At 75.6% G+C, this 44,819-nt stretch carries 41 protein-coding genes, 1 tRNA gene, 1 pseudogene and 1 riboswitch (1 of these 44 running past the window's edge); of the genes and pseudogenes, 10 read left to right on the plus strand and 33 right to left on the minus strand.

Annotated features, from left to right (window positions below):
* From BMW62_RS16465 to hemW, 7 genes are all read right to left on the minus strand, one after another.
* Positions 1-243: the 5' end (the start) of a response regulator transcription factor gene (locus BMW62_RS16465; protein ID WP_091932992.1), read on the minus strand. 363 nt of this gene lie to the left of the window's left edge; 243 of the gene's 606 nt are visible here — the first part of the coding sequence; its start codon is at positions 241-243; its stop codon lies off the left edge, out of view.
* A complete protein-coding gene (locus tag BMW62_RS16470) occupies positions 240-1,352 on the minus strand; it encodes a sensor histidine kinase (protein ID WP_091933100.1) in 1,113 nt (370 codons plus the stop codon). Before BMW62_RS16470 ends, BMW62_RS16465 begins: the two co-directional genes overlap by 4 nt.
* Positions 1,353-1,372: 20 nt before the next feature.
* Positions 1,373-2,119: an ABC transporter permease gene (locus BMW62_RS16475; RefSeq protein ID WP_091932995.1), complete on the minus strand. Its 747-nt coding sequence runs from the start codon at positions 2,117-2,119 to the stop codon at positions 1,373-1,375.
* Positions 2,116-3,039 (minus strand): ABC transporter ATP-binding protein, encoded by a 924-nt coding sequence (locus tag BMW62_RS16480; RefSeq protein WP_091933103.1) that lies wholly within the window; start codon positions 3,037-3,039, stop codon positions 2,116-2,118. Before BMW62_RS16480 ends, BMW62_RS16475 begins: the two co-directional genes overlap by 4 nt.
* A 92-nt stretch (positions 3,040-3,131) precedes the next feature.
* The gene (locus BMW62_RS16485) at positions 3,132-3,446 is read right to left on the minus strand and encodes a TraR/DksA family transcriptional regulator (protein WP_091932998.1); all 315 of its coding nucleotides are present in this window, start codon (positions 3,444-3,446) and stop codon (positions 3,132-3,134) included.
* Between the two features lie 84 nt (positions 3,447-3,530).
* Complete coding sequence (locus BMW62_RS22750; protein WP_170852431.1) at positions 3,531-3,686, minus strand: hypothetical protein; 156 nt, start codon at positions 3,684-3,686, stop codon at positions 3,531-3,533.
* Positions 3,687-3,785: 99 nt separating this feature from the next.
* Positions 3,786-5,024 (minus strand): radical SAM family heme chaperone HemW, encoded by a 1,239-nt coding sequence (gene hemW, locus BMW62_RS16490; protein ID WP_091933105.1) that lies wholly within the window; start codon positions 5,022-5,024, stop codon positions 3,786-3,788.
* A 49-nt stretch (positions 5,025-5,073) separates the two neighbouring features.
* Between hemW and BMW62_RS16495 the strand changes: the two genes are divergently transcribed.
* Entirely contained in the window at positions 5,074-5,859 is a 786-nt protein-coding gene (locus tag BMW62_RS16495) for an enoyl-CoA hydratase-related protein (protein ID WP_091933001.1), read from the plus strand.
* Between the two features lie 161 nt (positions 5,860-6,020).
* Here BMW62_RS16495 and BMW62_RS16500 read toward each other — a convergent pair whose 3' ends face one another.
* The 4 genes from BMW62_RS16500 to BMW62_RS22755 all read right to left on the minus strand — a co-directional run bounded on the left by BMW62_RS16500 (position 6,021) and on the right by BMW62_RS22755 (position 10,817).
* Entirely contained in the window at positions 6,021-7,265 is a 1,245-nt protein-coding gene (locus BMW62_RS16500) for a S1C family serine protease (protein ID WP_139206294.1), read from the minus strand.
* A gap of 343 nt (positions 7,266-7,608) precedes the next feature.
* On the minus strand, positions 7,609-9,384 hold the full coding sequence (gene selB / locus BMW62_RS16505; RefSeq protein ID WP_244524097.1) for a selenocysteine-specific translation elongation factor: 1,776 nt from the start codon (positions 9,382-9,384) through the stop codon (positions 7,609-7,611).
* Positions 9,375-10,691, minus strand: coding sequence for an L-seryl-tRNA(Sec) selenium transferase (gene selA, locus BMW62_RS16510; protein WP_091933006.1), 1,317 nt, complete (start codon positions 10,689-10,691; stop codon positions 9,375-9,377). Before selA ends, selB begins: the two co-directional genes overlap by 10 nt.
* 30 nt (positions 10,692-10,721) lie before the next feature.
* Positions 10,722-10,817, minus strand: a tRNA-OTHER gene (locus BMW62_RS22755).
* A 17-nt stretch (positions 10,818-10,834) separates the two neighbouring features.
* Here BMW62_RS22755 and BMW62_RS16515 point away from each other — a divergent pair.
* The 4 genes from BMW62_RS16515 (at position 10,835) to BMW62_RS16530 (ending at position 14,287) form a co-directional block, all read left to right on the plus strand.
* Positions 10,835-11,452 carry a helix-turn-helix transcriptional regulator gene (locus BMW62_RS16515; RefSeq protein WP_091933009.1) on the plus strand — a complete coding sequence of 206 codons (618 nt, stop codon included), beginning with the start codon at positions 10,835-10,837 and terminating at the stop codon, positions 11,450-11,452.
* Between the two features lie 10 nt (positions 11,453-11,462).
* Positions 11,463-12,470, plus strand: coding sequence for a selenide, water dikinase SelD (gene selD / locus BMW62_RS16520; protein ID WP_211435166.1), 1,008 nt, complete (start codon positions 11,463-11,465; stop codon positions 12,468-12,470).
* 299 nt (positions 12,471-12,769) lie between these two features.
* Positions 12,770-13,264, plus strand: coding sequence for a hypothetical protein (locus tag BMW62_RS16525; protein WP_139206295.1), 495 nt, complete (start codon positions 12,770-12,772; stop codon positions 13,262-13,264).
* Between the two features lie 57 nt (positions 13,265-13,321).
* Positions 13,322-14,287, plus strand: a complete 966-nt coding sequence (locus BMW62_RS16530) for a zinc-binding dehydrogenase (protein WP_091933014.1) — start codon at positions 13,322-13,324, stop codon at positions 14,285-14,287.
* Positions 14,288-14,351: 64 nt separating this feature from the next.
* Here BMW62_RS16530 and BMW62_RS16535 read toward each other — a convergent pair whose 3' ends face one another.
* From BMW62_RS16535 to lepA, 4 genes are all read right to left on the minus strand, one after another.
* On the minus strand, positions 14,352-14,666 hold the full coding sequence (locus tag BMW62_RS16535; protein ID WP_211435167.1) for a DMT family transporter: 315 nt from the start codon (positions 14,664-14,666) through the stop codon (positions 14,352-14,354).
* A gap of 11 nt (positions 14,667-14,677) precedes the next feature.
* Positions 14,678-14,740: riboswitch (guanidine-III (ykkC-III) riboswitch) on the minus strand.
* Between the two features lie 16 nt (positions 14,741-14,756).
* Positions 14,757-16,505, minus strand: coding sequence for an MFS transporter (locus tag BMW62_RS16540; protein WP_091933020.1), 1,749 nt, complete (start codon positions 16,503-16,505; stop codon positions 14,757-14,759).
* On the minus strand, positions 16,474-17,178 hold the full coding sequence (locus BMW62_RS16545; protein WP_139206296.1) for an LppX_LprAFG lipoprotein: 705 nt from the start codon (positions 17,176-17,178) through the stop codon (positions 16,474-16,476). The genes BMW62_RS16540 and BMW62_RS16545 overlap by 32 nt, the downstream gene beginning before the upstream one ends.
* A 139-nt stretch (positions 17,179-17,317) precedes the next feature.
* Entirely contained in the window at positions 17,318-19,168 is a 1,851-nt protein-coding gene (gene lepA / locus BMW62_RS16550; RefSeq protein ID WP_091933026.1) for a translation elongation factor 4, read from the minus strand.
* Positions 19,169-19,378: 210 nt separating this feature from the next.
* On the opposite strand from lepA, the gene rpsT reads away from it, so the two are divergent.
* Positions 19,379-19,639 (plus strand): 30S ribosomal protein S20, encoded by a 261-nt coding sequence (rpsT, locus tag BMW62_RS16555; RefSeq protein ID WP_091933029.1) that lies wholly within the window; start codon positions 19,379-19,381, stop codon positions 19,637-19,639.
* A 183-nt stretch (positions 19,640-19,822) separates the two neighbouring features.
* Here rpsT and holA read toward each other — a convergent pair whose 3' ends face one another.
* The 10 genes and pseudogenes from holA to BMW62_RS16600 form a co-directional block, all read right to left on the minus strand.
* The gene (gene holA, locus BMW62_RS23615; protein WP_348271469.1) at positions 19,823-20,824 is read right to left on the minus strand and encodes a DNA polymerase III subunit delta; all 1,002 of its coding nucleotides are present in this window, start codon (positions 20,822-20,824) and stop codon (positions 19,823-19,825) included.
* Between the two features lie 352 nt (positions 20,825-21,176).
* Positions 21,177-23,273, minus strand: a pseudogene (locus tag BMW62_RS16560) (ComEC/Rec2 family competence protein); the annotation flags it as partial.
* A complete protein-coding gene (locus BMW62_RS16565; RefSeq protein WP_091933035.1) occupies positions 23,270-24,115 on the minus strand; it encodes a ComEA family DNA-binding protein in 846 nt (281 codons plus the stop codon). The gene BMW62_RS16565 and the pseudogene BMW62_RS16560, both read right to left, overlap by 4 nt.
* Positions 24,116-24,252: 137 nt before the next feature.
* Positions 24,253-25,146: a DegV family protein gene (locus tag BMW62_RS16570; RefSeq protein ID WP_091933038.1), complete on the minus strand. Its 894-nt coding sequence runs from the start codon at positions 25,144-25,146 to the stop codon at positions 24,253-24,255.
* 55 nt (positions 25,147-25,201) lie between these two features.
* Positions 25,202-25,963: a histidine phosphatase family protein gene (locus tag BMW62_RS16575; RefSeq protein WP_091933041.1), complete on the minus strand. Its 762-nt coding sequence runs from the start codon at positions 25,961-25,963 to the stop codon at positions 25,202-25,204.
* Positions 25,960-26,391 carry a ribosome silencing factor gene (rsfS, locus tag BMW62_RS16580; RefSeq protein WP_091933043.1) on the minus strand — a complete coding sequence of 144 codons (432 nt, stop codon included), beginning with the start codon at positions 26,389-26,391 and terminating at the stop codon, positions 25,960-25,962. Before rsfS ends, BMW62_RS16575 begins: the two co-directional genes overlap by 4 nt.
* The gene (gene nadD, locus BMW62_RS16585; RefSeq protein ID WP_244524098.1) at positions 26,388-27,131 is read right to left on the minus strand and encodes a nicotinate-nucleotide adenylyltransferase; all 744 of its coding nucleotides are present in this window, start codon (positions 27,129-27,131) and stop codon (positions 26,388-26,390) included. The genes rsfS and nadD overlap by 4 nt, the downstream gene beginning before the upstream one ends.
* Before the next feature lie 220 nt (positions 27,132-27,351).
* A complete protein-coding gene (locus BMW62_RS16590) occupies positions 27,352-28,779 on the minus strand; it encodes a vWA domain-containing protein (protein WP_170852434.1) in 1,428 nt (475 codons plus the stop codon).
* A gap of 49 nt (positions 28,780-28,828) precedes the next feature.
* Positions 28,829-29,716, minus strand: a complete 888-nt coding sequence (locus tag BMW62_RS16595; RefSeq protein WP_091933046.1) for an AAA family ATPase — start codon at positions 29,714-29,716, stop codon at positions 28,829-28,831.
* Between the two features lie 24 nt (positions 29,717-29,740).
* Positions 29,741-30,994, minus strand: a complete 1,254-nt coding sequence (locus BMW62_RS16600) for a glutamate-5-semialdehyde dehydrogenase (protein ID WP_091933049.1) — start codon at positions 30,992-30,994, stop codon at positions 29,741-29,743.
* Positions 30,995-31,085: 91 nt separating this feature from the next.
* Between BMW62_RS16600 and BMW62_RS16605 the strand changes: the two genes are divergently transcribed.
* From BMW62_RS16605 to BMW62_RS16620, 4 genes are read left to right on the plus strand one after another with little or no spacing between them, the layout of a single operon-like run.
* Complete coding sequence (locus BMW62_RS16605) at positions 31,086-32,033, plus strand: metal ABC transporter substrate-binding protein (RefSeq protein WP_244524099.1); 948 nt, start codon at positions 31,086-31,088, stop codon at positions 32,031-32,033.
* Positions 32,030-32,881: a metal ABC transporter ATP-binding protein gene (locus tag BMW62_RS16610; protein ID WP_244524100.1), complete on the plus strand. Its 852-nt coding sequence runs from the start codon at positions 32,030-32,032 to the stop codon at positions 32,879-32,881. Before BMW62_RS16605 ends, BMW62_RS16610 begins: the two co-directional genes overlap by 4 nt.
* A 1-nt stretch (position 32,882) precedes the next feature.
* The gene (locus BMW62_RS16615; RefSeq protein WP_091933054.1) at positions 32,883-33,911 is read left to right on the plus strand and encodes a metal ABC transporter permease; all 1,029 of its coding nucleotides are present in this window, start codon (positions 32,883-32,885) and stop codon (positions 33,909-33,911) included.
* Complete coding sequence (locus tag BMW62_RS16620; protein ID WP_091933057.1) at positions 33,908-34,321, plus strand: Fur family transcriptional regulator; 414 nt, start codon at positions 33,908-33,910, stop codon at positions 34,319-34,321. Before BMW62_RS16615 ends, BMW62_RS16620 begins: the two co-directional genes overlap by 4 nt.
* Before the next feature lie 18 nt (positions 34,322-34,339).
* Here BMW62_RS16620 and BMW62_RS16625 read toward each other — a convergent pair whose 3' ends face one another.
* The 8 genes from BMW62_RS16625 to BMW62_RS16660 all read right to left on the minus strand — a co-directional run bounded on the left by BMW62_RS16625 (position 34,340) and on the right by BMW62_RS16660 (position 44,688).
* Entirely contained in the window at positions 34,340-34,822 is a 483-nt protein-coding gene (locus tag BMW62_RS16625; protein ID WP_091933059.1) for a peptide deformylase, read from the minus strand.
* Between the two features lie 30 nt (positions 34,823-34,852).
* On the minus strand, positions 34,853-35,977 hold the full coding sequence (proB, locus tag BMW62_RS16630; protein WP_170852435.1) for a glutamate 5-kinase: 1,125 nt from the start codon (positions 35,975-35,977) through the stop codon (positions 34,853-34,855).
* Complete coding sequence (gene obgE, locus BMW62_RS16635; protein WP_091933062.1) at positions 35,974-37,524, minus strand: GTPase ObgE; 1,551 nt, start codon at positions 37,522-37,524, stop codon at positions 35,974-35,976. The genes proB and obgE overlap by 4 nt, the downstream gene beginning before the upstream one ends.
* A 146-nt stretch (positions 37,525-37,670) precedes the next feature.
* The gene (gene rpmA, locus BMW62_RS16640) at positions 37,671-37,928 is read right to left on the minus strand and encodes a 50S ribosomal protein L27 (RefSeq protein ID WP_091933064.1); all 258 of its coding nucleotides are present in this window, start codon (positions 37,926-37,928) and stop codon (positions 37,671-37,673) included.
* Positions 37,929-37,935: 7 nt separating this feature from the next.
* Entirely contained in the window at positions 37,936-38,247 is a 312-nt protein-coding gene (gene rplU, locus BMW62_RS16645) for a 50S ribosomal protein L21 (protein ID WP_091933067.1), read from the minus strand.
* Between the two features lie 260 nt (positions 38,248-38,507).
* Positions 38,508-41,663, minus strand: coding sequence for an Rne/Rng family ribonuclease (locus BMW62_RS23525; protein WP_091933069.1), 3,156 nt, complete (start codon positions 41,661-41,663; stop codon positions 38,508-38,510).
* A gap of 321 nt (positions 41,664-41,984) precedes the next feature.
* The gene (locus tag BMW62_RS16655; RefSeq protein ID WP_091933072.1) at positions 41,985-42,752 is read right to left on the minus strand and encodes a TIGR03936 family radical SAM-associated protein; all 768 of its coding nucleotides are present in this window, start codon (positions 42,750-42,752) and stop codon (positions 41,985-41,987) included.
* 13 nt (positions 42,753-42,765) lie between these two features.
* Entirely contained in the window at positions 42,766-44,688 is a 1,923-nt protein-coding gene (locus BMW62_RS16660; RefSeq protein ID WP_091933075.1) for a TIGR03960 family B12-binding radical SAM protein, read from the minus strand.
* Positions 44,689-44,819: the final 131 nt, after the last annotated feature.

A 44,819-nucleotide genomic window follows, 5' to 3' on the forward strand; every position in this document is an offset into this window, starting at 1 on the left:
GAGGATGACCGCACGGCACGCCGGCAGCGCCGCCGCGAGCTCCCGTGCGGCGGTCAGCCCGTCGGCGCCGGGCATCTCGATGTCGAGCAGCGCGACGTCGGGGCGGTGCTCGGCGGCCGCCGCCGCGACGGCGTCGCCCCGGCCGACCTCGGCCACCACCTCGATGTCGTCCTCGAGCTCCAGCAGCGCGCGCAGCGCCCCACGGACCATCGTCTGGTCCTCGGCGATGAGCACCCGGATCACGACGCCGCCACCGGCGAGGCCGCGACCGGGCTGCTCAGCGGCACCGACGCGGTGAGCCGGAACCCGGCGCCCTCCCCCGGCCCGTGGTCCAGCCGGCCCCCGACCGCGGCAACGCGCTCGGCGAGCCCGCACAGCCCGGCGCCGGCCGGGGCATCCCCACCGCGGCCGTCGTCGGCGACGGTCAGCTGCACGTCGTCGTCCCCAGGCCGGAGGGTCACCGTGACCGACCGCGCCCCGCTGTGCCGCAGCACGTTGGTGGTGGCCTCGCGCACGACCCAGCCGAGCACCGCGTCGACCGGGCCGGGCAGCGGCCGTCCCGGCGCCGGCGCCCGCAGCGAGATGCCGGCCGCCGACAGCGCCGAGCGGGCCTCGGCCAACGCCTGGGCGAGGCTCACCTGGCGGTAGCCGCTGACCGCGTCGCGCACCTCGGCGAGGGCCCGCCGCGCTGCCGCCTCGACGTCGGCCATCTCCTGGCGGGCGCGGGCCGGGTCGCGCTCGGCCAGCCGGCCGGCCAGCTCGCTCTTGAGCGCGATCAGCGACAGGCTGTGCCCGAGCAGGTCGTGCAGGTCGCGGGCGAAACGCAACCGCTCCTCGGCCACGGCGTTGCGGGCCAGCTCCTCCCGGGCCTCCACCAGCTCGGAGTTCACCGAGATCAGCTGCCGCATCCCGCGGAGCGCGAACGCGGTGAGCACGCACATCACCGGCAGGATGAAGACCTCGCCCAGGACGCCGTGGGCGGCCAGCACCCCGGCGCACACGCCGGCCGCGCCCACGACCGCCGGCCACACCCACCGCTGAGGCAGGCCCACGGAGGCCGCGGCCGAGACGTAGATCATCAGCCCGGCCCACGCGGGGCCCAGCCAGACGGCGAGCCCGACGCCGAGGACGGCGACGACCGCCAGCTGCACGCGCGGCCAGTCGCGGCGCTCACCGAAGACCTGACCGAAGATGCCGAGGTAGACGACGGTGAAGGCGATCAGGCCCGCAGCCGCGGCCACCTGGACGAGCGCCGGCCGGGGCGTGCTGACGAGGTCGGCGACCGGGAAGACCTGGAACAGCAGCCAGGGCACGGCCCAGCCCAGGCGCTGCCAGCGGTTCCGGGGATCCACGAGCGGCACCGTAGCCGGGCTCAGCCCGCGACCGCGTGCAGCGGCCGCCTCCGTGCGACGGACACCGCGATGAGCCCGAAGGCCGCCGTGAACCCGGCCATCGCCAGGACCGCCCCCGCTGCCGGCCAGCCCCCGGCGGCCACGCCGCGCCCCAGCTCGGCGTACCAGTACGAGGGCAGCGTGTACGCCAGCCCGCGCATGGCCTCCGGCAGCATCTCCACCGGCCACCACAGCCCGCCGAGCGCGGCCAGCACCACACCCAGGATGCCGATGGCGCCCCCGGCGGCCTTCTCGTCCAGCGACAGCCCGACCAGCAGCCCCAGCGCCACGAACGCCGCCGACCCGGCCCACAGGACCGCCAGCAGCGCCAGCCAGGTGCCGACCGGCAGCTGGACCCCGTTGACGAACCGGCCGACCAGCGCGACCACCAGGAGGCTCGGCAGGGCCAGCAGCACGCCGACGGCGACGTCGACGGCGAACACCTGCGTCTGCGGCACGGGCGTGACCCGGAGCTGGCGCAGCCAGCCCGAGGCGCGGTCGAAGGAGATGCGGATGGTCGCGCCCAGGGACGCGCCGATGGCACCGTAGGCCATCATCGAGACCATGATCGACGCCGAGACCTCCTGACGCTCGGCCACGCCCGGCATCTGCCCGCCGATGATCTTCGTGAGGAAGATCGTGAACAGCGCCGGTAGCAGCACGGTGAAGAAGACGAACTGCTTGTTGCGCGCCACCCGGCGCAGCTGGAAGCCGAAGAGCGGGTTCACCGGGTCGCTCCGATCGTGGTCTGCCGGCGGGTGGGGATGAGGGAGAGGACGGCGTCCTCGAGGGAGGCGCCGCGCACCTCGAGATCGGGCAGCCCGCCGTCGGCGAGCAGGGCGCGCAGGGTGGCGTCGGCGTCGATGGTCGCCAGCCGGACGGTGCTCCCCTGCCAGGTCACCCCGGTGACCCCGGGCACGTCGTCGAACCGGCGCTCGGGCGCGGCCGTGAAGGAGACCGTGCGCCCACCGACGCCGGCCTTGATCTCGGCCGCGGTGCCGTCGGCGACGACGCGGCCACCGGCGACGACCACCACCCGGTCGGCGACCGCGTCGGCCTCGTCGAGGTGGTGGGTGGCGAAGACGACGGTGTGCCCGCGGCCGGCCAGGCCGCGCATCGTCGTCCAGAAGGCCCGGCGCGCCTCGACGTCCATGGCGGAGGTCGGCTCGTCCAGGAGCAGCAGCGGCGGGGCGCCGACGAGGGCCAGGGCCAGCAGGACGCGCTGGCGCTGGCCGCCGGAGAGCGCGTCCACCGGCCGGTCGAGCAGGCCGGCGATGCCGGCGGTGGCCACCAGGTCCGCGAGCGGCCACGTGCCGTCTCCCCCGGCCCGCCCGAAGCTGCGCCGCACCAGGTGCAGCACCTCACCGACCCGGGCCTCGCTGGGCAGGCCGCCGTGCTGCAGCATCGCGCCGACGCTGCCGGCGCGGACGGCGGCGCGCGGGTCGCGGCCCAGCACGCGCATCTCCCCCGCGGCCGGGGTCAGCAGCCCGAGGACGGCGTTCACCGTCGTCGACTTGCCGGCCCCGTTGGGTCCGAGGAGGGCGACGGTCTGGCCGCGCGGGATGGTGAGGTCGAGGTCGTCGACGGCGACCGCGTCGCCGTAGCGGACGGTCAGCCCGCGGATCTCGAGGGCGGGTGCGGAATGCATGCGCCGAGCCTGCCCCGAGGGCCGGGCACGCGAGTAGTGCCGGACGTCGCCGGCCGCGTCTGACATCCGTCAGCTGCGGCCGGCGACCGGGCTCAGGCCGCCGGGGTGCAGGCGACGCAGGTGCGGGCGAACGGGCGGAGCTCCAGCCGCTCCTCCGGGATGGCGGCGCCGCACCCGGTGCAGTGGCCGTAGCTGCCGTCGTCGATGCGGGCGAGGGCGGCGTCGATCTCCTCGATGGTGCGCTGCAGGTCGGCGCTGCGGCGCTGGGCGACCGGGTCGGGCACCGAGGTGGCGCACTCGGCGAGCGCCTCCTCCCGCTGCTGCACGGCGTCGGCGCGCTGCTCCTCCAGCAGGCGGCGGAAGCGGTCGGCCGAGGCGGCGGTCGAGCTGTCGAGGCTGGCGGACATGCGGGGATCTCCTTCGGGCGAACGCGGGAGGACGCGGTCACCGGTCGGTGGCGCGTCGGGGTGGACGTGGGACCCCGGTAGGGGTCAGAAGCGACGCGGCGGGGCCCGGTCCTGGCTGCGGCGGAGGACGTCGAGGCCGCGCAGGCCGCGGGCGCGGCGGTTCATGGCGAGGGCGAGCCGTGCACCGCCGGACAGGGCGAACGGCGGGGTCGCGGACGGGCACGCTGCTGGTGCGATCACCGACGACCCCCTCCGTGCACCCCGGCCTCGTTGCCGGAACGGGCACCATAACCGCTGCCGCTCCCGACAACCCCGCTCGTTCGGGTGATGTTCCCGGCGTCAGTCGGTGAGGTCGCGGACCACGGCGTCGGCGAGCAGGCGCCCCCGGTCGGTGAGGACGGCGCGGCCCGCGGCGTGCGCCCCGGGCTCGAGCAGCCCGTCGGCGACGGCCGCGGCGGCCCGGGTCCGGCCGGTGGGGGTGAGCGCGGTCAGCGGCAGCCCGTCGCGCAGGCGCAGGCCCAGCATGACCGCCTCCAGCGCCCGATCGGCATCGTCGAGCACCTCGGCGTCCTGCGCCGGGCTCTCCCCGCGGGCCAGCCGCTCGGCGTAGGCCGCGGGGTGCTTGACGTTCCACCAGCGGACGCCGCCGACGTGGCTGTGCGCGCCCGGGCCGACCCCCCACCAGTTGGCGTTGGCCCAGTACAGCTCGTTGTGCCGGCAGCGGGCCGCCTCGGAGGTCGCCCAGTTCGACACCTCGTACCACTCGAAACCGGCCCGGCGCAGGGTCGCGTCGGCCTGCTCGTAGCGGTCGGCCAGCACGTCGTCGTCGGGCATGGGCAGCTCCCCGCGTCGGACCCGGCGGGCGAGCTTCGTGCCCTCCTCGACGATGAGGGCGTAGGCGCTGACGTGGTCGACCGGCGAGGCGAGGACGGCGTCGAGGGAGGCCGCCCAGTCCGCGTCGGTCTCCCCCGGCGTGCCGTAGATGAGGTCGAGGTTGACGTGCTCGAACCCCGCGGCCCGGGCCTCGTGCGCCGCGTCGACGGCACGGCCGGGCGTGTGCCGCCGGTCGAGCGCGGCGAGCACGTGCGGTGCGGCCGACTGCATGCCGAGGCTGACCCGGGTGAAGCCGCCCTCGCGCAGCCGGGCCAGCGACGCCGGGGACACCGTCTCCGGGTTGGCCTCGGTGGTCACCTCGACGTCGTCGGCGACGGGGAAGAGCTCCCGGACGGCGGCGAGCACCGCGGCGAGGTCGTCCGCGGGCAGCAGGGTGGGCGTGCCCCCGCCGACGAACACGGTGGAGACCGTCGGGAGGTCCGGGCCGAGGGTGCGGGCGGCGCGCTCGAGCTCGGCGATCGCGGTGCCGGCGTACTCGCTGCGGTTCGCACCGGGCCCTAGCTCCTCGGAGGTGTAGGTGTTGAAGTCGCAGTAGCCGCAGCGGGTCGCGCAGAACGGCACGTGCACGTAGAGCCCGAACGGGGTGGTCGCGAGCCCCTCGCGGGCACCGGCGGGGAGCCGGTCGGGGCCGGGCGAGCCGGGCGCCGGGCCGGCGTCGTTCAGCAGCGGCAGGACGGTGTTCATCTGCTCCCAGTGTGCCGCGCCGGCCCGCGGGGGCGGCAGGATGCCGGGCGTGACCTCCGACCGAGTGCTGCAGGTGTCCCTCTCGCGCGGCGTCGCCACCCTGACGCTGGACTCCCCCGCCAACCGCAACGCGCTCTCGCGGGCGATGCGCGCCCAGCTGCGCGATGCGCTGACCGATGCCCTCGCCGACGACGCGGTGCGGGTGGTCGCGCTCGACCACACCGGCCGGGTGTTCTGCTCGGGCATGGACCTGTCCGAGGCCGCCGGCGGTTCTTCGGAGGACCAGGGGGTGCGCGAGTTCCCCGAACTGCTGCAGCTGCTGTGGTCCGCGCCCAAGCCGGTCGTGGCGGTGGTGCGCGGACCGGCGCGCGCCGGCGGCGTGGGGCTGCTGGCCGCCTGCGACGTCGTCGTCGCGGCGTCGTCGGCCACCTTCGCCTTCTCCGAGGTGCGGCTGGGGCTGGTGCCGGCGGTGATCTCCGCCGTCGTCCTGCCCCGGATGACGACGCACGTGGCGCACCGGCTGATGCTCAGCGGCGAGGTCTTCGACGCCGCGACCGCCGCCTCCGGCGGGCTGGTCGACCTGGTCGCCGCCGACGACGACCTCGACGCCGCGCTGGCCGGGCAGCTCACCGCCCTGGCCGCGGGCGCACCCGCCGCCCTGGCCGAGACCAAGCGGCTGTTGCGGGCGCGCCGGCCGGAGCTCTCGTTCGAGCCGCTGCTCGACCTCTCGGCGCGGTTCTTCGCCGGCGAGGAGGGCCAGGAGGGCATCGCGGCGTTCCGCGAGAAGCGCCCCGCGCGCTGGGTGCCGGCCGCCGACGACCCGACCTCCGGGTGAGTCGCGCGCTGCCCACCCGTGGTGGGCCGAGCGCGACTGCGCGCGGAACACCTACCGCGGGCTCGGCTGGCCCTCCCCCGGGAGCTCTGCCTCTGCTCCCGGGAGCAGGAGGAACCAGGGGCAGAGCGCTCCGCGAGGTGCTTCCGAGGCGGCGGGTGTGCTCAGTCCCCGGCGGGGCCGGCCGGCACGCGCAACTCGACCCGCCAGGGGTCGTAGACCTGGGCCGTCTGGGTGGGTTCCATGAAGAAGCCGTCCACCACGATCGCGTCGCCGGGATTGGTGGAGGTGAGCACGCCACACATCTCGGCGAAGGACGACACCGGCTGCCCGGCCATCCTCGTGATGACGTCCCGGAGCAGGATGCCGGCCGCTTCCGCCGGTGAGCCGCTCTCGACGGTGGTGACGACGAGCGCAGGGATGCCCGCCTCCGCGAAGGCCTCGGGGTGGCCCGCACCGCCTGCCCAGATCGCCCCCGCCTCCTCGGGCGTCAGCGTGCTCAGGTCGAACCCGGTGAGACCGACGTCGCCGTAGCTCACTCCCTGCCTCAGCTGCTCGATGACGGGGACGGCGTGCTCCGTCGAGATCGCGTAGTACTGCCCCTGGATGGTCCGTCCGCCCTGCTCGGTGTTGCCGAGGGAGTTCACCCCCACGACCTCACCGCGGTCGTTGAACAGCGGCCCGCCGCTGTTGCCGGGATTGATGACGGCGTCGTGCTGGATCGCGGCGACGTAGAGCGGCAGGCTGGAGTGCGGCGCCGCGTCCAACCTCGGAACCTGGACGTGCCCGGAGGTCGGGACCGCGGTGCGGTCGCCGGCCTGGGCGGCGTCGAAGCTGGCGGGGAAGCCGATCGCCGTGACCTCGTCCTGCGCCTGCAGCGGGGTGGAGTCACCCATGGTGACCTCGGTCAGGTCCCGGGGAACCGTGTTCATCTGGAGGACCGCGAGGTCCTCGCACGGCGAGACCCCCAGCCGCCGGGCCGGGATGCGGTCGCCCCGGGAGGTGACCACGCTGAGCGAGCCGACCCCACCGGTGACGTGCGCGTTGGAGACGACGATGCCTTCCGCCGCATCGATCACGAACCCGCTCCCGGTGCCCTCCGCAGCGAGGACCTGGACGGTCGCGTCCACGTTCTGCGCGAAGATCTCCTTGGGGCTGAGTGCCTCCTCCGCCGCCGGCGCACCTGCTGCCGTCCCGACGTCCCCGACAGGCTCATCCTGGAGCAGGGGCGCGCTCGGGGACGGGGTCGGGCTCGGAGGTGCCACCGGGCTCGGGGGTGCGGCCGTGGTCGTGCTCGGGGGCGGCGGTGGGGTCGCGGCCGGGGTCGAGCCCTCGGTGCCGCAGCCGGTCAGGACCGCGGCCACCAGCGCCCCGCTCGCGAGCAACGTCGTCGTTCTCCTGTGCGTCATGGCCTCCCCCTCGCTGCCGTCACCCGGTACGGGCCGGACACCCCCTCGACTGGCCGCGCGCGTGGGTGCGGGTGCCATGCGAGGCACGGATGGTAGGTAGGGAGGGTCTGGCCGAGGGGCCTTCGGGCACTCGTCCGCTCGACGTGGACGGCGCCACGCCCTGGTGCCTCCACGTGTGTCACCGCCGCGTTGCAGCGCGCCACCGGACGTGGAGATCCGCGGCACAGCGCTCCTCGGTCGGCAGTAGATCTCTGCCCTCCCCGGGTGGGCAGAGATCTACTGCCGACGGAGCTCTGCCTCTGAGTGCCCTGGCACTCAGAGGCAGACTCCGCCCGAGGTGCACCTACCGGAGGCGGCGGGTGTTGTCCGGCAGCCGCTGGGTCACGCCCCGGCCGTCCAGCCATTCCATGAGCGGGACGGCGACCCGCCGGCTGGTCCCCCACGCCTGCCTGGCCTGGCTGAGGCTGAACGGCTGCGGCACCGCGGCGAGCCGCTCCCGTGCGACCGCCTCGATGCCGGGCGCCAGGTAGACCCCCTCCCCGACGCGCACGAGCTGCCCGCTCCGCACGGCGGCGGCGAGCTCGCGGCCACCCAGCCCGGCGGCCACCAGGTCCGGGGCCTCCGGGGCGGCGAAGGGATCGGCGGCCAGCCGGGCACGGACGGCGTCGACCGCCCGCTGCACCTCCGGCGGCAGCTCGGGCGCGCCGTCGACGACCCGCCCCTCACGCAGCACCAGCGGCTCGCGGACGAGCGCGGGGACCAACTCGGCGTCGGGCAGCTCCAGCGCCCGGCGCACCACCTCCGACGGCGGCCCGGGCTCCAGCGGCCGCAGGCGCCGGTAGCGCGCGACGATCTCGGGCAGCCGGGCGGCGAGGTCGTCGGCGAGCCCGGCGGCCAGCAGCCACGGCCCGTTCCTCGTCGCCCCGGCGGGCAGCGGCCAGCCCATCGCAGCGAAGTCGGCGGCGCGGACGATGCGGCGGCGGGCCAGGGCGGCGGACGCGCCGTCCGCCCCGTCCGGCTGGGCGACCAGCTCGGCGGCCCGCTGGCGCGCGGCGCCGCGGCGCCGCAGCTCGGGCGGGTCGACGTCGCGCACGTCGGCACCGAGCACCCTGCGGGCACCGGGGTCGCGCAGCAGCAGCCGGTCGCCGATCCGCAGCGGCAGCGGCGAGGCCAGGCGCAGGCGCACCGCCGCGCCGTCGAGCGGGCGCAGCCGGGCGCCCACGGTCGCGGAGCCGACGTGCACCACCGGGCCGGCCGGCAACCGCTCGTCGGGCACCCCGGTCAGCGTCACGTCGACGACGTCGGTCAGCCGGAACGCCTCGGGCGTGAGCAGCGCGTCGCCCCGGGTGAGCTCCTCGACCGCGACGCCGCGCAGGTTGAGCGCCACCCGCGCGGTGGCCGCGGCCCGCTCGACGGGCTCGCCGAGGGACTGCACGCCCCGCACGGTCACCTCCCGGTCGCCCAGGACGAACCGGTCGCCGGCCGCGACGGCCCCGGCGGCGAGCGTGCCGGTGACGACCGTGCCGGCGCCCCTGATGGTGAAGGCGCGGTCGATCCACAGCCGCACCGGCGCGTCGGGGTCCGGGGCCGGCAGCGCGCCGAGCAGGCGTTCCAGCGCCGCCGTCAGCTCCGGCACGCCCTGCCCGGTGATCGAGCTGACCGCGAACCCGGGCACCTCGCCCATCGACGTCGTGGCGAGCCGCTCGCGCACGTCGGCGAGCACCGGTGCCGGGTCGGCGAGATCGGACTTGGTGACGGCGAGGAGCGCGTGCCGCACCCCCAGCGCGTCGAGGACGCCGACGTGCTCGGCGGTCTGCGCCGACCAGCCGTCGTCGGCCGCGACGACGACGAGCGCGGCCGGCACCGGGCCGACGCCGGCGAGCATGTTGCCGACGAAGCGCTCGTGGCCGGGGACGTCGACGACCGCGAGCCGGCGTCCCGAGGGCAGCGTGGTCCACGCGAAGCCCAGGTCGATGGTGAGCCCGCGGCGGCGCTCCTCGGCCCATCGGTCGGGCTCCATCCCGGTGAGCGCCCGCACGAGCGCCGACTTGCCGTGGTCGACGTGGCCTGCCGTCGCGATGACGTCCATACCGGCGGGACGGGGCGCGGTCACGTCCACCGGCGGGCCACCTCCAGCACGACGTCGGCGAGGGCGCCGTCGGCCCCCGGCGGGACGCTGCGCAGGTTGAGCAGCGTGCGGCCGTCCTCGACGTAGCCGACGACCGGGGTCGCGCCCAGGCGCAGCGGCTCGGCGAACTCCGGCGGCAGCGAGACGGCGGCGCCGGGCAGCGGGTGCTCGGGCGCCCCTCCCCCGCCGACCCGCGAGTCGGCGTCCACCGCGTCGGCGGCCACGCCCCCGGCCACGAGGCGGTCGGCCAGCGCGTGCGCCCGCTCCCGCAGGTCGGCGACGTCGGCGGCGAGCATCTGCTGCACCGGCGGCAGCGGGCCGCGCAGCGTCGCCTCGAGGGCGGCCAGCGTGGTCTTGTCGACCCTGAACGCCCGGTAGAGCGGGTGGCGGCGCAGGCGCTGCACGAGCTCCGCCCGGCCGAGCACGAGCCCCGCCTGGGGCCCGCCGAGCAGCTTGTCACCGCTGGCCAGCACGAGGTCGGCGCCGGCGGCGAGCGTCGTCTGCAGGTCCGGCTCGTCCGGGAGCACCGGGTGCGGCCGGAGCAGGCCGGAGCCGACGTCGGCGACCAGCGGCACCCCGGTGCCCTGGAGCGCCGCCGCGAGCTCACCGACCTCCACCGCCCGGGTGAAGCCGCGCACGACGAAGTTCGACGGGTGCACCTTGAGCACCGCGCCGGTGCCGGGCCCCAGGGCGTCGCGGTAGTCGGCGAGCGCGACCCGGTTGGTGGTGCCGACCTCGCGCAGCCGGGCGCCGGTGCTCTCGAGCAGCTCGGGGATGCGGAAGCCGTCGCCGATCTCCACCAGCTCCCCGCGGGCGAGCACCAGCTCGCGGCCCTGCCCCAGGGCGGTGGCCACCAGCGCGAGCGCAGCGGCGCAGTTGTTCACCACCAGCGCGGCCTCCGCGGCCGGGACCGCCTCCAGCAGCGCCGCGATCGCCGCCTCCCCGCGCGGGCCGCGGCGGCCGGTGCGCAGGTCGAGCTCGACGTCGGTGGTGCCGCTCGCCGCGACCACCGCCTCGACCGCGGCCGCCGAGAGCGGCGCGCGGCCGAGGTTGGTGTGCACGACGACGCCGGTCGCGTTGAGCACCGGGCGCAGGCTGCCGGCCACGGGCGGGAGGTCGGCGAGGACGGCGTCGACGGCGGCGTCGGGCGCGACCTCGCCCGCCCGGATCCGCTGCTGGACGCGCTGCACGGCGCTCTTGACCAGGACGCGCCCCAGCCGCTCCCCGGCCCCGGCCAGTCGGGGGTCGGCGAGCAGCGTGTCGGTGCGGGGCACCTGGCGGCGCGGGTCGGTCGTCATCGCCCCGCAGCGTAGGTGCGGGGCGGGAGCTGGCGGAGGCGGACGGGAATCGAACCCGCCTGGCCGAGATGCTCGGCCACGTCGGCTTTAGAGGCCGCGGGGGCCACCAGACACCCTGACGCCTCCGCCCGGCAGCCTACGGGGTGGAACTGTCGGAGGTCGGTGCCGGCATCCGCGGCGTGAACCGCACCGAGCCCCGCACCCCCGCCACGCTGCCGCCGGTCGCTCTCACGCCCGAGGAAGCGGCCGCCGTCGCCGCCGCGCTGGCCGCCCGGCCCGAGGGCCCCTACGCGGAGGCGGGCCGGACCGCGCTGGAGAAGGTGCTGACGGCGCTGGAGCCGGACCCGGCCCAGCGCGCGCGGCTGCTGGCGAGCAGCCGCCGGCTGGCCGCCGAGGCCGCGCGCGACGCCGAGGTGCGCCGCCGCGTGGAGCAGGGGCTCACCGAACGGCGGGTGCTCGTGCTGGGGTACCGCGACCGCGAGGGCCGCTGGTCGGAGCGGGCCGTGGAGCCGCAGCTGCTGGTCCGCGCCGGCACCCACGAGTTCCTGCTGGCCTGGTGCCGGGAGCGCCAGGAGCTGCGCTGGTTCCGGGAGGACCGCATCGGCGCCGCCGAGGTCACCGGCGAGCCCGCGCCCCGGCGCGACCTGGCCGGCGTCGGCGCGCCGCCCTCGGCCGGGCACCCGGCCGGGCGGAAGCTGCCCCGCACCCCGCCGCCCCCGGCGCCACCCCGGCTCCGGGTGCTCCCCGGCGGCCGGGCCTAGATTCGGGCCCGTGACCACCGCACCCGCGCGCATCCGGCTCACCCAGTACGCCCACGGCGGGGGGTGCGCCTGCAAGATCCCGCCCGGTGAGCTCGAGGCGGTGGTGGCCGGGTTGACCGCGCAGGGCCCGGTCGACCCGGCCGCCGAGCTCGTCGTCGGGCTGGACGACGGCGACGACGCGGCCGTGGTCCGCATCCCCGGCGGGCAGGGCCTGGTGCTCACCACCGACTTCTTCACCCCGGTCGTCGACGACGCGTACACCTTCGGCCGGATCGCCGCCGCGAACGCGCTCTCCGACGTCTACGCGATGGGCGGCACCCCCGTCGTCGCCGTGAACCTGCTCGGCTGGCCGCGCGACGTGCTGCCCGCGGAGCTCGCCGCCGAGGTGCTGCGCGGCGGCCTCGAGGTGGCCCGGGAGGCGGGCTGCCACGTCGGCGGCGGGCACTCCATCGACGACCCCGAGCCCAAGTACGGCATGGCGGTCACCGGCGTGGTCGACGTCGACCGGCTCATCACCAACGCCGGGGCGGTGGCGGGCACGCCGCTCACCCTCACCAAGCCGCTCGGGGTCGGGGTGCTCAACAGCCGCATGAAGGCCACCGGCGAGGTGTCGGAGGAGGCGGTCGCCGCGATGACCACGCTCAACCGCGAGGCCGGCCGGGCCGCGGTCGCCGCCGGCATCCGCGCGGGCACCGACGTCACCGGCTTCGGCCTGCTCGGCCACCTGTACAAGATGGCGCGGGCCAGCGGGGTCACCGCCGTCGTCGACGCCGCCGCCGTCCCGTACCTGACCGGTGCGCGGGAGGCGCTGGCCGCCGGTTTCGTCTCCGGGGGCACGCGCCGCAACCTCGACTGGGTGCGCCCGCACGCCGACCTCTCCGCCGTGGACGAGGGCGAGGCGCTCCTGCTGGCCGACGCGCAGACCTCCGGCGGGCTGCTGCTGGCCGGGGAGATCGCCGGCTCCCCGGTGATCGGCGAGTTCGTGCCGCGCGGGGAGCACGTCGTCGTCGTCCGCTGACAGCCCCGGGAGCATGCAGCGAGGCGCGAACCGGGGCGCGGAAGCGGATCCGAGCCGTCGTCCGCTGACAGCCCCGGGACGGCGTGTCGCGGACGGCACGCCGGAGAGCGGTGCGGCACCGCGCGAGAACCGCTCCCACGGGCCGCCGGGGTCGTGCCACCGTCCCGCCAGGTCGGACGCGACGGAGCGCCCGACGGCGACCCGGCAGGGAGGACGACGTGGCGGTGCGGACGGCGGCACGGACGGCACTGGCGGCAGGAATGGCGGCCACGGCCGTGTGGGGCGGGGCAGGAGTGGCCGTGGCGGCCGCTCCCGGTGGAGCCGTGGGCGACCCCACCTGGCGGGCCAACGCCATCTTCGTGGACGACGGCTCGGTCGTCGACCTGACCGTCGCGGAGGCCGCGGCCGCCAGGGCCACGGTAACCGTGGGCCTGTACCTCGACGGGTGGGAGTGCACCGTGGACGGCCAGCCGGCGGTCGCCGACGTCGTCCGCCTGGAGTCGGCCCGTGTCGTGGGGACGGTCGGCTACGCCTGCTCGGAGGCGACGGGCGGTGGCGAGGGGCTGATGCCCGCCACGCTGGAGGGCACGGTGGCCCTCGACGTGACCTGGACCGGAGTCGGTGACCCGGCCGCGCAGCCGCTGTTCGACGGCGCCGTCGGTCGCTACGTCGTCCGGGACGCCGAGGTCGCCGCGACGGTGTCGGTGACCGGTGGCCTGTCGGCCGCCCCGGAGGGGAACTTCGGCCACCTGGCCCGCGAGTCGACCGTCATCCCTCCCGGCCGCCTCCGCTGACCGCGGTGGAACCGGCCCGGAGGACACCGGCACGCGTCCTCGGCTAGGTTCGCCGTCATGCTGGCTGCCTTCGTCTCCACCCCCGCCCCGAAGGACCCGCTCTCCGTGCTGGAGATCGGTGAGCGCCCCGAGCCCGAGGTCCCCGACGGCTGGACGACGATCCAGGTCAAGGCGGTGTCGCTGAACCACCACGACCTGTTCAGCCTGCAGGGCATCGGCCTGCCCGCCGAGCGGATGCCGATGATCCTCGGCACCGACGCCGCCGGCATCGACGAGGACGGCAACGAGGTCGTCGTCCACGGCGTCATCTCCACGCCCGACTGGATGGGCGACGAGACGCTCGACCCCAAGCGGTCGCTGCTGTCGGAGGTGCACCAGGGCTCGATGGCGGAGAAGGTCGCCGTCCCCCGGCGCAACCTGCTGCCCAAGCCGGCCGAGCTCTCCTTCGCCGAGGCCGCCTGCCTGCCCACCGCGTGGCTGACCGCCTACCGGATGCTGTTCGTGAAGTCCGGGCTGCGCCCGGGTCAGACCGTCCTCGTGCAGGGCGCCAGCGGCGGGGTGGCGACGGCGCTCATCGTGCTCGGCCGCGCCGCCGGCTACCGCATGTGGGTGACCGGCCGCAGCGAGGAGAAGCGGGCCGCCGCCCTCGCGCTGGGCGCCGAGCAGGCGTTCGAGAGCGGCGCCCGGCTGCCCGAACGGGTCGACGGGGTCATGGAGACCGTCGGCGAGGCCACCTGGAGCCACAGCATCAAGTCGCTGAAGCCCGGCGGCGTGCTCGTCACCTCCGGCGCCACCACCGGCTTCAACCCCGGCGCGGAGCTCAACCGCGTCTTCTTCACCCAGCTGTCGGTCATCGGGTCGACCATGGGCACGAAGTCCGAGCTCGAGGCGCTGATCCGGATGTGCGCCGTCACCGGCGTCCGCCCGCAGATCGACGTCGAGCTGCCGCTGGCGGAGGCCCGCGAGGGCTTCGCGCGGATGCTCGAGGGCCGCACCAACGGGAAGATCGTCTTCACGCTCTGAGGCGAGCAACGGTGTGCGCGAACGCGCAGTTCTCGGTGGAGGAACGGCGCGTTCGCGCACACCGTCAGCTCACGACCTTGAGCCCGACGACGCAGCCGACGATGCCGGCCAGCAGCAGCACCCGCACCAGCGAGACCGGCTCCGCGCCGGTGACCATCGCGTAGACGACCGTGAGCACGGCGCCGATGCCCACCCACACGGCGTAGGCGGTGCCCAGCGGCAGCTCCCGCATGGCGAAGGCGAGCCCGCCCATGCTCAGGACCAGCGCGACGCCGAAGACCACCGAGGGCACCAGCCGGGTGAAGCCGTGGGAACGGTCGAGCGCCGCCGCCCACACCGCTTCCAGCACCCCGGACAGCACCAGCACCAACCACGACATCGCGGGCTCCTCTGGCGCCGTCTTGTCGCACACCGGGTACGGCACCGCTCGTCCGGGAGCCGGAAGGGCTCCCCTCCACCATGGCACATGTCAGCGGACGTGCGCCGTGCCCCTCACCGGAGCACCGCGCAGGAGGACCAGGGCCGCCACCGCGGCCAGCCCGGCCGCGACCGCGGCACCGGCGAACACGGTGTGCAGCTGGGTGAGCACCGCCGCCTCGGTGGCGGCGTCGTAGGCCGCACAGTCGGCCGGGCTCGTGGGGCACAGCTCCATGGGGGTGCCGATCGCCGCCACCTCGGCGGTGAACCGGCGCAGCGCGACGGCGGTGAGCAGCGACAACCCGGCCAGCATGCCGACGGTGCGCGCCACGACGGCCAGCGAGCTCGCGCTCCCGTGCACCCGCGGCGGCGTGACCGCCAGCAGCACCGCGTTCACCGGCGCGATGGCGAGCCCGAAACCGAGGCCCGCGGCGACCAGGACGACGGTGGACCACGCGCCGTCCAGGGCCCGCTCGTCCCACCCGGTCATCGCGACGAAGGCGGCCGCCGACACGGCCATCCCGGCGCCGGCGACGACCCGGGGGGCGACCACCCGGCACAGCCAGCCCCCGGCCACCGCACCCACCGGCACGGCGACCAGCAGCCGCAGGAGCACCAGCGCCGCCCCCAGCTGGTCGCCCGGCGTCGTGGTCGCCCGGGCGAACAGCGGGACGTCGACGAGCGCGGCGACCAGCGCGGCACCCACGAACAGGCTGACCAGCAGCGCCCCCCACGCCCCGACCGGCCGGAGCGCCGCGAGCGGCAGCACCGGCTCCGCGGTGCGCCGCTCGTGCAGCACGAAGAGGGCCCCGGCGACGACGGCCAGCGGCACGAGCACCCACCCGTGCGCGACCACCTCGCGGGCCGGGTCGGCGGCGGCGAAGGCCCACACCAGGGCGCCCAGCGAGACGACGGCCAGCAGCGAGCCGACGACGTCCACCTCCCGTGCCAGCCGGCCGAATCCGCGCAGCGGCAGCACCGCGCCCGCGGGGTGCTGCAGGCTGCGTGCGACCAGGAGCACCGCCAGCAGGACGGTGGCCAGCAGCAGAGGCGCCGTCCACGCCGCGCCGTCGAGCAGCGGTACGTAGAGCAGGCCGAGGGTGACGTCCTCGGCGAGCGCGGGCGGCTCGGCGAGCAGCAGCCCCAGCGCGGTGGCGGCCAGCGCGGCGAGCACCAGCGCGGCCGAATCCGGTCGCCGGACCTGCCCGGTGACGACGACGCCGGCGGCCAGTGCCACCCCGAGCAGCAGGTTGAGCCAGAAGATCGCGCGCCAGTCGGCGACGGCGAGCACCGCCGCGCCGGCCAGCGGGCCGAGGACCGCACCCGCCTCCTGCACGGCGCCCACGACGCCGAGCGGGACCGCCCGGCGCTCGGGTGGCCACCGGTCGGCGACCAGCGCGAGCGTGGCGGGCACCAGGCCACCCGCGCCGATCCCCTGCAGCCCGCGGCCGGCCACGGCGGGGCCCAGCGTCTCCGCCGTCGCCGTCAGCAGCGAGCCGAGGGCGAACAGCAGCAGGCAGCCGATGAGCACCGGTGCCCGCCCGCGCAGGTCGGCGAGCCGGCCCAGCAGCGGCAGTGTCGCGGTGTAGCCGAGCAGGAAGCCGCCAACGATGGGGGTCGCCTTCTGCAGCTCGTCCAGCCCCACCCCGACCCCGGTGAGGATGTCGGGCAGGGCCAGGACGACGACGTAGGTGTCGGCGGCCGTGACCAGCACGGCGAGGGTGGCGAGGACGATCGCGGCGGCCCCGGGGACCGCCCCGGCGCCGGCCTCAGCCGGTGGCCGGTGCGGTGATCTCGACATCGGCCCCGAAGTCGCTGAGCTCGAGGGTGTAGGTGGCGTCGGTGCCGGCCTCGAAGAAGGGGCCGGTCAGCTCGGCGCGGCGCAGCTCACCGCCGTCGGTGGCGATGGAGAACCTGGCCTGCACGGGCTGGGACGGGTCCTGGCTGGTGAGGATCTGCTGCACCAGGTCGCCGGGCAGCTCGGCGGTCACCTCGCGGACGACCGTGCCGTCCACCCGCCGCTCCTCCCCCAGCTCGGCCGACTCCGCCTCGACGAGCAGCTGCGAGATGCCGGTCTCTGGGTCGAGCAGCGCACCGGGGTCACCGATGCCGAACTGCGCGGGGTCGATGACGCTGAAGCCGCTGGTGAAGGGCAGCTGGGCGTAGACGGTGCCGTCGACCGAGACGACCTCGAGGTCGAGGCTCGACCCGAGCGCCAGCACCTGCAGCGTCCCGTCGAAGGACGCCGGCCGGGCGATGTCGCCTTCCCCGCCGACCAGCACGGTGCCGCTGCTCGGCGCCCCCTCGCTGCCCAGCACGAAGTGCGCGCTCTCCGCCTCGTCGAGGGTCCGCTTGGCCCGCTCGAGCAGGGCGTCCGCCGACTCGGCGGGCTCGTCGGAGCCGCAGGCGGCGAGCACCGGGCCGGCGAGCAGCGCCAGCGCGAGCAGCGGCACGGCCGTCCGGCGCAGCAGCATGACGTCCTCCCGTCGCGGCGGGACTCCCCCGGCCGTCGCGGCGGACACTAGCGCGCCGATCTCCTCAGCCGGCGATGGCGCGGGCCTCGGTGCTCGCAGCGGCCACCGGCCTGCTACTGGACGTCGCCGTCCACGCCGCTCACTTCGGCTTGGCCGACGCGGTGGACTCGTTGGTGGAGAGCGCGGCGACGAAGGCCTCCTGGGGGACCTCGACGCGGCCGACCATCTTCATCCGCTTCTTGCCCTCCTTCTGCTTCTCCAGCAGCTTCCGCTTGCGGGTGATGTCACCGCCGTAGCACTTGGCGAGGACGTCCTTGCGGATGGCGCGCACCGTCTCGCGGGCGATGACCCGGGAACCGACGGCGGCCTGGATCGGCACCTCGAACTGCTGCCGCGGGATCAGCTCGCGGAGCTTGCCGGCCATCATCACGCCGTAGCTGTAGGCCTTGTCCTTGTGCACGATCGCGCTGAACGCGTCGACGGCCTCGCCCTGCAGCAGGATGTCCACCTTGACCAGCGAGGACTCCTGCTCACCGGCCTCCTGGTAGTCCAGCGAGGCGTAGCCGCGGGTGCGGGACTTCAGCGCGTCGAAGAAGTCGAAGATGATCTCGCCGAGCGGCAGCGTGTAGCGCAGCTCGACCCGGGACTCGCTCAGGTAGTCCATCCCGCCGAGCTGGCCGCGCCGGCCCTGGCAGAGCTCCATGATCGCGCCGGTGTAGTCGCTGGGCGCGATGATGGTGGCGTTGACGATCGGCTCGAAGACCTTGTCGATCTTGCCTTCGGGCCAGTCGCTGGGGTTGGTCACCGTGTGCTCGGTGCCGTCTTCCATGATCACGCGGTAGACGACGTTGGGCGCCGTCGAGATCAGGCTGATGCCCGCCTCGCGCTCCAGCCGCTCGCGCACGATCTCCAGGTGCAGCAGGCCCAGGAAGCCGACGCGGAAGCCGAAGCCCAGGGCCGCCGAGGTCTCGGGCTCGTAGGTGAGGGCGGCGTCGTTGAGCAGCAGCTTGTCCAGCGCCTCGCGCAGCAGCGGGTACTCGCTGCCGTCGATCGGGTAGAGGCCGGAGTAGACCATCGGGCGGGGGTCGCGGTAGCCACCGATCGACTCCGTCGCGGGCTTGTGCTGCAGCGTGACGGTGTCGCCGACGCGAGACTGGCGGACGTCCTTCACACCGGTGATGAAGTAGCCGACCTCGCCGACACCGAGCGAGTCCACCGGCTTGGGCTCGGGCGAGATGACGCCGATCTCCAGCAGCTCGTGCGTGGCGCCGGTGGACATCATCTTGATCCGCTCGCGGGCGGCGATGCGGCCGTCGACGACGCGGACGTAGGTGATGACGCCGCGGTAGATGTCGTAGACCGAGTCGAAGATCATCGCCCGCGCCGGCCCCTCGGCGACGCCGGTCGGTGCCGGGATGTCGGTGACGATGCGGTCCAGCAGCTCCGGGACGCCGACGCCGGTCTTGCCGCTGACCCGCAGGACGTCGTCGGGGTCGCAGCCGATGATGTGCGCGATCTCCGCGGCGTACTTCTCCGGCTGGGCGGCGGGCAGGTCGATCTTGTTCAGGACCGGGATGATCGTGAGGTCGTTCTCCAGCGCCAGGTACAGGTTGGCCAGCGTCTGGGCCTCGATCCCCTGCGCGGCGTCGACCAGCAGCACCGCGCCCTCGCAGGCGGCCAGCGACCGGGACACCTCGTAGGTGAAGTCGACGTGGCCCGGGGTGTCGATCATGTCCAGCACGAACTCGGTGCTGGTGTCCGCGCCGCTGCGCGGGGTCCAGGGCAGCCGGACGTTCTGCGCCTTGATGGTGATGCCGCGCTCGCGCTCGATGTCCATGCGGTCCAGGTACTGGGCGCGCATGTTGCGGCCCTCGACGATTCCGGTGACTTCCAGCATCCGGTCGGCCAGCGTCGACTTGCCGTGGTCGATGTGGGCGATGATGCAGAAGTTCCGGATGCGGGCCGGATCGGTGGCAGCAGGAGTCGTCACAGTGCCGCCATCGTCCCACGTCCGCGCCCCGGGTCGTAGGCGGGCGCGGTCGCCGGGTCGCGCGAGGTGTGCGGGACGTCGCCGGACGGCGGGTTGGGGTGGCCGACGGGACGCTGGTATCTTTGCAGGCCGGTCCTGTGGCGCACACCGCCCGGACGCACGAACGACTGTCAGAAGTACTCCCTCCTGTCGAGACACCGAGGCTCACGCGTGGCGAACATCAAGTCCCAGATGAAGCGGATCAAGACCAACGAGAAGGCGCGCCAGCGCAACGTTGCCGTCAAGTCCGCCCTGAAGACGGCCGTCCGGCGGGTGCGCACCGCCGCCGAGTCGGGGGACGCCGCGGCTGCGACCGCTGCCTACCAGGCCGCCGCCAAGCAGCTGGACAAGGCCGCCAGCAAGGGCGTCATCCACAAGAACCAGGCCGCCAACCGCAAGTCGGGTCTGGCGAAGCTCACCACCGGCCTCTGACCGGCCCGCGTCCACCCGGGCGCGCTCGACGACGAGCCCCCTCCCCTCGTGGGACGGGGGCTCGTCGCGTTCCTGCCCGTCACAGCGCCGTCCCGCTGCCCTGAAGGAGTGCCCGTGGCCTCCCCAGGGACGCCGCTTCCTCGTCCTGCACGGGGGCGCTCAGCCGGACGCGGCCGTGCCGGATCAGCGCCCGGCGCGCACCCGCCCGCGACCGGTCTCCGCCCGGATGGTGACGATGCGCCGGATGGCCCGCTCGAGCGCGTAGTCGGCGCTGGCCGCGACACCCTTGACGTCGGCGTTGAGGTCGGCGGCCACGCCGAGGGCCTGCTGCAGCCCCTCGATGCTCCAGCCGCGCGCCTGCGCCTGGGCCTTCTTGACCTTCCAGGGCGGCATCTTGAGCGTGCGGGCGAGGTCGCCGGGGTTGGTGGAGCTCAGCGAGGCCACCCGTGCGGCGGTGCGGACGCCGTCGGCGATCGCGTCGGCGATGAGCACGTGCGCGACCCCGCGCTCCAGCGCCCAGCGCAGCATCTCGATGGAGCCGGCGCGGTCACCGGTCAGCACGCGCTCGGCCACGGTGAACCCGGTGACCTCGGCCTGGCCGCGGTGGAACCGGGCGACGTCGTCGGCGTCGATGCTGCCGCCGAAGTCGGAGACCAGCTGCCCGGCCGCGGCCGAGAGCGACCGCAGGTCCGCGCCGATCGCGTCGACGAGCGCCGTGACGGCGTCGGGGGTGATGCGGCCGCCCAGCTGGCGCACCTCGTTGCGCACGAAGGCGATGCGGTCGCCGACGGAGGAGACCTTGGGGCACTCGTCGACCGCGGCACCGGCGGCCTTGAACGCCTTGACCAGCGCCTCGTTCCGCTTGCCGCCGGAGTGCACGACGACCAGCGTCAGATCGGGGTCGGGTTCCTTGGCGTAGCCGGTGAGCGCGTCGGCCAGCGCGGTGGCCGCCTCCTGCACCCCGGTGACGACGACGAGCCGGTGGCCGCCGAACAGGGACGGCGCCAGCACGTCGGCCAGCTCGCCCACCGGCAGGCCCATCGCGGCCAGCTCGTGCACCTCGCCGTCGGGGTGGCGGGCGAGCACCGCCCGGCGCACGGCCGCGACCGCGCGCGAGCGCAGCAGCTCCTCCTCGCCGATCACCACCCGGATTCGCGACGTGGGCTCGACGGGGGCGGCAGGCACCTCCGCATGGTGCCACGCGGCACCGACGGTCCGTGGCGACCGCCCGGGCTGACGGGAGCGCGTCCGGGAGTGCGTCCGGGCGTGCGTCCGGGAGCCTGGAGCCGGGCGGTGCGGCCTGGCCGCCGGGGTCCGCGCCGCGCGCGGCGATCCCCCAGTCGCCGGCCGTGCCGACCACCGCGAGGTCGCCGTCCCGGTCGGTGCGGTGCACCCGGGTGCCGGCGTCGGCCAGCCAGTCGAGCAGCCGCGGTGCCGGGTGCCCGTAACCGTTGCCGGCCCCGACGGAGATCAGCGCGCTGCGGGCCCCGGTGGCCGCCAGGAAGTCCGGGTCGGCGTCACCGCTGCCGTGGTGCGGCACCTTGAGCACGTCGGCCCGCAGGTCGGCGCCGGTGCGCAGCAGGGCGGCCTCCTCGTCGGCGCCGATGTCGCCGGTGAGCAGCAGCCGGAGCCCACCGACGGTCACCCGGGCGACCAGGGAGATCCCGTTGGGGTCGGCCGCCGCGGTGGCCCGGCGCGGGTCCGGTGCGAGCACCTCCACGCCTACCCCGGCCACGCTGCGGCGGTTCCCCGGGACGAGGACCTCGCGCGTGCCGCCGGCCCGCAGGACGAGGGCGTCGACGCCCGGGGCGCGGTCGTCGGCCGCGGACAGGGTGCCGGTGGCCACCACGCCCACCGTGCGGCCGTCGAGCGCGCCGGCGAGCCCGCCGACGTGGTCGGCGTCCAGGTGCGACAGCAGCACGAGGGGCAGCCCGTCGATGCCCAGCCGGTCGAGACAGTGGTCGATCGGTGCCGGGTCCGGGCCGGCGTCGACGAGCACCCCCTGCCCGTCGCCGAGGGGGAGCACCAGCCCGTCGCCCTGCCCGACGTCGCAGGCCACGACCAGCGCCCCGTCCGGTGGCCAGCCGTCGAGGCCCTGGCGCAGCGGCCAGCCCACCACCACCAGCGCGACCAGGGCTGCCAGCGCGAGCGGCCGCACCCGCGGGAAGCGCCACAGCAGGCAACCGGCTCCCAGCAGGAGCACGGCCAGCAGCAGCGCCCCGACCGTGCCGGCCGGCCAGCCGGCAACGGCGTCCGGCGCCGCGGCGGCCCGCTGCGCCACGAGCACGATCCAGCGCACCGGCCACCCGGCGAGCCCGACCAGCGCATCCCCGGCCCAGGGCAGCACCAGGCCGACCGGGGCGGCGAGCAGCCCGAGGACCGTCGCCGCGGGCACCGCCGGGGCCGCCAGCAGGTTGGCCGGCAGCGACACCAGGCTCACCGTGCCGGTCAGCCCGGCGAGCACCGGGGCGGTCGCCAGCCCGGCGGCCGCGCTCACAGCGAGGGCGTCGGCCGGCCACGCGGGCCAGCCGTGGCCGCGGAGCCGGCGTGCCCACGGCGGGGCCAGCAGCACGATGGCCGCCGTCGCCACCACGGACAACGTGAACCCCGGGTCCCTCGCCAGCCCGGGCTCGACCAGGAGCAGCACGGTCACCGCCGCACCGAGCGCCGGCAGCGCCGCACGCGACCGACCGGAGGCGAGCGCGAGCAGCGTGACCGCGCCCATGGCGGCCGCCCGGAGCACGCTCGCACTCGGCCGGGCCAGCACCACGAAGCCGACCAGCGCCAGCCCGCCCACCAGGGCCTGGACCCGCCGGTCGACGGCGCGGCGCCGCAGCGGGCGGAGCACCCCGGCGACCACGATCGCCACGTTGGCGCCGGAGACGGCGGTCAGGTGGGCCAGGCCGGCCCGCTGGAACTCCTCGTCCAGCACCGGGTCCATCCGGCTGGTGTCGCCGACCACCAACCCCGGCAGCAGTCCACCCGCCCGGTCGTCGAGCACCCGCTCCGAGGCGGCACCCAGGGAGTGCCGGAGGTCGCCCGCCACGCGCTGGACCGTCCCCGGTCCGCCGGCCGGTTCCGGCGGGCCGCGCGCCGACAGCACCGCCACCACGTCGTCGCCGGCCCGGGGCAGCCCGAGGCCGGCGCGCACCCGCAGCTGCTGCCCGGGCAGCTGACCGGCCCAGCCCTCGGCGGCCGCGAACACCAGGACCGCGTCGTCCAGGTGGTGCACGGTGCCGCCGTCGAGGAGCTCCGTGACGTCGGCCTCGAGGAGCACGCGCGGCCCACCGGCGCCGCCCGCCAGCACCCGGGGATCGCCGCGCACGGTGAGGACGACCTCCGCCTCCCGGCCCGCCTCGGCCGCCGCCCGCAGCGGGGAGGCCTCCCGGACGGCTCCCCGCACGGCCGCGGTGCCGGAGCCGACCGCGACCCCGGCCAGGACGACGAGCGCGACGGTCGCCGCCGGGCCCCGGGTGCGCGCGAGGAGCGCCGCCGCACCGAGCGCGGCCCCCGCGATCAGCGCCAGCGCGGACCACTGCAGCTGGGGCGCCACCAGACCCGTTCCCCAGACCGCCGCAGCGAGCGGCCAGAGCCGCAGGTCCAGCACCCGCCGGCGGTCCGGCCCGGTGCTCACACCCGCACCAGCTCGGCGAGCTCCGCGGCCTTGGCCGGGCCGATGCCCGGCACCTGGTCGAGCTCCTCGATGCTGCTGAAGGCCCCGGTGCGCGTGCGGTGGTCGACGATCCGCTGGGCCAGCACCGGGCCGATGCCCGGGAGCGCGTCGAGCTCCGCGACGCCGGCGGTGTTCAGGTCCACGCGGCCCCCGGCACCCGCGGCACCGGGGGCCGCCGCCGTGGGTGGTCCGCCGGCCACCGCACCGGGCACCCCGACCGCGATCTGCTGCCCGTCGGAGAGGGGCGCGGCCAGGTTCACCGAGGCGGGATCGGCGTCGGGCAGCAGCCCGCCGACGGCTGCGATCGCGTCCGCGACCCGCGCGCCGGCGGGCAACGTCACCAGACCGGGCCGCGCCACCTGCCCGACCACGGCGACCACCACCGGCGAGGTCGTACCGGCCGGCTCCCCCGCCGGCGGCCCGGCGGGGGCGGGGGTGCCCGGCGCGGCCGTCACGGGTGCGGGCGCCGCCGCCGGTTCCACCCGCGGCCGGTCCGCCCACGTCCAGGCCAGCAGGAGCAGGACCGCCACGACGGCAGCCGCCCAGACGGCCCGGCCGCCCATGCGGCCCGCGTCCCAGCGCGCCGTCGAGCCCGGTGCGCGGTGCCGCCCTCCCCCGGCCGGCCGGTCCCGCGGGAGATCGGGGTCCACCGGCACGGTGATCCGGTCGTCGGCCGGCCATCCGGGCCCGTCCTCGTCGTCGGGCAGCCAGCCGCCCGGGGCCGGCCGGGGCTCGGCCAGGACGGCGCGCAGCCGGGCGCGGATGACGTCGGCGTCGTCGTCGCGGCGGGCAAGCAGGCGCACCCCGGCGACGCTAGGGAGCCCGGCCCCCGCCGCACCCGGTCACGGCGGACCTGTGGACGAGCGGCCCGGCTGTGGACGGACCGGGGCCCGATCCGCGGGCGGTTCGGCACCCTGTGCCGGTGCTGCCCCGCTCGCGATCAGCCCGCGCTCTCGTCCGCGTCGCCGGCCGGTGGCTCCGCCGGCTCGGGACCCGTGGAGACGACCACCCCGACAGCTCCGGGCCCCACGTGCGCGCCGATCGCGGCGCCGAGCTCGCTCACGTGCAGCTCGCGCAGCCGGGGCACGCGCGCCCGCAGCTCGGCCACCAGCCGGTCGGCGCGCTCGGCGGCGGCGAGGTGGTGCACGGCGAGGCGCACCTCCCGCTCCCCCGCGTGCTCGACGACGTGCTGCACGAGGCGGGCCAGCGCCCGCGCCGAGGTGCGCACCTTCTCCAGCGGCACCACCCGGCCGTCGACCACGTGCAGCACCGGCTTGACCGCCAGCGCCGAACCGAGGACGGCGGCCGCCGAACCGATCCGCCCGCCGCGGCGCAGGTGCTCCAGCGTGTCGACCACGAACAGGGTGCGGGTGCGCGCGGCGGCGTCCACCGCGATCCGCTGCACCGTGTCGCCATCGGCGCCCCCGGCGGCCGCCCGGGCTGCTTCCAGCACCGCGAAGCCGGTGCCCATGGCCGCCGAGCGGGAGTCGACGACGGAGACGATGTGCTCCCCCACCTGCGAGGCGGCGACGCGGGCGGCGTCCCAGGTGCCGGAGAGCTCGGCGGACAGGTGTACCGACACGATCCGGTCGGCTCCCCCGTCCAGCGCGGCGCGGTAGGCGGCGACGAAGTCCCCGGGCGTGGGCCGCGACGTCGACACCCGCTGGCCCCGCGTCGACAGCGCCTTCGCCACGTCCTCGGAGCTGACGTCCTCGCCCTCGCGCCCCGACCGGCCGGCCAGGACGACGTAGAGCGGGACGACCCGGACGCCGAGCTCGTCCGCGAGCGCGCGCGGCAGGTAGGCCGTCGAATCGGCGAGGACGGCGACGGGCATTCGGCGAGGCTAACCGCCGCCGCGCCCCGGGGCCCTGCGCGGTGGTGCCGGCCGGTCAGCCGACCGCGTCGGCGTCCTGGGCCGGACCGTCGCCCGGCCGGTCACCGGCCGCGCCGGGAGCGCCCTGTTCGGGGTCGGCGCGGAGCCGCTCCGGGCCGGGTGCGGCCAGCCCCTCGGGGAGCGGACCGGCCGATACGTTGTGCCGCAGCAGCCGCCACCGGTCGCTCTGCCGGGCCAGCTCGCTCCACGCGCAGTTGCCCAGGGGCCCGAACACCCGCCGGTGGTCGGGGCCCAGCTCCAGCAGCGTCTCGATCATCCGGCCGCTGGTACCACCGTGGGTCACCACCACGGCCACGTCGGCCTGCGGCAGGTCAGCGAGCGCGGCCAGCACCCGGGCGACGACCGCCGGGGCCTCCTCACCGCCGCGGCCGCGCACCGGGCGCCCGGCCAGCCAGTCCGCGTACTGGTCGGGGTACCGGTCGGCGACCTCGTCCCTGGTCAGGCCCTGCCAGGAGCCCATGTCGTGCTCGCGCAGTCGGGGGTCCAGCTGCAGCGGCACGTCCAGCAGCGAGGTCAGGGCCCGGGCAGTGTCCGCCGCCCGACCGAGGTCGCTGGCGACCACCGCGGTGGACCGCTTCCCCAGCCCGGCGGCCGTCACGAGGTGCGGCGCGGCGTGAGCCGCCTGGGCCCGCCCGACCTCGTCCAGCGGCGGGTCGAGCTGCCCTTGGAACCGTCCGGCCGCGTTCCACCCGGTCCGCCCGTGCCGCCAGACGACCAGTCGGGTCACCGGCAGCTCGGGCAGGGCCGGGGCCGTCACTGGCCGGCCGTCTCCGCGACGGACGGGGAGCCGGGGTCTGCCGCGTCACCCGTGCCGGCCGCGGGACGGGCAGCATCGGTGAAGGGGATGGCGGGGCAGTCCTTCCACAACCGCTCGAGGGCGTAGTAGGCCCGCTCCTCGGCGTGCTGCACGTGCACCACCACGTCGACGAAGTCCAGCAGCACCCAGCGGGCCTCGGCGACGCCCTCGCGGCGGACCGGCTTGACGCCGTGCTCCCGGAGCCGCTCCTCGACCTCGTCGACGATGGCATGGACCTGCCGCTCGTTGGGTGCGGAGGCGAGGACGAACGCGTCGGTGATGGCGAGTCGATCGCTGACGTCGACGATGGTGACGTCGGTGGCCAGCTTGTCCGCGGCTGCCTGGGCGGCGCGCAGCGCGGTCTCCCGGGCCTCGGGCGAGGCGGTCATTCGGGCACCTCCTGGAGGTGGGACGTCGTGGGCGGGGTGCGCGCGCCGGACGGTCCGGGGGTGGTCCCCGGCCCGGCCGGCGGGCGGTCGTAGGTGGGGCGGTCGCCCGCCGGGCGGCCGTCGCGGGCGGGCCCTGCGGCCGGACGCCGCGTGGTGCTCCGGTAGAGGCCGCGCTTCTCGATGTACTGGACGACGCCGTCGGGCACGAGGTACCAGACCGGCATCCCGCGGCCCACGCGATCGCGGCAATCGCTGGAGCTGATCGCGAGCGCGGGGATCTCCACGAGGCTGACCCCGCCCTCGGGCAGGTGGCTGTCGGCCAGCGTGTACCCCGGCCGCGTCACGCCGATGAAGTGGGCCAGGTCGAAGCACCGGGCGCCGTCGCGCCACGTCATGATCTGGGCCAGGGCGTCGGCGCCGGTGATGAAGAACAGCTCCGCCCCCGGGCGCTGGGCCTGGAGGTCGGTGAGGGTGTCGAAGGTGTACGTGGGACCGCCCCGGTCGATGTCGACCCGGCTCACGGAGAACCGCGGGTTGGACGCGGTCGCGATCACGGTCATGAGGTAGCGGTCCTCGGCCGGGCTGACCTGCTGGTCGCTCTTCTGCCACGGCTCGCCGGTGGGCACGAACACGACCTCGTCGAGCCCGAACAGCCCGGCCACCTCGCTGGCGGCGACCAGGTGCCCGTGGTGGATGGGATCGAAGGTCCCACCCATCACGCCGACTCGTCGCCCCGCCACCGGCCGAGCGTATCCGTGCCTCGCCGGGCGGCGCTGGGAGGACCGGCCCCGCGCGGACCGGCCGGCTGCCGCCACGTCGACACGTCGACACGTCGACACGGCGACACGGCGACAGGTCGCCCGTTCGGCCCGGCGACACGTCGGCACGTCGGCACGTCGGCACGTCGGCGCGGTGACAGGTCGCTCTCGCGATCTCTCGACGTGCCGGCACGTCGAGAGATCAGAGCGTGGTGACGAAGTCGGCAAGCTGCGCGGCGTTGCGGCACTCGACCATGTCGATGACCTCGCCGTACCGCTCGGCCGCGGAATCGCCGCTGCCCCACAGCCGGCGCGGCTCGGGGTTCAGCCAGTGCGCCGAGCGGGCCTTGCCCACCAGGCCCGCCAGCACCGGGACCCCGGGCTGCCGGTAGTTGGTGCGCCCGTCGCCGAGCACCAGCAGCGACGTCTTCGGCCCCACCGCCGACGCCCAGCGGTCGGCGAACACGTCGAACGCGGTGCCGTAGTCGCTGTGCCCGTCGAAGCCCACGACCTGCGCCTCCCGGCCGATCCGCGCGATCGCGTCGGCGACGTCGACCCCCGGGCTGAAGAACCGGGTCACCTCGTCGGTGGAGTCGACGAAGGCGAACGCCCGCACGCCGGTGAAGTGCTCGCGCAGCGCCTGGGTGAGCATCAGCGTGAAGTGGCTGAAGCCGGCCACCGAGCCGCTGACGTCGCAGAGCACGACCAGCTCGGGCTTGTGCACCTTCCGCGGCCGGTGGTGGGTGACGACGGGGACGCCCCCGGTGCCCAGCGAGGCGCGCACGGTCTTGCGGAAGTCCAGCCGGCCCTGGCGCCCCATCTTCCGGCGGGCCGAGAGCCGGACGGCGAGCCGGCGGGCCAGCGGGGCCACCGACCGCCGCAGCTCGGCGAGGTCGGCCGACTGGGCGCGCAGGAAGTCCACCTGGTCGGCGAGCGGGCGGACGGCGTTCTTCGCCACGCGGTCGCGCCCCTTCTCCGCCGCCGTGCGCCGGCGAACCTCGGCCTCGACCGCCGTCCGGAAGGCCGCCAGCCGGTCGCGCACCGTCTGCCGCGCGACCTGCTCGGCCAGCCCGCCGCGCCCGCCGTCGCCGAGCAGCCCGGCGAGCAGCTGGGCCACGAGGGTGTCCGGCGAGAGCGCCCGCATCACCCGGTAGCTGAAGTAGGACTGCCCCGAGGGCGTCGGCTGCCCCTGGCCCAGCTGGTCCACGGCGTCCCGCGCGAACCGGCGCAGGGCCTCGGGATCGCCGTCGGTCAGCAGCCGCAGCAGCTCGGCGCGCATGAGCCCGGCCAGCGCGGCGTCGTCCGGCACGTCGAGCGTGGACTCCCCCGCCTCGCCCGGCTCCTCGCCGTCCGCGGCGTCGGGCGCCGGCCGGTCGCCCAGCGGCCACCACAGGTCGAACAGGACGTCGTAGGTGGGGCGCTGGGCCGCCCGCTGGAGCAGCACGGCGGCCAGCCCGTGGCGCAGCTGCTCGCGGTCGAGGAGGTCCACGACGGTGAGGATCTCCGCGGCGTCGACGGCCTGGCTGATGCCGACCGGGATGCCGGCCTCGCGGACCGCCCGCACGAAGCCGTCCAGGTGCCCGGCGAGCCCGCCTGTCTCCGTCCGGTTCCCCTGCGGAGCAGGGGCCATCAGAACACACACCGGAGGTGTGTCCGGTTCCCCTGCGGAGCAGCGTCCATCAGTTCAGCCGCAGCTCGGCCGCGGCCCGGGTCTGGTCGCTGGCGTGCTTGAGCACCACGCCCAGCGTCGCGGCCATCGCCGGCTCGTCGAGGGTGTCCAGCCCGAGCTCCAGCAGGGTCTGCGCCCAGTCGAGGGTCTCCGAGATCGACGGCGACTTCTTCAACTCCAGCCCCCGCAGCGCCCGCACCGTCGCGACCAGCTGGTCGGCCAGCCCCGAGGCGAGGTCGGGCACGCGGGAGAGCACGATCTCCCGCTCCCGCTCGGCGCTCGGGTAGTCCAGCGCCAGGTACAGGCAGCGCCGCTTGAGCGCCTCGGACAGCTCGCGGGTCGCGTTGGAGGTGAGGACGACGGTCGGCCGGCGGGTCGCGGTGACGGTGCCGAGCTCGGGGATGGTGACCTGGAAGTCGCTGAGCACCTCCAGGAGCAGGCCCTCGACCTCGACGTCGGCCTTGTCGGTCTCGTCGATGAGCAGCACGGTCGGCTCGGTGCGGCGGATGGCGGTGAGCAGCGGGCGGGCGAGCAGGAACTCCTCGCCGAAGATGTCGTCGTGGACGGTGTCCCAGTCCGCGCCGCCCTCGGCCTGGGACGCCTGGATGCGCAGCAGCTGCTTCTTGTAGTTCCACTCGTACAGCGCGCGGGCCTCGTCCAGGCCCTCGTAGCACTGCAGCCGGATGAGCTCGGACCCGGTGGCGGCAGCCAGCGCCTTGGCCAGCTCGGTCTTGCCCGTGCCCGCCGGCCCCTCGACCAGCAGCGGCTTGCCCAGGCGGTCGGCGAGGAAGACCGTCGTCGCGATCTGGGCGTCGGGCAGGTAGCCGGCGGTGGACAGCCGCTTGCTGACGTCCGCGACCGACGAGAAGTTCGGGGACTGCGACGGCGGGCGGGGCATGCGGCTCCTCGAGAGGGGACGGGGTCAGCGCGTGTGGCCGGACCCCGTGACGACGTAGGTGGTGGAGGTCAGCTCCGGGAGCCCGAGCGGGCCGCGGGCGTGCAGCTTCTGGGTGGAGATGCCGATCTCGGCGCCGAAGCCGAACTCGCCGCCGTCGGTGAACCGGGTGGAGGCGTTGACCAGCACGGCGGCGGCGTCCACGCCGGCGGTGAACTCGGCGATGGCGCGGGCGGAGTCGGCGACGATCGCCTCGGTGTGGCCGGTGCTCCACCGCGCGATGTGGTCGAGGGCCTGGGGCAGGTCGTCGACGACCCGCACCGCCATGTCCATCGACAGGTACTCGGTGCCCCAGTCCTCGTCGGTGGCCGGGACGACGCCGTCGTGGGCCGAGCGGGCGGCGTCGTCGCCGTGCAGCGCGACCCCGGCGTCGGCGAGCGCGGCCAGCAGCCGCGGTAGGAACGGCACGTCCCGGTGCACCAGCAGCGTCTCGGCGCTGTTGCAGACGCTCACCCGGTGGGTCTTGGAGTTGAGCACGACCGCCTCGGCGATCTCCGGGTCGGCCGAGGCGTCGACGTAGACGTGGCAGTTGCCCTCGCCGGTCTCGATCACCGGCACCCGCGACTCCCGGACGACCCGCTGGATCAGCGAGGCGCCGCCGCGCGGGATCACCACGTCGACGAGGCCGCGCGCGTTCAGCAACTCCCCCACCGATGCGCGGTCGGCCGGGAGGAGCTCGACGAAGCCGGCGGGCAGACCCGCCTTCTCCCCCGCCTCGGCGAGGACGGCGAGCAGCGCGGTGTTGGTGCCGAACGCCGAGGCCGAGCCGCGCAGCAGCGCCGCGTTGCCGCTCTTCAGGCACAGCCCCGCGGCGTCGACGGTGACGTTGGGGCGGGCCTCGTAGACGATCCCCACCACGCCCAGCGGCACGCGGACCTGCTTCAGCTCCAGCCCGTTCGGCAGCCGGGAGCCGCGGACGACGTCGCCCACCGGGTCGGGCAGCGCGACCAGCTGGTGCAGCGCCTCGGCGACCCCGGCGACCCGGCCGGCGTCCAGCCGCAGCCGGTCGACGATCGCCTCGGGCGTGCCGTCGGCCCGCGCCGCGGCGACGTCGGCCGCGTTGGCGGTCAGGATCTCGTCGGTGCGCTCCACCAGCGCCTCGGCCATCGCCGTCAGCGCGGCATCCTTGGTGTCCGTCGGCAGGGTGCGGAGCACCCGGGAGGCATCCTTCGCGCGCAGCGCGGCGGCACCGATCAGCGGCAGGCCGGAGACGTCGGACACACCGAGATCTTACGCGCGCGCCGGGACGGGTCCTCCGGCGCGACCCGGGACCGGCCCAGCCGACCGCTGTGCGAGAATGATTCTCATGCACATGACGTCGATCCGCCGCAGCGCGGTCGTGCTCGGTTCGGCCATCTGCCTGCTGCTCACCGGGTGCGGGGACGCGGGGACCGGCGGCGGAGCGGGCGAGGGACAGCTGTCCGTGCTCGCCGGCTTCTACCCGCTGCAGTGGGCCGCCGAGCGCGTCGGCGGCGAGCGCGTGTCGGTCACCTCGGCCACCCCGCCCGGCGCCGAGCCGCACGACCTCGAGCTCACGCCGCAGGACGTCGCCGCGATCTCCGAGGCCGACCTGGTCGTCCACGTCGAGGGCTTCCAGCCCGGCCTGGACGAGGCGGTCGCCTCCGAGGCCGCCGATGCCGCCTGGGACGCGGGGCAGGCGGCCGACCTGTCGCTGACCACCGCCGGGGAGGACGACCACGCCCACGAGGGCGAGGAGGAGCACGCGGAGGAGGGCGCGTCGGTCGACCCGCACTTCTGGCTGGACCCCACCCGCCTGGCCGACGTCGTCGACGCGCTCGCCGAGCGGCTCACCGAACTGGACCCGGACGGTGCGGACACCTACGCGGGCAACGCCGCGGCGCTGCGCGCCGACCTGGAGGCCCTCGACACCGAGATGCAGGAGGCGCTCTCGGGGTGCGCGGTGGGCACCCTGGTGACGGGCCACGACGCCTTCGGCTACCTCGGCGACCGCTACGGTCTGGACGTGGTCGGGATCAACGGTCTCAGCCCGACGCAGGAGCCCAGCGCCGCCCAGCTCGCCGCGATCACCGAGCTGGTGGCCGACCGCGGCATCACCACCGTGTACACCGAGACGCTCGTCGACCCGGCGGTGGCCGAGACCGTGGCCGCGGAGGCCGGCGTGCAGACCGCCGTCCTCGACCCGCTCGAGGGCCTGACCGACGAGTCGGCCGGCGGGGACTACCTCGAGGTCATGCGCGCCAACCTGGTCACCCTGCAGGAGGGTCAGAACTGCTCGTGACCGGCCGCACCCTCGCCGGGCAGCACCCGGCGGAGCCCGGTCGCGATCTCGCGATCGGGCTCCGCGGCGCCAGCATCGGCTACGGCGACGTCCCCGTGGTCCAGGGCGTCGATCTCACCGTGCATCACGGCGAGGCGATCGCCGTCCTGGGGTCCAACGGATCGGGGAAGACCACCCTCGCGCGCGGCCTGCTGGGCCTGGCCTCCGTGCTCGGCGGGGAGGTGACGGTGCTCGGCGCGCCCGTGGGGCGGCTGCGCGAGCGGGGCCGGGTCGGCTACGTGCCGCAGCGGCACACGGTGAGCGGCGCCGTGCCGGCCACCGTCCGCGAGGTGGTCGGCGTCGGCCGGCTCGCCCGGCGCGGGCTGCTCGGCCGGCCGACGGCAGCCGACCGGGCGGCGGTGGCCGACGCCATTGATGCGGTGGGGCTCGGCGACCGCGCGTGCGATCCGGTGGCCTCCCTGTCGGGCGGCCAGCAGCGCCGCGTGCTCGTGGCCCGGGCGCTGGCCGCCGAGCCGGAGCTGCTGATCATGGACGAGCCGACCGCCGGGGTCGACGCCGCCAGCCAGCAGACCCTCGCCCGGGTGCTGGCCGAGGTGTCCGCGCGCGGGACGACCCTGCTGGTGGTCACGCACGAGGCGGGTCCGCTCGCCGGCGTCCTGACCCGCGCCGTCGTCGTCGACCACGGGCGGATCCGCTACGACGGGGCCCTCGCCGGGGCCGGCCCCCTCGCCGGCGACGCCGGGCACCACCACCCGGGCGACGCGGAGGAGCACCAGGGGACCGCCTACCGACAGCACCAGCCGTGGACGTCGTCCCGCCCGGTGCGCGCCCGCGACGGGGAGCAGTGACGTGGAGATCCTCCAGTACGAGTTCATGCAGCGGGCGCTGCTGGCCAGCCTGATGGTGGGGCTGGCCGCGCCGGCGGTCGGCATCTTCCTGGTGCAGCGCCGGCTGTCGCTGCTGGGCGACGGGCTCGGGCACGTGGCGCTCGTCGGCGTGGGCGTCGGCGTCCTCACCTCGAGCGCGCCGGTGGGTGCTGCGCTCGTGGCCGCGATCGCGGGGGCGGTGCTCATCGAGCTCGTCCGCGCCCGCGGCCGGACCAGCGGCGACGTGGCGCTCGCCGTCCTCTTCTACGGGGGCATCGCCGGCGGCGTGGTGCTGCTCAGCCTGGCGCCCCCCGGCCAGGCGACCAACCTCGACGCCTACCTGTTCGGGGCGATCACGACGACGAGCGCCGGCGACCTGGTGGCGTTCGGCGTCATCACCGTGGTGATCCTCTCGGTCGTGTGGCTGCTCGGGCAGCGGCTGTACGCGGTGAGCGACGACGAGGAGTACGCCCGCGCGGTGGGCCTGCCGGTGCTGGCGCTCAACGTGGTGCTCGCCGCGCTCGTGGCCTCGACGGTCGTGCTGTCGATGCGGGTGGTCGGCCTGCTGCTGATCAGCGCGCTGATGATCCTGCCCAGCGCCGTGGCCCAGCTGCTGGCCGGCAGCTTCCGGCAGGCGCTGCTGCTGGCCTGCGGCATCGGCCTGGTGGTCAGCGTCGCCGGCACCACGGCCTCGTACTACACGGGCACGCCGTCGGGCGGCACGATCGTGCTGCTGGCGATCGCGCTGTTCCTGCTCGTCACGCTGGCCGTCGCCGTCTGGGAGGCCACGGGCCGGCGGCGGCACCGGCGTAGGGTCGGCCTGCACGCCGCCCACCCCCACGAGCACGGGGAGGGCTGCGGCCATCGGCCGGTCCCGCACGACGACCACGTGGACTACGACCACGACGGCCACCTGCACGCGCCGCACCGGACCGGCACGGGCGTGCACTACGACGAGCACGGCGAGCACCCGGTGCCGACACGGGTGGAGGGAAAGGCAGGCCGATCGTGAGCTCCCCCGACACCGCTCCCCCCGTCCGCCGGCAGACCCGCCAGCGCACCGCCGTCCTGGAGCTGCTCGACGAGCTCGACGGCTTCCGGAGCGCCCAGGACCTGCACGCCCTGCTGCGCGAGCGCGGCGACTCGGTGGGCCTGGCGACCGTCTACCGGGCACTGCAGGCGCTGGTCGACGACGGCCTGGTCGACGTCCTGCGCAGCGGCGAGGGCGAGGCCGCCTACCGGCGCTGCTCGCCGGTGCACCACCACCACCTGGTGTGCCGCTCCTGCGGGCGCACCGTGGAGGTCGCCGACCCCCCGGTGGAGCGGTGGGCGGCCAGGATCGCGGCCGAGCACGGCTTCGCCGACGTGCAGCACGAGCTCGAGGTCTTCGGCACCTGCGGGAGCTGCGCCGCCGCCCGCTGACGAACGCCGCGGGACGCGTCAGCGCTCGCGCAGCGCCCGCAGGGCACCCTTCCGGGCGTCACCGGTGAGCCGGTCCAGGAACACCTTGCCGTCGAGGTGGTCGACCTCGTGCTGCAGGCAGCGGGCCATGAGCCCCTCCCCCTCCAGCCGCAGCGGCTTGCCGTCGACGTCGAAGCCCTCCGCGACGCAGCGCAGCGCGCGCACGGTCGGCGCCCAGATCCCCGGCACCGACAGGCAGCCCTCGTCGCCGTCCTGGACCTCCTCCGAGCGCTCGACGATCACCGGGTTGACCATGTGCCCGATGACGCCGTCGATGTTGTAGGAGAAGGCGCGCACGTTGACGCCGATCTGCGGTGCCGCGACCCCGGCCCGGCCGGGGTGGTCGACGGTCTCCTCCAGGTCGCGGACCAGCGCGGCCAGCCAGCCGTCGAAGGCCCGGACCGGGTCCGAGGGGGTGCGCAGCACCGGGTCGCCGAGTTCGCGGATGGGGCGGATCGTCACCGGGTCAGTCTCTCAGCCGGGCCGGGGCGCTCAGCGCAGGCGTCCGACCAGCACCATCTCGTCGCGGTGCACCACCTCGCGGCGGTACTCGGCCGGGAGGTCGCCGGTCTTGCGGCCGAGCAGCCGGGGCATCTCCCGCGCGTCGTAGGCGACCAGCCCGCGGGCGACCACCACGCCGTCCGGCCCGACCAGCTCCACCGGGTCGTCGGCGAGGAACTCCCCCGCCACCCCGGTGATGCCGGCCGCCAGCAGGGAGGCGTGCCGCTCTCGGAGCGCGGCGACCGCGCCGTCGTCCAGGAGCAGCCGGCCCCGGGGGCGGCTGGCGTAGCGCAGCCAGAACTGGCGGGCGCTCGGCCGCTTGCCCATCGGCGCGAACAGGGTGCCCACGCGGTCGCCGTCCAGCGCGCCCGCCGCCTGCGGGGTGGAGGTGACCACGACCGGCACCCCGGCGTGCGCGGCGATGAACGCCGCCTCGACCTTGGTCGCCATCCCACCGGTGCCCACGCCGTTGCGGCTGGCCGAGCCGAGGACGACCGAGGCCAGGTCCGCGGGGTCGCGCACGGTGTCGACCAGCTGCGCCGGCCCGGTGCGCGGGTCGCCGTCGTACACCCCGTCGACGTCGGAGAGCAGCACCAGGGCCTCGGCCTGCGAGACGTGGGCCACCAGGGCGGCGAGGCGGTCGTTGTCGCCGAAGCGGATCTCCTCGGTGGCGACCGTGTCGTTCTCGTTGACGACCGGCAGCACCCCGAGGTCCAGCAGCCGCTCCACCGTCCGGCGGGCGTTGCGGTAGTGGCTGCGGCGGGTGAGGTCGTCGGCGGTGAGCAGCACCTGGCCGACGGTGATCCCGTGCCGGGCGAACGCGTCGGCGTAGGTCTGCACCAGGCGCAGCTGCCCGACGCTGGCCGCGGCCTGCGCGGTCGCCAGGTCGCGGGGGCGCCCGTCGAGGCCGAGCGGTGCCAGCCCCGCGGCGATCGCCCCCGAGGAGACGAGCACGACCTGCCGGCCCGACGCCCGGACGGCGGCGAGGGCGTCGACCAGCGCGGTGAGGCGGTCGACGTCCAGGCCACCCGGCAGGGTGGTCAGCGAGGAGGAGCCGACCTTGACCACGACCCGGCCCGCCCCGGCGATCGCGGGGCGGGCGGCGGCCGGGGTCACCGGGAGCCCTCGCCGGCCCCACCGGGCAGGTCGTCGGCCAGCTCCTCGAGCTCCTCGTCGGTCCAGCCGTCCTCGGTGGCCTCGAAGGGCACCCGGCGGGCGCGCTTGGCCGCCAGCCGCTCGGACGCCCCGATGCGCTCGTTGCTCTCCAGCCGGTTGTCGGTGCCGCGCCCGCCGAGGCCCGCGGACTCCTCGGCGGTGAGGGTGCCGGCGGGCAGCGTCGGTGCCCAGTCGAAGGTGACGTCGCCGATGGTGACGGCGTCGCCCTCACGGGCACCGGCCTTGGCCAGCTCCTCCTCGACGCCGAGCCGGTTGAGCCGGTCGGCGAGGTAGCCGACGGCCTCGTCGTTGCTGAAGTCGGTCTGCCGCACCCACCGCTCGGGCTTCACGCCGCGGACCACGAAGGCTGCACCGTCGCCCCCACCCACCCCGTCGGGGTCGCGCTCCACGGTGAAGCCGGTGTCGTCGACGGCCCGCGGGGTCAGCGTCACCCGCACCGGCTCGGGCGCCGGCAGCGCGGCCCGGTGCTCCTCGACGGCGGCCGCCAGCGCGTACCCGAAGGCGGCGAGCCCCTCCCCGGTGACGGCGCTGATCGGGAACACCTGCAGACCGCGTGCCTCCAGGGTGCCGCGGACCAGGTCGACCAGCTCCCGGCCGTCGGGGACGTCGATCTTGTTGAGCACGGCGATGCGGAGCCGGCCGACGAGGTCCAGCTCGTCGCCGCCGATCGCCGCACTCGAGTACAGGGCGAGTTCGTGCTCCAGCGCGTCGATGTCGGTCTCGGGGTCGCGGCCGGGCTCCATGGTGGCCATGTCGATGACGTGCACCAGGACGGCGCAGCGCTCGACGTGCCGCAGGAACTGCAGGCCCAGGCCCTTGCCGGCCGAGGCCCCGGGGATCAGGCCCGGCACGTCGGCCATCGTGTAGACGGTGTCGCCGGAGCGGACCACGCCGAGGTTGGGCACCAGCGTGGTGAACGGGTAGTCGGCGATCTTCGGCCGGGCGGCCGACATCGCGGCGACCAGCGAGGACTTGCCGGCCGACGGATACCCGACCAGGCCGACGTCGGCGATGCTCTTGAGCTCCAGCACCGCGTCGAACGTCTCGCCCGGCTCACCCAGCAGCGCGAATCCGGGCGCCTTGCGGCGGTTGTTGGCGAGCGCGGCGTTGCCCAGCCCGCCCTTGCCGCCGTGGGCCAGCACCACGCGGGTGCCGGCGCCGACCAGGTCGGCGATCTGCCGGCCGTCGGGCGTGCTCACGACCGTGCCCTCGGGGACGCGGAGCACCCGCTCCTCGCCGCGCGCGCCGTGCCGGTTGCTGCCCGCGCCGGGACGACCGTTGGCCGCCTTCTGGTGGGGGCGGTGGTGGAAGTCCAGCAGCGTGTGCACGCTGGGATCGACCTCGAGGACGACGTCGCCGCCGTCCCCGCCGTTGCCCCCGTCGGGCCCGCCGAGCGGCTTGAACTTCTCGCGGTGCACCGACGACACGCCGTGCCCACCGTTGCCGGCGGCGACGTGGATCGTCACCCGGTCGACGAAAGCGGCCATGCCCGCCGCCTCCTAGCTAGCTGACAAGCGCCACGAGCGCACGGACCGGTCGGCCCGTGCGCTCGTCGCGAAAGGAACGTGATGGAACGGCCCCGTCCCGGGTCCCGCCCTGAGCGTGCGAAGGGTGGGGAGGACGGGGTCCTTCTTCAGGCCTCGACCGCGGTGATGGAGACGGTCTTGCGTCCCCGCCGCGTGCCGAAGGTGACCGCGCCCGGCGCGAGCGCGAACAGCGTGTCGTCGCCGCCGCGGCCGACACCCAGGCCCGGGTGGAAGTGGGTGCCGCGCTGGCGGACGATGATCTCGCCGGCCTTGACGACCTGGCCGCCGAAGCGCTTCACGCCGAGGCGCTGGGCGTTCGAGTCGCGGCCGTTCCGGGAGGACGAGGCGCCCTTCTTGTGTGCCATGTCGGCGTCAGCCCTTCGTGATGTCGCGGACCACGACGTCGGTGAGGCGCTGACGGTGCCCCTGACGCTTGTGGTAGCCGGTCTTGTTCTTGAACTTGTGGATGTGGATCTTGGGACCCTTGCCGTGGGCGAGGATCTCACCCGTCACGGTCACCTTCGCCAGGACCGTCGCGTCGCTGGTGACGGTGTCGCCGTCGACCAGGAGGATGGCCGGCAGGGTGACGGTGTCGCCAGCCTCACCGGCGAGACGGTTGATCGTGAACGTGTCGCCCACGGCCACCTTGTGCTGGCTCCCGCCAGCCTTCACCACTGCGTACACCACTGACTCCTGTTCGCGTTTCTCACGTCGAGCTCTGTGTCCGGCGCGCACGACCGGGGGGCGCCGGGTGCTTGGACGGGCTGCGCACGCCGTCCCGGCGGCGCCCGGAGGCGCCTGCGCGGTGGCGCAGCAACCCGTCCAGCGTACCCGAGCCGTCCCGGGGCGGTCGACGCACCCTGGTTGTGGCCCTGCTGACCCCGTTCCCCCGGATCGGCGCCCCCGCTCGGGGGCCGCCGATCCGCGGGATGCCGGTCCGGGACCTAGCTGACCGGGGGGCCGGCCGGCCGGCTGGCCGCCCGGCGGCGCCGCGGCCGGGGAGCCGCGGCAGGTGCCTCGCCGTTCCCGGAGGCCTGCGTCTCCGAGGCCGGCGGGGCGTCACGCGTCTGCGGGACGTCGTGGGCCGGCGGGGCGTCCTTCACCTGCGCACCGGCGTCGGCGGCGTGCGCCACCCCGCCGGGGACGACGTCGGCGGCCGTCGTGGCCGGGGTGATCGGCACCGCGTCCTGCTCCGGGGCCTCCACGGCGGCGACCTCACCGGCCGGGAGGACGTCGTCGGCTCCCGTCGCCGCCTCGGCGGCGGGCACCGCCACGGGGGCCGTCCCCGGCATCGGCGGGATCGTCGTCACCGGGGCGTCGGCCGCCTCGGGCGCGGGCGCCACGGGGTCGACCTCCTCGACCGTCTCGGCGGAGCCGTCGGCGACGGGCTCGCCGGCCGGCGTCCCGTCGTCGGCACTGGTGCCGGCGAGCACGGCGGCGTCCTCGGCCGCGCGTTCCTCCCCCGACTGCCCGCGGTTGCGGCGGCCCCGACTGCGGCGGCCGCCGCTGCGGCCGCCCTCGGCCGCCTCGCCGTCACCGGCGGGCGTCTCGGCGGCGACCGGCTGAGCAGTCTCCTCGACCTCCTTGGCGGCGGGGACCTCCTTGGCGGGCGTCTCCTTGCCCGAGGTCTCCTTGCCGCCACCGCCGTTGCCGCGGTTGCGCCCGCCACCGGAGTCCTTGCCGCCGCCGGAGTCCTTCGCGGCGTCCTTCCCGCCGGAGCCGTTGCCGCCCGAGCCGCCGCCCCGGCGCCTCTCGTCCACCGGATCGGTGCTGACGACGATCCCGCGGCCGCGGCAGTGCTCGCACGCCTCGGAGAAGACCTCCAGCAGCCCCTGGCCCACCCGCTTGCGGGTCATCTGGACCAGGCCCAGGGAGGTCACCTCGGCGACCTGGTGCTTGGTGCGGTCGCGACCGAGGCACTCGGTCAGCCGCCGCAGCACGAGGTCGCGGTTGCTCTCGAGCACCATGTCGATGAAGTCGATGACGATGATGCCGCCGATGTCGCGCAGCCGGAGCTGGCGGACGATCTCCTCGGCCGCCTCCATGTTGTTGCGCGTCACCGTCTGCTCGAGGTTGCCGCCCGAGCCGGTGAACTTCCCGGTGTTGACGTCGACGACGGTCATCGCCTCGGTCCGGTCGATCACCAGCGAGCCGCCCGACGGCAGCCAGACCTTGCGGTCCAGCGCCTTGGTGAGCTGCTCGTCGATCCGCAGGTCGCGGAAGACGTCGCCCTCGCCGGTGTAGCGGGTGAGCCGCTCGGTGAGCTCGGGCGAGACGTGCGCGACGTAGGCCTCGACGGTGTCCCAGGCGTCGTCGCCCTGGACCACGAGCTCCTTGAAGTCCTCGTTGAAGACGTCGCGGATGACCCGGATCGCGAGGTCCGGCTCGCCGTAGAGCAGCGTCGGCGCGTTCGACGTCGACTCCGACTTCTGCTTGATGACGTCCCACTGCGCCTTGAGCCGGTTGACGTCGCGGGTGAGCTCCTCCTCCGAGGCACCCTCCGCGGCGGTCCGGATGATGACGCCGGCGTCCTCGGGGACGATCTTCTTCAGGATGTCCTTCAGCCGCTGCCGCTCGGTGTCGGGCAGCTTGCGGCTGATGCCGGTCATCGAGCCACCGGGCACGTAGACCAGGAACCGGCCGGGCAGGTTGATCTGCTGGGTCAGCCGGGCGCCCTTGTGCCCGATCGGGTCCTTGGTGACCTGGACCAGGATCTTGTCGCCGGACTTGAACGCCTGCTCGATCGAGCGCTGCTTGCCCGAGAGCCCGGCGGCGTCCCAGTTGACCTCACCGGCGTAGACGACGGCGTTGCGGCCCTTGCCGATGTCGACGAACGCCGCCTCCATGCTGGAGAGCACGTTCTGCACCCGGCCCAGGTAGACGTTGCCCGCGAACGACGTCGCCGAGGCCTGGGTGACGTAGTGCTCGACCAGCACGTCGTCCTCGAGGACGGCGATCTGCGTCCGCTCGCCGCGCTGGCGGATGACCATCGTGCGGTCGACCGCCTCGCGCCGGGCCAGGAACTCGGCCTCGGTGAGGATCGGCTGGCGGCGGCGGCCGGTGTCGCGGCCGTCCCGGCGGCGCTGGCGCTTGGCCTCCAGCCGGGTGGAGCCGGTGATGCCGCGGACGTCGTCGTCGCTCGTCGTGCGGCCGTTGCGGCCGGCCCGCTCGGGGCGGTCGTCGTCGTCGTCGGTGTCCTCGCCGCTGTCGTCGGCGCCGGAACTGCTGCCCCGACGGCGGCGACGGCGCCGCCGGCGGGTACCCGAGCCGGTCGAGCCCTCGTCGTCGTTGTCGTCCTCGTCGCCTTCGCCCGCGTCGCCGGACGTGTCCTCGTCCTCGGCGTCGTCGGTCTGCGGGCGCTCGTCGGCGGTGTCGTCGTCGGAGTCCGCGGAGTCCTCACCGCTGCGGCCGCGGCCGCGGCCGCGTCGGCCACGCCGGCGTCGACGGCTCGCCGCCGAGCCACCCTCGTCGCGGTCCTCGCCGGAGTCGTCGCGGTCGTCGGCGTCCCCGGCCTGCTCGTCGTCGGTCTCGGCCTCGGCCCGCTCCGGCTGCTCCTCGGCGGCGCGGCGGCGCGAACGGCTGCGGCGGGAGCGCGGCGCCTCCTCGGCGGGTGCCTCGTCGCGGTCCCGCTCCTCGGCGGTGCCCTCGGAGACGTCGGGCTCGGGCGACTCGGCGGGGCGGCGGCTACGCCGGCGGGGCGCCGGGGGCGCGTCGTCGGGCGGCGCCACGAAGCTCACGAACGCCGGGATCGCCGCCGCGGCGACCGGGCGCGCGGGCTCGACCGGCTCGGGGTCGGGTGCGGCCGCACCGGCCGGGCGGGTGGCCCGGCGGCGGGGGCGGGCGACGACCGCGGTCGGCTCCGGGGAGCTGAACTGGGCGCCGAACCGCGGGCCGGCCGGCTCGGGCTCGGGTTCCTCGGCCGCGTCCTCGGCCTCCGGCGTCGCCTCGTCGTCCTCGTCGGCGTCGGTCTCCGCCGCCCCCTCCTCGGGGGCCGCCGGGACGCCGGTGGCCTCGGCCTCGGCGGGCTGCGGTGTGCCCGGCGGGACGGCGGCGTCCGTGGTCTCGTCGGTGTCGGTGGTCGGGTGGTCGGTGTCAGCCACGAGGGCTCTCGCCTCCTGTGCTGCTCCCGGGCGCCGATCGGTGAGGACTGGCGGCCGCGCAGGAGCACGGGGTTGGGCGGGGCGGGCCGCCGCGGGGGTGTGGCGGACGAACTCGCCCTGCGAAGTCTGTGGGCGGCTCCCGCGCGACGGTTGCCGCGGCAGGGAGCCGGTGTGCGGTGGTGCCCGTCCCGCGGTGACGCCGGGGGCGGTGGTGCAGGTCCTGCGGTGGTCTGGGCGTCCGGGCCGGGCTGGCCCGGGACGGGCGCGTCACGTCTGGCAGCCGTGCCGCTCGACAGCGCGCGGTCTCCGGGCGTCCGCCGGTCAGACCGTCGCGTGCTCCCCCTGGCAGCGGGTGCGCGCCGCACGGTCAGGACCGAGCGGATCGGCCACGGTCCCGGTGTCGTCGAGCCGGCCCTGCGCCTCACGCACGGCCCGGGGGGGCAACGGCGGGCGCAGGTCGGCGACGGCAGCCAGGGCGGCCAACACGTCGTCGGGTCGTACAGCGGGCGTCACCTGCCGGACGACCATGTGCAGTATGGCACAACCTGCCTCCTCCGCCGCCGAAGCGCTGGCGACGGCGGGGCGGGCGTCGACGTCCTTGAGGCCGTTCTTGGTCCGCTTGGCGACGGTGACCACGTCGGCCGCCAGGAACTTCTCCACCGCCGGGGCGAGCTCCTCCAGCCGCACGCCGGGCAGCTCCACCCGCCAGACGGAGGTGTCGATCCGGTCGGCCAGCGAGCCGGTCCCCTGCACCGCCTCCACGCATTCCAGGACGGCGATGTCCTCGGGCAGCGCGGCGTCCAGCGCGGCCCGCACCGCCTCGGGGTCGCACCGCTCGGCGAGCCCGATCTCCACGTACTCCGCCTCGCTGGCCGAGCCCGTGGGCGCGGCACCGAGGTAGGAGATCTTCGGGTGCGGGCTGAAACCGGCGGAGAACGCCATCGGCACCCGCGCCCGGCGCAGCGCCCGCTCGAGGGCACGGGCCAGGTCGCGGTGCGAGGCGAAGCGGAGCCGGCCCCGCTTGGCGTAGCGGATGCGGAGCTTCTGGACGGTCGGCGGCGGCGGTGGGCCGTCGGGCTGGCGGGCCATGTCGTCTCCCCGCTCAGACGACGGTGAGCGGCAGCAGGCTGCGCCCCGTCGGCCCGATCTGGATATCGGTGCCCATGGTGGGGCAGACGCCGCAGTCGTAGCAGGGAGTCCACCGGCAGTCGGCGACCTCCTCCTCGGAGAGCGCCTCCTGCCAGTCCTCCCAGAGCCACTCCTTGTCCAGACCGGAGTCCAGGTGGTCCCAGGGCAGGATCTCCTGCTCGGTCCGCTCGCGCGTGGTGAACCAGTCCAGGTCCACGCCGAACGCCGGGAGCTCCTCGGCCGCGGCCTGCGTCCAACGCTCGAAGGAGAAGTGCTCGCTCCAGCCGTCGAACTTCCCGCCCTCGCGCCACACCCGCTCGATGACGCGGCCGACCCGGCGGTCACCGCGGGAGAGCAGGCCCTCGATCACGCCGGGCTTGCCGTCGTGGTAGCGCAGGCCGATGGAGCGGCCGATGCGGCGATCGCTGTTGATGGCCTGCCGGAGGAGCCTGAGCCGGGAGTCGATGGTGTCGGCGCTGGCCTGGGCCGCCCACTGGAAGGGCGTGTGCGGCTTGGGCACGAAGCCACCGATGGAGACGGTGCAGCGGATGTCCTTGCGCCCGCTGGCCTCCCGGCCGGCGCGGATGACCTCGACCGCGAGCTCGGCGATCTCGAGCACGTCCTCGTCGGTCTCGGTCGGCAGCCCGCACATGAAGTAGAGCTTCACCTGCGTCCAGCCGTTGGCGTACGCCGTCGTCACCGTGCGGACGAGGTCCTCCTTGGACACCGTCTTGTTGATGACCCGGCGGATGCGCTCGCTGCCGCCCTCGGGGGCGAACGTCAGCCCGCTGCGCCGCCCGTTGCGGGAGAGCTCGTTGGCCAGGGTGACGTTGAAGGCGTCGACCCGGGTGCTGGGCAGGCTGAGGCTGGTGTTGGTGCCCTCGTAGCGGTCGGCGAGCTGCTTGGCGACCTGGCCGATCTCGGAGTGGTCGGCGCTGGAGAGGCTGAGGAGCCCGACCTCCTCGTACCCGGTCGCCTTCAGCCCCTGCTCGACCATCGAGCCGATGCCGGTGATCGTCCGCTCGCGCACCGGGCGGGTGATCATCCCGGCCTGGCAGAAGCGGCAACCGCGGGTGCAGCCGCGGAAGATCTCCACGCTCATCCGCTCGTGCACGCTCTCGGCCAGCGGCACCAGCGGCTGCTTCGGGTAAGGCCACTCGTCGAGGTCCATGACGGTGCGCTTGCCGACCTTGGCGGGCACGTCGTCACGGGTGCGGGTGACGGCGGCGATGGTGCCGTCGGGCCCGTAGGAGAAGGCGTAGAAGCGCGGCACGTAGACGCCGTCGACCCGGGAGAGCCGGGCGAGCAGCTCCTCGCGGCCACCGGGGCGCCCCTGCGCCTTCCACGCCTTGACGACGTCGGTGATGTCGCCGACGGCCTGCTCGCCGTCGCCGAGGACCGCGCAGTCGACGAAGTCCGCGACCGGCTCGGGGTTGAAGGCGGCGTGCCCGCCGGCGACGACGACCGGGTGGGTCTCGTCGCGGTCCACCGCATGCAGCGGGACCCCGGCGAGGTCGAGCGCCTCGAGCAGGTTGGTGTAGCCGAGCTCCGTCGCGAAGCTGACCCCCAGCAGGTCGAAGTCGCGCACCGAGCGGTGGCCGTCGACGGTGAACTGCGGGACGCCGTGCTCGCGCATGAGGGCGGCGAGGTCGGGCCAGACGGCGTAGGTGCGCTCGGCCAGGGCGTCGGGGCGCTCGTTGAGCACCTCGTACAGGATCATCAGGCCCTGGTTCGGCAGCCCCACCTCGTAGGCGTCGGGGTACATGAGCGCCCAGTGCACGGCCGCGGACTCCCACGGCTTGGTCTGGGCGTTGAGCTCGCCGCCGACGTACTGGATCGGCTTCTGGATCTGGGCCAGCAGCGGCTCGAGGCGGGGGTAGAGGGTCTCACCAGTCATGACCCGTCCAGGGTAGCCGCCGCGGCGTCCCGCCCATGGTGATCAGGATGCTCCTATGGATCGTCAAGCGGCCGAGGCGATGTTTTCGGGCGACTGGGTGGGGCGTAGGACGTAGTAGAGCTCGCGGGCGA

The sequence above is a fragment of the Blastococcus sp. DSM 46786 genome (assembly GCF_900109665.1).
Classification (GTDB): domain Bacteria; phylum Actinomycetota; class Actinomycetes; order Mycobacteriales; family Geodermatophilaceae; genus Blastococcus; species Blastococcus carthaginiensis.

What these genes read in the sequence shown, in the direction of transcription:
- BMW62_RS16540 (WP_091933020.1), bottom strand. Translation starts at nt 16,505, where the DNA reads ATGTCGAGATCACCGCACCGGCCACCGGCTGAGGCCGGCGCCGGGGCG.
- BMW62_RS16535 (WP_211435167.1), bottom strand. Translation starts at nt 14,666, where the DNA reads ATGTCGTGGTTGGTGCTGGTGCTGTCCGGGGTGCTGGAAGCGGTGTGG.
- BMW62_RS16660 (WP_091933075.1), bottom strand. Translation starts at nt 44,688, where the DNA reads ATGACTGGTGAGACCCTCTACCCCCGCCTCGAGCCGCTGCTGGCCCAG.
- hemW (WP_091933105.1), bottom strand. Translation starts at nt 5,024, where the DNA reads ATGAACACCGTCCTGCCGCTGCTGAACGACGCCGGCCCGGCGCCCGGC.
- obgE (WP_091933062.1), bottom strand. Translation starts at nt 37,524, where the DNA reads ATGGCCGCTTTCGTCGACCGGGTGACGATCCACGTCGCCGCCGGCAAC.
- BMW62_RS16595 (WP_091933046.1), bottom strand. Translation starts at nt 29,716, where the DNA reads ATGCCCCGCCCGCCGTCGCAGTCCCCGAACTTCTCGTCGGTCGCGGAC.
- BMW62_RS16655 (WP_091933072.1), bottom strand. Translation starts at nt 42,752, where the DNA reads ATGGCCCGCCAGCCCGACGGCCCACCGCCGCCGCCGACCGTCCAGAAG.
- BMW62_RS16485 (WP_091932998.1), bottom strand. Translation starts at nt 3,446, where the DNA reads ATGTCCGCCAGCCTCGACAGCTCGACCGCCGCCTCGGCCGACCGCTTC.
- BMW62_RS16480 (WP_091933103.1), bottom strand. Translation starts at nt 3,039, where the DNA reads ATGCATTCCGCACCCGCCCTCGAGATCCGCGGGCTGACCGTCCGCTAC.
- BMW62_RS16570 (WP_091933038.1), bottom strand. Translation starts at nt 25,146, where the DNA reads ATGCCCGTCGCCGTCCTCGCCGATTCGACGGCCTACCTGCCGCGCGCG.
- rsfS (WP_091933043.1), bottom strand. Translation starts at nt 26,391, where the DNA reads ATGACCGCCTCGCCCGAGGCCCGGGAGACCGCGCTGCGCGCCGCCCAG.
- selA (WP_091933006.1), bottom strand. Translation starts at nt 10,691, where the DNA reads ATGACGACCGACCCGCGCCGCCAGGTGCCCCGCACCGACACGCTGCTC.
- BMW62_RS16590 (WP_170852434.1), bottom strand. Translation starts at nt 28,779, where the DNA reads ATGGCCCCTGCTCCGCAGGGGAACCGGACGGAGACAGGCGGGCTCGCC.
- BMW62_RS16545 (WP_139206296.1), bottom strand. Translation starts at nt 17,178, where the DNA reads ATGCTGCTGCGCCGGACGGCCGTGCCGCTGCTCGCGCTGGCGCTGCTC.
- BMW62_RS16530 (WP_091933014.1), top strand. Translation starts at nt 13,322, where the DNA reads ATGCTGGCTGCCTTCGTCTCCACCCCCGCCCCGAAGGACCCGCTCTCC.
- BMW62_RS16500 (WP_139206294.1), bottom strand. Translation starts at nt 7,265, where the DNA reads ATGACGCACAGGAGAACGACGACGTTGCTCGCGAGCGGGGCGCTGGTG.
- rpmA (WP_091933064.1), bottom strand. Translation starts at nt 37,928, where the DNA reads ATGGCACACAAGAAGGGCGCCTCGTCCTCCCGGAACGGCCGCGACTCG.
- BMW62_RS16605 (WP_244524099.1), top strand. Translation starts at nt 31,086, where the DNA reads ATGACGTCGATCCGCCGCAGCGCGGTCGTGCTCGGTTCGGCCATCTGC.